At 67.0% G+C, this 48,292-nt stretch carries 40 protein-coding genes and 5 pseudogenes; 35 read left to right on the forward strand and 10 right to left on the reverse strand.

Annotated features, from left to right (window positions below; translation table 11 throughout):
* The first annotated feature begins 460 nt into the window (after positions 1-460).
* The gene (locus L2C96_RS37485; protein WP_110341492.1) at positions 461-1,369 is read left to right on the forward strand and encodes an IS5 family transposase; all 909 of its coding nucleotides are present in this window, start codon (positions 461-463) and stop codon (positions 1,367-1,369) included.
* Between the two features lie 390 nt (positions 1,370-1,759).
* Here L2C96_RS37485 and L2C96_RS37490 read toward each other — a convergent pair whose 3' ends face one another.
* Positions 1,760-2,041 carry a hypothetical protein gene (locus tag L2C96_RS37490; protein WP_110341490.1) on the reverse strand — a complete coding sequence of 94 codons (282 nt, stop codon included), beginning with the start codon at positions 2,039-2,041 and terminating at the stop codon, positions 1,760-1,762.
* Positions 2,042-2,115: 74 nt separating this feature from the next.
* On the opposite strand from L2C96_RS37490, the gene L2C96_RS37495 reads away from it, so the two are divergent.
* Both L2C96_RS37495 and L2C96_RS37500 read left to right on the forward strand, forming a co-directional pair.
* Positions 2,116-2,490, forward strand: coding sequence for an oxidoreductase C-terminal domain-containing protein (locus L2C96_RS37495; RefSeq protein ID WP_369973573.1), 375 nt, complete (start codon positions 2,116-2,118; stop codon positions 2,488-2,490).
* Between the two features lie 64 nt (positions 2,491-2,554).
* Positions 2,555-3,130: a TetR/AcrR family transcriptional regulator gene (locus L2C96_RS37500; protein ID WP_110341488.1), complete on the forward strand. Its 576-nt coding sequence runs from the start codon at positions 2,555-2,557 to the stop codon at positions 3,128-3,130.
* A gap of 236 nt (positions 3,131-3,366) precedes the next feature.
* Here L2C96_RS37500 and L2C96_RS37505 read toward each other — a convergent pair whose 3' ends face one another.
* The 3 genes from L2C96_RS37505 to L2C96_RS37515 are packed head-to-tail and all read right to left on the reverse strand — an operon-like array spanning position 3,367 to position 5,731.
* Entirely contained in the window at positions 3,367-4,512 is a 1,146-nt protein-coding gene (locus L2C96_RS37505) for an acyl-CoA dehydrogenase family protein (RefSeq protein ID WP_110341486.1), read from the reverse strand.
* 54 nt (positions 4,513-4,566) lie between these two features.
* Positions 4,567-5,052 (reverse strand): PaaI family thioesterase, encoded by a 486-nt coding sequence (locus L2C96_RS37510; RefSeq protein WP_110341484.1) that lies wholly within the window; start codon positions 5,050-5,052, stop codon positions 4,567-4,569.
* Positions 5,045-5,731 (reverse strand): TetR/AcrR family transcriptional regulator, encoded by a 687-nt coding sequence (locus L2C96_RS37515; RefSeq protein ID WP_110341482.1) that lies wholly within the window; start codon positions 5,729-5,731, stop codon positions 5,045-5,047. Before L2C96_RS37515 ends, L2C96_RS37510 begins: the two co-directional genes overlap by 8 nt.
* Before the next feature lie 146 nt (positions 5,732-5,877).
* On the opposite strand from L2C96_RS37515, the gene L2C96_RS37520 reads away from it, so the two are divergent.
* From L2C96_RS37520 to L2C96_RS37615, 20 genes and pseudogenes are all read left to right on the forward strand, one after another.
* Positions 5,878-6,945 carry an LLM class flavin-dependent oxidoreductase gene (locus tag L2C96_RS37520; RefSeq protein WP_158559807.1) on the forward strand — a complete coding sequence of 356 codons (1,068 nt, stop codon included), beginning with the start codon at positions 5,878-5,880 and terminating at the stop codon, positions 6,943-6,945.
* 12 nt (positions 6,946-6,957) lie between these two features.
* Positions 6,958-8,404, forward strand: a pseudogene (locus L2C96_RS37525) (cytochrome P450); the annotation flags it as partial.
* Between the two features lie 126 nt (positions 8,405-8,530).
* Complete coding sequence (locus L2C96_RS37530; RefSeq protein ID WP_168214115.1) at positions 8,531-9,586, forward strand: IS256 family transposase; 1,056 nt, start codon at positions 8,531-8,533, stop codon at positions 9,584-9,586.
* A gap of 148 nt (positions 9,587-9,734) precedes the next feature.
* Complete coding sequence (locus tag L2C96_RS37535) at positions 9,735-11,006, forward strand: PucR family transcriptional regulator (protein ID WP_233520110.1); 1,272 nt, start codon at positions 9,735-9,737, stop codon at positions 11,004-11,006.
* 165 nt (positions 11,007-11,171) lie between these two features.
* Positions 11,172-12,638 (forward strand): class I adenylate-forming enzyme family protein, encoded by a 1,467-nt coding sequence (locus L2C96_RS37540; protein WP_110341476.1) that lies wholly within the window; start codon positions 11,172-11,174, stop codon positions 12,636-12,638.
* 17 nt (positions 12,639-12,655) lie between these two features.
* A complete protein-coding gene (locus tag L2C96_RS37545; protein ID WP_110341474.1) occupies positions 12,656-14,446 on the forward strand; it encodes a DUF3556 domain-containing protein in 1,791 nt (596 codons plus the stop codon).
* Positions 14,443-15,855, forward strand: coding sequence for a phytoene desaturase family protein (locus L2C96_RS37550; RefSeq protein WP_110341472.1), 1,413 nt, complete (start codon positions 14,443-14,445; stop codon positions 15,853-15,855). The genes L2C96_RS37545 and L2C96_RS37550 overlap by 4 nt, the downstream gene beginning before the upstream one ends.
* Positions 15,856-16,189: 334 nt before the next feature.
* Positions 16,190-16,525 (forward strand): hypothetical protein, encoded by a 336-nt coding sequence (locus tag L2C96_RS37555; protein WP_233520111.1) that lies wholly within the window; start codon positions 16,190-16,192, stop codon positions 16,523-16,525.
* A gap of 141 nt (positions 16,526-16,666) precedes the next feature.
* Positions 16,667-17,530: an MlaE family ABC transporter permease gene (locus L2C96_RS37560; RefSeq protein WP_009156926.1), complete on the forward strand. Its 864-nt coding sequence runs from the start codon at positions 16,667-16,669 to the stop codon at positions 17,528-17,530.
* Positions 17,531-17,546: 16 nt separating this feature from the next.
* Positions 17,547-18,431 carry an ABC transporter permease gene (locus L2C96_RS37565; RefSeq protein WP_232285490.1) on the forward strand — a complete coding sequence of 295 codons (885 nt, stop codon included), beginning with the start codon at positions 17,547-17,549 and terminating at the stop codon, positions 18,429-18,431.
* A 36-nt stretch (positions 18,432-18,467) separates the two neighbouring features.
* A complete protein-coding gene (locus L2C96_RS37570; RefSeq protein WP_009156924.1) occupies positions 18,468-19,328 on the forward strand; it encodes an ABC transporter ATP-binding protein in 861 nt (286 codons plus the stop codon).
* A 4-nt stretch (positions 19,329-19,332) separates the two neighbouring features.
* The gene (locus L2C96_RS37575) at positions 19,333-20,562 is read left to right on the forward strand and encodes an MlaD family protein (protein ID WP_110341470.1); all 1,230 of its coding nucleotides are present in this window, start codon (positions 19,333-19,335) and stop codon (positions 20,560-20,562) included.
* A gap of 62 nt (positions 20,563-20,624) precedes the next feature.
* A complete protein-coding gene (locus tag L2C96_RS37580) occupies positions 20,625-21,989 on the forward strand; it encodes an MlaD family protein (protein WP_237339560.1) in 1,365 nt (454 codons plus the stop codon).
* Positions 21,986-23,269, forward strand: a complete 1,284-nt coding sequence (locus tag L2C96_RS37585) for an MlaD family protein (RefSeq protein ID WP_236808371.1) — start codon at positions 21,986-21,988, stop codon at positions 23,267-23,269. Before L2C96_RS37580 ends, L2C96_RS37585 begins: the two co-directional genes overlap by 4 nt.
* A gap of 5 nt (positions 23,270-23,274) precedes the next feature.
* A complete protein-coding gene (locus L2C96_RS37590; RefSeq protein WP_009156920.1) occupies positions 23,275-24,594 on the forward strand; it encodes an MlaD family protein in 1,320 nt (439 codons plus the stop codon).
* Complete coding sequence (locus tag L2C96_RS37595; RefSeq protein WP_110341464.1) at positions 24,591-25,856, forward strand: MlaD family protein; 1,266 nt, start codon at positions 24,591-24,593, stop codon at positions 25,854-25,856. Before L2C96_RS37590 ends, L2C96_RS37595 begins: the two co-directional genes overlap by 4 nt.
* A 13-nt stretch (positions 25,857-25,869) precedes the next feature.
* Positions 25,870-27,165, forward strand: a complete 1,296-nt coding sequence (locus L2C96_RS37600) for an MlaD family protein (protein ID WP_009156918.1) — start codon at positions 25,870-25,872, stop codon at positions 27,163-27,165.
* A gap of 119 nt (positions 27,166-27,284) precedes the next feature.
* On the forward strand, positions 27,285-29,501 hold the full coding sequence (locus L2C96_RS37605) for an MMPL family transporter (RefSeq protein ID WP_233520112.1): 2,217 nt from the start codon (positions 27,285-27,287) through the stop codon (positions 29,499-29,501).
* Positions 29,498-30,853: a peptidylprolyl isomerase gene (locus L2C96_RS37610; RefSeq protein ID WP_237339561.1), complete on the forward strand. Its 1,356-nt coding sequence runs from the start codon at positions 29,498-29,500 to the stop codon at positions 30,851-30,853. Before L2C96_RS37605 ends, L2C96_RS37610 begins: the two co-directional genes overlap by 4 nt.
* A complete protein-coding gene (locus L2C96_RS37615) occupies positions 30,850-31,062 on the forward strand; it encodes a hypothetical protein (RefSeq protein ID WP_110341459.1) in 213 nt (70 codons plus the stop codon). The genes L2C96_RS37610 and L2C96_RS37615 overlap by 4 nt, the downstream gene beginning before the upstream one ends.
* Positions 31,063-31,074: 12 nt before the next feature.
* Here L2C96_RS37615 and L2C96_RS37620 read toward each other — a convergent pair whose 3' ends face one another.
* On the reverse strand, positions 31,075-31,743 hold the full coding sequence (locus tag L2C96_RS37620; protein WP_110341457.1) for a response regulator transcription factor: 669 nt from the start codon (positions 31,741-31,743) through the stop codon (positions 31,075-31,077).
* Between the two features lie 38 nt (positions 31,744-31,781).
* Between L2C96_RS37620 and L2C96_RS37625 the strand changes: the two genes are divergently transcribed.
* The 9 genes from L2C96_RS37625 to L2C96_RS37665 all read left to right on the forward strand — a co-directional run bounded on the left by L2C96_RS37625 (position 31,782) and on the right by L2C96_RS37665 (position 41,356).
* Positions 31,782-33,182 (forward strand): sensor histidine kinase, encoded by a 1,401-nt coding sequence (locus tag L2C96_RS37625; protein WP_199542760.1) that lies wholly within the window; start codon positions 31,782-31,784, stop codon positions 33,180-33,182.
* A gap of 189 nt (positions 33,183-33,371) precedes the next feature.
* A complete protein-coding gene (locus L2C96_RS37630; protein WP_009156912.1) occupies positions 33,372-34,478 on the forward strand; it encodes an NDMA-dependent alcohol dehydrogenase in 1,107 nt (368 codons plus the stop codon).
* A gap of 81 nt (positions 34,479-34,559) precedes the next feature.
* Positions 34,560-35,543 (forward strand): R2-like ligand-binding oxidase, encoded by a 984-nt coding sequence (locus tag L2C96_RS37635; protein WP_110341455.1) that lies wholly within the window; start codon positions 34,560-34,562, stop codon positions 35,541-35,543.
* A 109-nt stretch (positions 35,544-35,652) separates the two neighbouring features.
* The gene (locus L2C96_RS37640) at positions 35,653-36,726 is read left to right on the forward strand and encodes an NAD(P)/FAD-dependent oxidoreductase (protein ID WP_110341453.1); all 1,074 of its coding nucleotides are present in this window, start codon (positions 35,653-35,655) and stop codon (positions 36,724-36,726) included.
* Entirely contained in the window at positions 36,714-37,034 is a 321-nt protein-coding gene (fdxA, locus tag L2C96_RS37645; protein ID WP_110341451.1) for a ferredoxin, read from the forward strand. The genes L2C96_RS37640 and fdxA overlap by 13 nt, the downstream gene beginning before the upstream one ends.
* A 123-nt stretch (positions 37,035-37,157) precedes the next feature.
* Positions 37,158-37,757: a sigma-70 family RNA polymerase sigma factor gene (locus L2C96_RS37650; RefSeq protein WP_236808370.1), complete on the forward strand. Its 600-nt coding sequence runs from the start codon at positions 37,158-37,160 to the stop codon at positions 37,755-37,757.
* A gap of 11 nt (positions 37,758-37,768) precedes the next feature.
* Positions 37,769-39,259: an aldehyde dehydrogenase family protein gene (locus L2C96_RS37655; RefSeq protein ID WP_308191222.1), complete on the forward strand. Its 1,491-nt coding sequence runs from the start codon at positions 37,769-37,771 to the stop codon at positions 39,257-39,259.
* A 46-nt stretch (positions 39,260-39,305) separates the two neighbouring features.
* A complete protein-coding gene (locus L2C96_RS37660; RefSeq protein ID WP_110341445.1) occupies positions 39,306-39,713 on the forward strand; it encodes an SCP2 sterol-binding domain-containing protein in 408 nt (135 codons plus the stop codon).
* Between the two features lie 11 nt (positions 39,714-39,724).
* On the forward strand, positions 39,725-41,356 hold the full coding sequence (locus L2C96_RS37665) for a long-chain fatty acid--CoA ligase (RefSeq protein ID WP_110341443.1): 1,632 nt from the start codon (positions 39,725-39,727) through the stop codon (positions 41,354-41,356).
* Positions 41,357-41,926: 570 nt separating this feature from the next.
* Here L2C96_RS37665 and L2C96_RS45435 read toward each other — a convergent pair.
* From L2C96_RS45435 to L2C96_RS45450, 5 genes and pseudogenes are all read right to left on the reverse strand, one after another.
* Positions 41,927-42,894, reverse strand: a pseudogene (locus L2C96_RS45435) (CoA transferase); the annotation flags it as partial.
* Positions 42,895-42,924: 30 nt separating this feature from the next.
* Positions 42,925-43,203, reverse strand: a complete 279-nt coding sequence (locus L2C96_RS45440; protein ID WP_110341439.1) for an enoyl-CoA hydratase/isomerase family protein — start codon at positions 43,201-43,203, stop codon at positions 42,925-42,927.
* A gap of 227 nt (positions 43,204-43,430) precedes the next feature.
* Positions 43,431-43,985 (reverse strand): annotated as a pseudogene (locus L2C96_RS45445) (enoyl-CoA hydratase/isomerase family protein); the annotation flags it as partial.
* A 5-nt stretch (positions 43,986-43,990) separates the two neighbouring features.
* A complete protein-coding gene (locus tag L2C96_RS44865; protein WP_272883823.1) occupies positions 43,991-44,440 on the reverse strand; it encodes an enoyl-CoA hydratase-related protein in 450 nt (149 codons plus the stop codon).
* 26 nt (positions 44,441-44,466) lie between these two features.
* Positions 44,467-44,814, reverse strand: a pseudogene (locus tag L2C96_RS45450) (enoyl-CoA hydratase/isomerase family protein); the annotation flags it as partial.
* A 27-nt stretch (positions 44,815-44,841) separates the two neighbouring features.
* On the opposite strand from L2C96_RS45450, the gene L2C96_RS37680 reads away from it, so the two are divergent.
* The 3 genes and pseudogenes from L2C96_RS37680 (at position 44,842) to ltrA (ending at position 48,131) form a co-directional block, all read left to right on the forward strand.
* The gene (locus L2C96_RS37680; RefSeq protein ID WP_199542763.1) at positions 44,842-45,231 is read left to right on the forward strand and encodes a hypothetical protein; all 390 of its coding nucleotides are present in this window, start codon (positions 44,842-44,844) and stop codon (positions 45,229-45,231) included.
* Between the two features lie 35 nt (positions 45,232-45,266).
* Positions 45,267-46,103: pseudogene (locus tag L2C96_RS37685) on the forward strand (IS256 family transposase); the annotation flags it as partial.
* Between the two features lie 573 nt (positions 46,104-46,676).
* Positions 46,677-48,131 (forward strand): group II intron reverse transcriptase/maturase, encoded by a 1,455-nt coding sequence (ltrA, locus tag L2C96_RS37690; RefSeq protein WP_199542766.1) that lies wholly within the window; start codon positions 46,677-46,679, stop codon positions 48,129-48,131.
* Positions 48,132-48,292: the final 161 nt, after the last annotated feature.

Raw genomic sequence — 48,292 nt, forward strand, 5'->3', positions numbered from 1 at the left:
TCAGTCACAGATGTCTCCTTCACCTCAGGAGTTACACCAACGAAATTACAGTCCCCCGCCTAGTGCCGATGAGGCTGAGTCTGACGATGGAACTGGCGAGTGTGCTTAGCTGAATAGCAGTGTGGATCCGACGGTTCCGCCTGGCCGCGGATCTAAGGGTGTGGCTTTCGCCGGCCAAGCGGCGCACGTAGTCAGGCGTGGTATCGCCAAGTACACGGTCGAGTACGAGTCTCAGTTGTGCTGCCGCAACTTGCTCTTCCGCTGTACCGGGTGGCATGTCAGGTTCGGTTTCGCCTAGCACGCGCGCCGGAAAGGCGTCGAGGACCAAGTGCTCATCCCGCTGCGAGAGTTCAGAGAGGGCTAGGAGCTGTTTAAGAAGGGGCCCTGGTGTGTGGGTGTAGCGAGGTCTCCGGTAGATGGATCAACGACGAAGAAGATCAGCATCTATCCGGAGACCTCGGTGGGAAGCGTATCGGTGGGCGCGCGTAAAGACTTGACGGACCGGCAGTGGCAGGCGTTGCAGCGTGTGTTGCCGCCTCGACCCGTGGCAGGTCGTCGGCCGAAGTGGACGTGGCGTCAGTTGCTGGACGGGATCCGGTGGCGGGTACGAGTCGGTGCTCCCTGGCGGGACGTGCCGGAACGGTACGGGCACTGGCAGTCGATCTATCAGTTGTTCCGTCGCTGGCAACGGGAGGGCGTGTGGCCCTGGATTCTCACGATGCTGTGGGCATGGGCCGACCGGGCAGGGCTGATCGACTGGCAGGTGTCGGTGGATTCCACGATCAATCGGGCCCACCAGCACGCGTCCGGGGCCCGCCGCCGACCCGATGAGCAGGTCGAACCGCCCGGCGACGAGCCGGGCGACCACGCGCTCGGTCGGTCCCGGGGCGGGTTCACCACGAAGATCCACCTGGCCTGCGAACAAGGACGCAAACCGTTGTCACTGGTGATCACCGCCGGTCAACGCGGTGACAGCCCTCAGATGACCAGCGTGCTGGACGCGATCCGGGTGCCCCGGCCCGGACCTGGACGAGCGCGCACACGCCCACGGCGCGTGCTGGCCGACAAGGCCTACTCCTCCCGCTCGAACCGGGCCTACCTGCGCACACGCGGGATCGCGGCCACGATCCCGACCCCCAAAGATCAAACTGCCCACCGCCGCGCCCGCGGATCAGCCGGTGGCCGCCCACCCGCCTTCAACCCCCACCACTACCGGCAACGCCACGCCGTCGAATGCGGCATCAACCAGCTCAAACACCACCGCGCCATCGCCAGCCGCTACGACAAACTCGCCGTCCGCTACGAAGCCACCCTCCACGTCGCCACCATCGACATCTGGCTACGCAACCTCACCAAGACCAATTCCTAAACAGCTCCTAGCTGAGTGAGCACTCGGAGTCCAGCTGCGCGCTTGACCGCCGCCTCGTCGAGGGTCAACTCGGCCGCCCATGTGAAGCGACGCCACCACTCCTCGCGACGTGCGGGCGATCTCCCGCTGGATCGTCGCACGGTCGTTGCCTCGAACCGACAGCTTCACGCCGACGAACGCACCGATCGCCGCGACCAACGCTGTTGCGGTTTGCAGCCACAGATTCAAGGATGGCCTCCTTATCGGTCGCTGAACTTCGCCAGCTGTCGCAAGCCTCCTCGCGCTCAACGACGCCAGTCGACCGAGCAAGTGGCATGGCTACGCATGAAGGCGGGTGCCTCGATCCTGACCTGCGCGAGCCAGCATTGCGCAGACGATTATGCGACGCGGTCACGCGTCGGCGTTGTCGTCCTTGCCTTCAAGCAGCTTGTAGAGGTTGGTGCGGTCCATGCCGAGTTCGCGGGCGACCTGCGCCTTCGGGACGTTGTCTTCGATCGCCGCAGTCATGCGTTCGAACCGCGCGTCACGGGCCTTCTTGAGCTCTTCGAGCGTTGTGACTCGCTGGGCTTGTAGCGCCGCCTCTTGATCACGAATGCTCTGGAGCCGATCCTGGAGCTCCTTGACCTTGGCCGCACTCTCCCGGAGCAGCTCGAAGTGCTGTTCCTTGTCCACTTCCTTGCCTCTTTTCCGGGTCGTGTTGCCAAGCTGACCTAGCGACATGTTGTATCACACTGTAGACGGCAACAGTGATCTGTGACGCCACTTTGGCGACCGGCCTGCCCGGTGTGTATGCGGCGGGCGATGTGGCGCAAGGCGCGGCCGCCGCCCGCCACGCCCTCGACCCAGCGGCCGCACGCCCGCTGGTACCGGTGCCGTACTTCTGGTCCGACTGGTACGGCCACCGCATCCAGTTCGTCGGCACCCCACGCGCTGAGGAGGTCGTGGTCGCCGTGCCCGCTGAGGCGGGGTTCACCGCGCTGTACCGGCGCGGTGACCGGATCGTCGGCGCGTTCACCGTGGACCGGCCACGCGAGATCATGAAGTACCGGCGACGCGTCGCGGCCCGGGGCTCGTGGGCGGAAGCGGTCGCGTTCGCGGCCACCACGACCACAGCCGCCTAACATGGCGGCCATGGGCAGAACCCTCTCCACCTAACCGACGGTCGGCGGCCAGTACCGCCAGCCGATCATCGCTGCGGCGATCGAGCTGACGGCTCGCAGCGGCTGGTCAGCGGTTACCATGGCGCGGCTGGCCGACCACGTCGGTGTCAGCCGCCAGACCGTCTACAACGAGATCGGCTCCAAGGCCGCGCTGGCCGACGCCATGGTGGACCACCACCTCGACCAGTTCCTCGCCGTTGTCCGGGACGCCTTCGACCGCCACCCCACCGACCTCGTCGAAGCGATCCACGACGCAGTGCGCGACGTGCTGGACCTCGCCGCCGGCAACCTCCTGCTCCGTGCGATCGCCTCCGCCACCTACGGCGCGGACACCGAACTGCTCCCGCTGCTCACCACCCAGGCGAACACCTTGATCACCCGGACCACAGCGATGCTCACGCAGCGTGTGACGACCTACCAGCCCGACCTCACACACGAGCAGGTCAGCGTGGTGATCGATGTGATCGTCCGGACAGTCCTCAGCCACGTCATGCAACCCGCACAGTCCCCGGCCCATACTGCCGACCGCCTCGCCTGGCTGGCCGCCCGAGTGCTCGGCGGCCAACCCTCCCGGACCCGCACACCCCTACGCTACCGCTGACGACGGACCAGAGCCGGGGGCCAGACGCCGCGGTTAACCCGGCCAGTCGCGTTGTGTGCCATCGCACCAGCCGGTCACGGAGCATTCGGAGCTCGGGTGCGCTGTCGCGCTGAGCCGAAACGGGTTGGCGAGCGTGCGGGCGGGTCGTCGCTCACGTGTCCGCAGGACGCCGACCACTGGCCGCCGAAGCCCTGGCGGCTGCGGCTTCAGCGCACCTGGTCCCGGGGAACGTCGAGTTACAGCGTGCGGGCGATGATCTCCTTCATGATCTCGTTGGTGCCGCCGTAGATCTTCTGGACTCGCTGGTCGGTCCAGGCGCGGGCGATGCGGTACTCGCTCATGTACCCGTAGCCGCCGTGGAGTTGGAGACAGTTGTCGATCACCCGCATCGCTCGGTCGCTGCACCACCACTTGAGCATGGCTGCGGTGGCCACGTCCAGGCCGCCGTCGAGGTGCCGGCTGATGCAGTCGTCGAGGAACACCCGGCACACTCGGGCCTCGGTTGCGGCCTCGGCAAGGGTGAACTTGGTGTTCTGGAAGGAGAAGATCTGCCGGCCGAAGGCCTGCCGGGTTTTGGTGTAAGACAGTGTGTCTTCCAGCGCGGCTTCCAGGGCGGCGACCGAGGTGATGCCGATGAGCAGCCGTTCCTGCGGGAGTTGCTGCATCAGCTGGAGGAAGCCCTGACCCTCGGTGGTGCCGAGGAGGTTGGTGGCCGGGACGCGGACGTCGTCGAAGAACAACTCCGCGGTGTCCTGGCCGTGCAGGCCGACCTTGTCCAGTACCCGTCCGCGCCGGAATCCCGCGCGGTCGGTTTCCACCACGACCAGCGAAATGCCCTCCGCACCCAGGGTTGGATCGGTCTTGGCGACCACGATCACCACGTCGGCCTGGCCGCCGTTGGTGATGAAGGTCTTGGCGCCGTTGACCACATAGCCATCGCCGTCACGGATCGCTTTCGTCGCCACGTTTTGCAGGTCGGAGCCGGTTCCCGGTTCGGTCATGGCGATGGCGCCCACCCATTCGCCGGTGGCGAGTTTAGGCAGCCACGCCCGCTTCTGGTCCTCGGTGCCGTAGGCGAGCAGGTAGTGCGCCACGATCGCGTTGTGCAGCCCCACACCCCAGCAACTGTCGCCGCTGGCGGCCTGCTCTTCCAGCAGCACGGCCTCGTGCGCGAACGAACCACCACCTCCGCCGTACTCCTCCGGGATGGACAGGCACAGCAGCCCAATCTCTCCAGCCTTGGTCCACAGCTCCCGGTCGACGCTTTTCTGCTCGGCCCAGCGCTGCTGGTTCGGGGCCAGTTCTTTCCGGCAGAACTGACGGGCCAGATCACGGAACTCGTCAAGATCAGCGGTCGTCCACCGGCTGCGGTACTCGCTCATGGCATGCTCCTTCGCTGTTGCTCATTCCCCAACGGGTGCGGGCACGTGTGCTTGTCAGCGGTGTTCGGGCGGTCGGTTGAACATGGCCAGAACATCGGCGTCGGCGCCGTGTGGCGTGAAGTGTTCGCGGTCGACGACGAGAAACAGGGCTTCGGCGGTGAACCGGGTCACGTCGTCGTGGCCGGTACCGGTGGCTTCCAGGTGGAGCCGTCGGCCCTGGCGGCGCTGCAGGCGTGCGGTGATGCGGTGTGGCTGACCTAGCGGCACCGGTGCCAGATAGTTGACCGTCAACGTGCGGGTGACGGCGATCTCCTGCACAAGATAGAGCACGAAGCCGAACAGGTCGTCGCAGGCCGCGGAGATCGCGCCACCGTGTGCCAGGCCAGGGGCACCCCGGTGCCGGGCGTCGAAGGCCACGTCGGTGGCCACGGTGTCCCCGTCACGGTAGACCTTCAGATGCAGGCCGGCCGGGTTGTCCGGACCGCATCCCAGGCACTGGGAGTGGTGCGGCGGCAGCGAGATGAGGGAGGGGTCAGCCATCGCGTGTCGGTCCTTCGGAACTAGAGGCCAGCAAGGCAGTCGTGTGAGGGGTTGAGGTTGGGTTTCGCCGGGTGGCGGCGGCGAACTGGGTGGCGGCGACCTCGATGATGTCCTGGCGACTGACCGGCAACTCCCCGGCCAGCCAGGCCATGAGCAGTTCGGCGAGGCCACCGGTGAGCAAGAGGCCGGCGATCTGGTCATGGGGTGCCGAGAGCGCGTCGGCGCCGTGCAGGGCGTGGGCCTGCCTGGCGATCAGCTGGGCGAACTCCCGCAGCAGTTCGTGCCGCCGGGTGCGCAACGGGTCGGCGGCGGCGGATTCCAGCATGGCCACGCGGCCGATACGCGGATCACTTGTGAGCAGGTCGACGAACGCGCTGATCGCCGCTGTGGCTTTTCTGTGGGGATCACCATCGGTGGTAGCCAAAGCGTGCAGCGCGACGTCACGGATCTGAGACGCGATCCGATCCAGTACCGCCAGCAACAGCGCGTCACGGTCGGAGAAGCTCTCGTAGAAGTAGCGCTCGGTCAGACCCGCCCGCGAACAGACGGCCGTCATCGTGGTCTGCCGCCACCCCTGGGTGCCCAGCAGATCCAACCCGGCCTCCAACAACTGCTGGCGTCGATCGTCACGGCGCTGCTGGGCGCTGATCCCTCGATAGCTTCGCTTCGGCACCGACATAGCTGTCATCTTGACATAGCCTCCAGTCAGAATCATTCTGACTGTGACCTATGTCAGAAGTTCGAGCGGCGGCGGAGGCGATGCCGGTGCGACAGTCGAAGGATGGCCAGCTGGCCGCGGATGGCTCTGGTCACGTCGTGCGGTCCATGGCAGCTGACCGCTCGTCCGTGGCTGGGCCTGCGGACATCCCGGGGTTCGGCAAGGGACTATCCCTGGTGTGCACCGGCCGAGATGTGCACGAAGTGGCGGCGATGGCCGCGGACGCCGAACGAGCGGGGTTCGAGTCGGCGTGGGCGGCGGAGTTCTACGACCGCTCGGCCGTGGTCGCGGTGGCGGCGATGGCCGCGGTGACCGAGTCGATCACCCTGGGTACCGGGATCGCCTACGCGTTCGGGCGCAGCCCGCTGGTGCTGGCCACCGAGGCGCGGGATCTGGACGCGCTCTGCGGCGGCCGGCTGATCCTCGGACTGGGCACGGGCACGCGTCGCATGCAGCAGGACTGGCACAGCTTGTCCGGGGAACATTCCGCACCCCGGATTGAGGAGCTGGTGCCGTTGCTGCGCAGGTTGTCGCGGCTGGACGAGGGCCCGGTGCGGCACGAGGGCCGGTTCTACCGCTCACACGTGATCCCCACCGCGCCCGTGGCAACCCCCACGCGGCCGACGATGCCGGTGTATGTGGCCGGGGTGAACACGCGCATGGTGCGCGCCGCCGGGGCAGTGGCCGACGGACTGGTGGGCCATCCGCTGTTCACCCCGGAATACCTGCGCTACATCGTGCGGCCCGCGCTGCAGGCGGGCGTCGATCGCGCCGGACGCGCCGGGCCAGTGCCTGTGGCCGGGTATGTGATCTGCGCGGTGCATCCCGACGAACACCACGCCCGGCGGATGGCCGCCGCGCAGATCGCGTTCTACGCCTCGGTGAAAACCTACGACCCCATCCTCACCCTGCACGGCTTCACCGACGAGGCGCGCGCCATCCGGGCGGCGCGTCGCGCCGGTGACCTGGAGGCGATGGTGGACGCGGTGTCGGACGGGATGATCGACACGATCGCCGTGTCCGGCACACCTGAGCAGGTCCGCAGCCAATTCACCGCGCGATGGGCGGGACTGTACGAACGGACGCTGCTGTATCCGCCTTCCTTCGCCGGCCCGTCGGCCACCACCGCCGTGCTCGACGCCTTCGCCCCACTCGCCAGCACACCTACCAGATAAGGGAGAGCCGTCATGGTCCCCGTCATTGAACGTACCACCCAGGCGGCGCGGCAGCGCCTGTCCTCGGTACTGCTGGCACCCGCACCCCAGCCGTCGACCAGGCGTGGCGTCGGTTCAGCCGCCGCTGGCCCACCACTGACCTGGCCACCCCGCCCGCGGGCAGCGGACTGCGGCCGGTCCGCGGTGACTACGGCACCCCGGTGGTCGGGCATCTGCTCGACTACATCCGCTTCGGCACCGAGTTCGGCCGTGAACGCTACGACCGCTACGGCCCGGTCACCTGGATGGGCGCGTTCGGCACCCGCATCGCCGTGATCGCCGGTCCCGAGGCCACCCAGCGCGTGTTCACCAACGCCGACAAGGCCTTCTCCCAAGCCGGCTGGCGATTCCTCATCGACCGGTTCTTCCACCGCGGGCTGATGCTGCTCGACATCGACGAGCACAAGATGCACCGCCGCATCATGCAGCACGCCTTTACTCGCGACCGCCTCGCCGGCTGACACTCACCAGGTCAGCCCCTGCGTGCGCGCCACCATCCCCACCTGGCCGACCCAACGGCCGGTGCGGCTGTACTGGCTGCTCAAGCGCCTCACGCTGGACATCGCAACCCAGGTGTTCATGGGCGGCCGCGGCGGCACCACCGACACCGAACGGATCAACCAGGCGTTCGTCGCCACGGTCCGCGCCGCCAGCGCGCTGGTGCGCGCCCCGCTGCCCGGCACCCGCTGGCGCGCCGGCGTACGCGGCCGCAGGGTTCTCGAAGCCTACTTCGCCCAGCAGCTGCCCGCCGCCCGTGCCAGCAGCGGGGAGGACCTCCTCGCCGCGCTGTGCCAGGCCACCACCCCCGAAGGAGAGCACTTCAGCGATGACGACGTCATCAACCACATGATCTTTCTGATGATGGCGGCCCACGACACCGCCACCATCACCACCACCGCCTACTACCTCGCCACCCACCCCGACTGACAAGACCGAGCCCGGCAGGAATCCCTCGCCCTCGGCGACGCCCCCCTCGACATCGACGCCCTGGACACCCTCGACACCCTCGACCGGATCATCAACGAATCCCTCCGCTACTGGCTCCCGTGCCCCTCGTGATGCGCAAAACGGTCACCGACACCGACATCCTCGGCCACTACCTGCCCGCCGACACCCTCGTCGCCCTCGCCCCCGCCTCAACCACTTCGTGCCGGAATGCTGGACCGACCCGGACACCTTCGACCCCGATCGCTTCGCCCCCCACCGCCGCGAAAACCACAGTCATCGCTTCGCCTGGGTCCCCTTCGGCGGCGGCGTGCACAAATGCATCGGCATGCACTTCGGCACCCTCGTAGTCAAAACCATCCTGCACGAGATGCTCCGCACCACCCGCTGGACCATCTCCCACGGCTACCAGGCCCGCTGGGATAACACCTCACTTCCCGTACCCGCCGACGGGCTCCCCGTCCGCCTGCACCCCGTTGACCTGCCCGGGAAACACCAAGCCGACCCGGCCAAAGGCCTCGCCGCGGGCGTGTCCTACCGGCTGTGTAAGTGACGTGGCTCGACTCTGAACTGCGGAAGCGGTTCGGGAAGGGACCACGTGATGACGAATTCCGATTCAGCGCCGGCGGGCAGGGCTGCTCGACCGGCTGCGGAAGAGTCGTTGATCGACGGTGCGCTGGCTGATCAGCTGCTGGCGAAGGCCGAAGCCGAAGGGGTCGAATTGCTCGGCCCGGACGGCCTGCTGTCCCAGGTGACCAAGGCCGTGCTGGAGCGGGCCCTGGGCGAGGAGCTCACCGAGCACCTGGGCTACGAGAAGCACGACCCGGCCGGTCGCGGGTCTGGCAACTCCCGCAACGGCGCCACGGGGAAGAGGCTGCTGACCGAGGCCGGCGCGGTCGACCTGCAGGTGCCGCGAGACTGGCGGGGCAGCTTCGAACCGAAGATCGTGCGCAAGGGCCAGACCCGCCTGGACGGGTTCAACGACCTGGCCATCGGGATCGACTGCGAGGGCGCCAAGCAGGTGCTGGGCATGTGGGTGGGTGCCTCCACCGGTGAGTCGGCGAAGTTCTGGATGTCGGTGCTCGCGGAGTTGCGTAACCGCGGGGTGCGGGACGTGTGCATCCTGTGCTGCGACGGGCTATCCGGGCTGCCGGAAGCGGCGACCACCGTGTGGCCCCAGGTGACCGTGCAGTTGTGCGTGGTGCACCTGATCCGCGCCTCGCTGCGCTACGCGTCTCGCAAGTACTGGCCGGCGTTGGCCAAGGACCTCAAGGCGATCTACACCGCCAGCGACGAGGCCGCGGCCGCCGCCGCGCTGGAGGCCTTCGCCGAGCAGTGGGAGGCCCGCTACCCGGCGATCGTGCGGCTCTGGCGAACCCACTGGCAGGAGTTCACGCCATTCCTGGCGTTCCCGCCCGAGGTCAGGCGGGCGATCTATACGACGAATCTGATCGAGTCGCTCAATGCCCGACTGCGGAAGGTCACCCGCAACCGTGGCCAGTTCCCGTCCGAGCAGGCCGCGCTGAAGGTGCTCTACCTCGCCGTCCGCAACCTCGAGGACTACCGCACGCCGAACATCGGCATCCGAACATCGGGCTGGAAACAAGTACTGCAAGCGTTCACCATCTATTTCGAAGGGCGGATCCCCGCCCCATGACCGCCACGATCACTTACACAGGCGGCCGGACGCTCCCCGCCGAACCCAGGGCTCGAGGGTGTCGCGTGTACTTCCACCCACCGCAGCACTCCCGAGCCCTGTGGGGATGAGGTTTACGCTCGGCGGGTGAATTACATTACTTAAGGAGGTGGACATCACGACCGGCGACGCGAATCTGGTCACGGAGCGGGTCGCCGCGGTGGGTGCGGCACTCAACCGCCGGCTGAGCTCGCTTACGCTCGAGATCCGCAGCAGGCTGGCCAGCGACATCGAACCGCTGCGCGGAGACGAGCGTCTCGTGCAGCTACTCGGCGCCAGTGTCGAGGGCAACGTCGACAGTGCCCTGCACGTGCTGCAGCACGGCATCGACCTCGATCTGGTCGAGGCGCCGCCTGCGGCGACGGAGTATGCTCGGCGGCTTGCCCAGCACGGAGTAGCGGTGAACGCCTTGGCGCGTGCCTACCGTCTAGGTCACGACACATTCCTCCGGCATGGCCTGCAGGAACTCGACCGGCAGGGCGGCGAAGCGTCGCTACTCAGCGCGGCCGCGCGGCATCTTGTGGCGCTCACGTTCGGGTATATCGACCGGGTGACCGAGCAGGTGCTCGCGGTCTATGAGGACGAGCGCGAGCGCTGGCTGCAGGATCGCAACACTGTGCGGGCGGCGCGCATCCGGGAGCTGCTCGACGGGGAGCGCGTGGACATCGCCGCCGCCGAGGCGGCGCTCGGCTACCGGCTGGTGGGCTCGCGCCACCTCGCCGTCGTCGTGTGGGCGACCGGGTCGGTGCCGCCTGACGGCGCCATGTCGACTTTCGAGCGGTTCGCCCGGGAGCTGGCCGAGTGCCTCGGTTGCCGGGCGCTGCCGTTGTTCCTGCCGCACGATCAAGTCACCGCATGGGCGTGGCTGCAACTCGGTCGGGAGGCTCCGGACGTGGATACCATCCGCTCGACCATGTGCCCGAGCCATCCGGGGATCTCGGTCGCCGTTGGCGAACCCGGCACCGACGTGTGGGGCTTCCGCCGCACACACCTGCAGGCGCGCCAGGCACAGGCGGTTGCCGTGGCGGCGGGGGAGAGTGCACCGGTCGTCACGGCCTTCCGCGAGGTCGGCCCGATCGCGCTGATGTGCGCGGACCTACGCGCGACAAGGCACTGGGTCCAGGACACGCTCGGCAGGCTGGCCTTCGACGACGACCAGCACGCGCGGCTGCGCGAGACCCTGCGCGTCTTCCTCGCCACTGGGGGCAGTTACCAGTCTGCGGCAGCCATGCTGGCCCTGCATCGGAACTCGGTGTACTACCGGGTGCGCAAGGCCGAGGAGGAGCTCGGCAGGCCGATCGACGCCGACCAGCTGGACATCGAGATCGCCCTGAAGGCCTGCCACTGGCTCGGCACGAGCGTGCTCACCGAACAGGCTTGACAAGCCGCCACTCGTCCGGTGGCCGCCGGGCGGCCCGCCTCGTCGCGTTCGTGCGGTCCGCACGAACGTCCTGGGAAGATTCGTATGCCGTGCCCATGTGCGGCCAGGGGAAACGCTTCTACGGTTGCCCTCTACAGGATCACAACGTTGTGACTGAGGAGCGAAATGCATCTTGCGGTGCTGCCCGACTCGCGCGCAGCGCGGTCGCCCGAGGCCCTGTGTGTGTCCGACGATGACCTCTCGCTGAACAATTCGCAGTTCCTGGCGCACGTGCGGGCAGCCGCCGCGCTCCTGCGCGGGCGTGGCGTCGCTGCCGGTGACGTCGTTGCCGCCATGCTCCCGAACCGGGTCGAGTTCGTCATCGCATTGTTTTCCGCATGGCGGCTCGGAGCCACCGTGACGCCGATCAATCCGAACCTGACGCTCACCGAGGCGGAGTACCAGCTCGCTGACTCTGGAGCGAAGTTGCTGATCAGTGACATCCCAGGGATGCGAGTCGACACGATCGGCGCACGCGAGCTGTGTGCCGCCGCGGAACCCCGGGACGAGCCACCCGTGAGGCAGGAGAGCGAGGCGCTCGCGCTGCTGATCTACACGAGCGGAACTACCGGTAAGCCGAAAGGTGTCATGCTCGACCACGCCAATCTACAGGCGATGTGCGACATGGCGATCAAGGCCGTCGAGCTTTCGGAGGACGACCACAGCCTACTGATCCTACCGCTGTTCCACGTTAACGGGATCGTCGTGAGCATTCTGTCCCCGTTGCTGGTAGACGGCCGGTCGACCATCGCGGGGCGGTTCGACCCGGAGACCTTCTTCAGCCGGGTGGAACGGGTCCGGCCGACGTACTTCTCTGCGGTCCCGGCGATCTACGCGATGCTGTTGGCACGGCCGGAGGAGGAGCGACCAGACCTGTCTTCGATGCGGCTGGCGGTGTGCGGTGCCGCGCCGATGCCCGCGGCGCTCATCGAGCGGTTCGAGAACCGATTCGGCATCCCAGTCGTCGAGGGTTACGGCCTGTCCGAGGGCACATGTGCATCGACCATCAACCCGGTCGGCGGTATCCGCAAGCCTGGAACCGTTGGACTTCCTATTGAGGGCCAGGATGTCGCGATCATGGACCGCTCCGGGAACGTCCTCCCCAAGGGGGAGACGGGCGAGGTCGTGGTTCGCGGACCCAACGTCATGCGTGGCTACGTCAACCGACCGGATGACACCTCGAAGGCTATTGTGGACGGCTGGCTGCACACCGGGGACGTGGGCCGCTTCGACGAGGACGGGTACCTCGTGCTCGTCGACCGCATCAAGGACATGATCATCCGCGGTGGCGAGAACATCTACCCCAAAGAGATCGAGTCCGTCCTCTACGGGCACACCCAGGTCCTGGAGGCCGCCGTCGTGGGAACTCCACACCCGGTGCTCGGCGAGGTGCCGACAGCTTTCGTCGCTACCCGTCCGAACGCGACGGTCGACGTAGCCGAGCTGCACGAACACTGCCGTGCCGGGCTGTCCAAGTACAAGCTGCCCACCGAGATTCATCTGATCGACGCCTTGCCCAAGAACCCGGTCGGCAAGATCGACAAACCGCAACTGCGCGAGCGGCTCGCTGCCATGGCCAGCCGGCCCGCCTGACCGCGAGGAGGACCGACATGGGATTCATCAATCCAGTCCTGCCTGACGTCGACTACGGCGAGTGGCGCACGAAGACCCGCGCCGAGCGGATTAAGCCGATGGTGCAGCATTGGGGGGTCGCGGGGTTCGGTGCACCAGACGGCGTGTATCTGCTGTATATCGCGAAGATAATCGGCTACATCGCGGGCGGGTTGTTCTTCGCCTCGCTCACTCCGGGCATTGGGGCCTTTTGGGACTTCCCGGACTGGTGGGACGAGCCCGTGGTGTTCCAGAAGGTCGTCGTGTGGACACTCCTGTTCGAAGTGCTCGGCTTCGGCTGCGGGTTCGGGCCGCTGACCTTGCGATTCCTGCCACCGCTCGGCGCGTTTCTGCACTGGTTGCGACCGGGCACGATCCGGATGCCGCCGTGGCCGGGCAAGGTCCCGTTCACCAGCGGGTCCCGGCGTTCGGTTGTCGACGTGTTGCTCTATGCCGTAGTGCTGGCCGCCACGCTCTGGATCCTGTTGGCCCCGGCGAATCGCTCCGCGGGCGGGCTCGATGCGCAGGTCGGAATGATCGAGCCGAGCCGGTTTGTGCCGCTGCTGGTGCTGCTGCCGCTGCTCGGGTTGCGGGACAAGATGATCTTCCTCGCGGCGCGGTCCGAGGTTTACTTGTCCGCCGTCGTCGTGTTCCTGCTGCCTGGGATCGACATGATCGTGGCCGCGAAGCTCGTGCTGGTCGCGATCTGGTGGGGTGCGGCGACGTCCAAGCTCAACCGGCACTTCCCAAACGTCGTCGCTGTGATGCTGAGCAACACGCCGTTGGTGCGCAGTAAGGCGATCAAGCGCAGGCTGCACCGGGGATACCCGGAAGACCTCCGACCCGGTGCCGTCAGCCGATTCCTCGCGCACTTCGGTACCGCAGTCGAGTACCTGGTGCCGCTCGTCCTGTTCGTCTCCGACGGCGGTACGGTCACGCTGGTTGCAGCCGCGATCATGGTCGCGTTCCACCTGCTTATCCTCACCAGCATTCCGATGGGTGTGCCACTCGAGTGGAACGTATACATGATGTTCGGAATCGCGTTCCTGTTCGTGGACAAGGCGCAATACGGGCTCGCCGACATCAGCAACCCACTTCCGGTGGCGCTGGTGATATGCGCGCTGGCGGCCGGGGTCGTCCTCGGTAACCTTTTTCCGAACAAGATCTCCTTCCTGATCGGAATGCGCTACTACGCGGGCAACTGGGACACCTCGATGTGGTTGCTCAAGCCGAGCGCGGTGGCGAAGCTGGACACGCACGTCAAGAAGGCCGCGACGCTCCCGCGGAGGCAACTCGTAAAGCTCTACGGCGAGCGAGTGGCCGACCTGCTCGCACACAAGGGCTATACGTTCCGTGCCATGCACACGCACGGCAGGGCTCTGTTTGGGTTGATCCCGCGGGCGGCAGGACCTGAGCACGAGACGGGCTACGTTGTGATCGACGGGGAGTTCATCGCGGGGCCGATCCTGGGCTGGAACTTCGGCGATGGGCATCTGCACAACGAGCAGCTGGTCGCCGCGCTGCAGGAGCGATGCCACTTCGAGGAGGGCGAGGTGCGCGTCGTTGTCCTGGACGCGCAGCCGATCCAGCGGCAGCGGCAGCGCTACCGACTTGTCGACGCGGCTATCGGTGAGTTCGAGCGCGGCTATGTCGCCGTCTCCGATATGCTGGCCCGCCAGCCCTGGGACTGTGACATCCCAGCGCACATCACATGGTCGCGCGCGGCCGCGAATGCGGGATCGAACCCGCCCGCAAGCCAGGCGGCACGCCAAGATCCGAGGGCGGTATGACCGAGGCGATCGTGGTGGGGGCCGGCCCGAACGGTCTGGCCGCCGCGCTCGCCCTGGCTGGTGAGGGCATCGACGTGACCGTGCTGGAGGCCGCGGACCGGATTGGCGGCGGCACTCGCACGAGCGAGCTGACGGTGCCCGGCGTGCTGCACGACCACTGCTCCGCATTCCATCCCATGGGGCTGGGGTCGCCGTTTCTGCGCGGACTCAGCCTCGACCGGTACGGCGTCGCTTGGAGGTGGCCGGAGATCGAGGTAGCGCACCCACTGGATGGTGGCCGTGCCGGAGTGTTGCTGCGGTCGTTGGACGACACGGCGGCGCGCCTCGGCACCGACGGCGGGGCGTGGCGGCGGCTGTTCGGCCCGCTGGCCGAAGGGTTCGACGAGCTGGTCGAGGACGTCATGCGCCCGGTTGTCCATGTGCCCCGGCACCCGATTCGGCTCGCCCGGTTCGGGACGCGCGCACTGCTGCCCGCGGCTTGGACCGCTGGCCGCTGGGACGGTGCCGAGGCCAGGGCGCTGTTCGGCGGGGTCGCGGCACACGGTTTCCACCCGCTCGGCAGGCCGACTACGTCGGCGATCGGGTTGATGCTGATCGCGGCAGGGCACCGGTTCGGCTGGCCGGTCGCCGAGGGCGGCTCACGAGTGATTACCGATGCCATGGCGATGCTGCTAACGGACCTCGGTGGCAAGATCGAGACTGGGGTGCGCGTGGCCTCCCTGGCCGAGTTGCCGCGAGCGGATGCCGTTCTCCTCGACCTGGCGCCGAGGGGCGTCGTCGAGGTCGCGGGCGACCAGCTGCCCGCACGAGTGCGGCGGGCCTACGAGCGGTACCGCCACGGGCCCGGGGCGTTCAAGATCGATCTTGCGGTCGAGGGGGGGATCCCATGGGCGAACCCGGACTGCCGCCGGGCTGGGACCGTCCACGTCGGAGGGTCTTTCGAGGAGATGGCCGACGCCGAGAGCGACGTCGGCCGCGGGCGGATGCCGGTCCGCCCGTTCGTGCTCGTGGGGCAGCAATACCTCGCCGATCCAACCAGATCGGCCGGGGACGTGCATCCGGTCTGGGCGTACGCGCACGTACCGCACGGCTATTCGGGCGACGCGACCGAGTCGATCCTCGCTCAGATCGAACGGTTCGCACCAGGCCTGGGCGACCGGATCGTCGGCCGGTCGGTGACGGCCACGACCGCGTGGCCGACCTACAACGCCAACTACGTCGGTGGCGACATCATCACCGGTGAGAACACACCGCTGCAGGTCGCCTTTCGTCCCACAGTGGCGCTCGATCCTTACTACACCGGGATACCCGGCGTGTACATCTGCTCGGCGGCGACCCCGCCGGGTGGCGGCGTGCACGGGATGTGCGGCTATAACGCCGCACGCTCGGCGCTGCGGCGACTCAGTTGAGGCGGTTCGCGATACGTGCGAGCAACAAGATTTTGGAACAGTCCCCAGGCCAGTGACGGGGCCTTTGGTCTGGCACCCCAGGCGGGCTCTCCGTTTCGTTCGTTGGCCCGTTCGGACCAGTGTTGGCCCACACGTGCCGTGTGATCCACGGCATACTCTCACCGCGTTCGGGTCGTGCCTGCGGCGTCGAACGGGAACTGCGCAGCGCCGCGCGACAGAGAGGTTTGATCACATGGGTGTGACGTCGGTTCGCCGCCAGCATGCGGAGCGGACCCGCCGAAGCGGCTCCGGTCAAGGAGGAGCCGGGCAGCGAGCGCCTGGGGACGTCATCGACATGCCGCTCGCGGTACGTGGCGCGTCTACGGGATTCACCGTCCTGCTGCTGGGAAGTCTTGCGCATCCGCTCGTCGCCGCTTGGACTCCAGCATTGTCTCAGCTGTGGCTTCCACTCGTGGCATTGGTTGCTTTCGTGGTGGCGGCGCGCCGCGTCGGCAGGGCGCGCATTCCCATCGTGCACGGCGCGGTGGCCGCGATGAGCAGCTATTTACTGATGTTGCCGCTGGTGTTGCTCGGCCCCGCCGGCGGTGATCCGGCGCAGATCGCTCTGACGGTGGCGGCCTCGCTGATCACCGGAGCTGCCGTCGGCTTTCTGCAGGGCAGCCGAAGGTAGTCGGCTACCTCATGTGAGCCTCGCGTTCGTCGATCCTGTACGGGTTGACGGCCTGGCAAGCCCCCCGCCGCCGGGCAGCTCCGGCCATGTCTGCTGCCCAAGTCGTCAGCATCGGCACACGTCTGAATCATAGGAGCGGCTTTGACTTCCACCGACATCTCGGTGTCATCGCGGCGGCCGTCGCGCGAGCCCGAAGCCAAAACGCGCACACTTGGTGGTCTGGGTTCGTCGGTAGCGAAGCCGTTCGAGCAGGCCGGCGAGATGGTGCGGCTACTCGGTGTCGTTCTGTACTCGGCGATTCGCCACCCGATGGGCTACTGGGGCGAGGTCCGGGACCAGATGTTCCTCACGCTGAGGTTGTGCTCAATTCCGATGATCATTTCCACGATCGCATTCGGACTTGGCGCACCTGGCCTCCAAGGTGGCAACATCTTCTATCTGTTCGGCATTCCCGAGCGTCTGGGTTCGTTCTTCATCATGGCGAGCGTGCGCGAGTTCGCGCCGTGGATCAACGCGATGATCATCGCCGGAGTCATGGGCACCGCCATCACCGCCGACCTCGGTGCGCGCCGTATTCGGGAAGAGATCGACGCCATGGAAGTGCTCGGCGTCGATCCGATCCGGACGCTTGTGGTGCCTCGAGTTGTCGCGCTGACGCTCATCACGGGATTGATGGACATCGTGGCGTTGGTATTCGGCGTCGTCGGTGGATACATCGCGGCCGTCCCTATTCTCGAGGCGAATCCGAGCGCCTTCGTGGCGAGCTTTTTCGACAATGCGACAACGACCGATATCTGGGCGAGCGTGGTCAAGACGTCGCTGTTCGGCATGATCATAGGCGTCGTCTGCTGCTACAAGGGGATGAACCCGGGGAGCGGCCCCATCGGTGTCGGCAAGGCGGTGAACCAGGCGGTCGTCATCGCATTCGCGACCATCTGGATCGTCAATGCCGTGTTCACCGCGATCATCCTCGGTGTGAACCCGGACATGATTGTCTTCAAGTGATGAGGCGGTGGACCCTGTGAGTAGCGGAATGCCACGACCGACAGAGACCGGCACGCAGGCTGGCCGTTCACGAGCCCGTCCTCCGAAGCCGGCCGATGTCATCGTCTCCCCGGGCAGTATCGTCAAGTCCATCAAGGAGGCGGTGACGACCGGTGGTGACATCGCGCGGTTCTCCTGGCAGGTGGTTCGCGCGTTACCTGACTTGCGTCATTACCCGACCGAGGTGTTCCACCAATGTGGCGTGCTCATCCTGTCAAGCGGATTGATCATCTGGATGATGCAGTTCGTCATGGGATACGAGTGCGGCTTGGAGGGCAACTACACGCTGAAACAAATCGGCGCGCCGTTATACTCTGGTATTTTCAACGCCTGGTGTGGCATCCGCGAGATGGCGCCCTACATGTGGGGATACATCATCTCCGCGAAGGTCGGATGCGGCCTTGTAGCCGAAATCGGGTCCATGCGTATCTCGGACGAGATCGATGCGATGGAAGTCATGGGCGTGAAATCGCGCAGTTACCTGGTCGGAGCCAGGGTGGTCGCGGCGTGGCTCGCGCTTCCGTTTCTCTACATCGTCGGACTCGGCATCATGTACATCGGTGAGTATCTCACGACGGTGAAGATGCTGGGCGGGGTGTCCGAAGGCGGATACAGCTTCATTTTCTGGCTCTATCAAAATCCCGCCGATCTGCTGTATTCCCTTGTCAAAGTGATGGCGATGGGAACAGCCGTCGTGTTCGTGGGATGCTACTACGGCTACACGGCCAGTGGCGGGTCCGTCGGTGTGGGCCGAAGTACGGCGAAGTCCATGATGCTGAACATGGTGCTGGTGCATGTGATCGGAGTGCTGGGCACCCAACTGTTCTGGGGCCTCAGTCCCAACGCGCCGATCGCGAACTGATCTTGAGCCAGGTCCCTCTACGGCAAGGAGTTGACGATGTCCTTTGTGTCACCCTCGACGGCGACAGAGCCGACGACGCAACTTCCCCATGCGGGGAACCTGCCTGCCGGCGATCAGGTGCGTCGAGACGGCAACGGACAGCTGCGGCACTCGATGGAAGTGCGGAATGTCGTCAAGTCGTTCGGCAGCTTCCGGGTGATGAACGGAATGAGCATCGACTTCGTCGATGACGCGATCACGACCGTCCTGGGACCTTCAGGGACCGGCAAAAGCGTACTTTTGAAGCACCTCGTAGGACTGCTGGAGCCGGATGACGGAGAGATCGTCGTGTTCGGCAAGAACATCTGGCAAATCAGCGAGAAGGAACGCTACGACCTGCGCAAGAAGTTTGGCGTCCTGTTTCAGGACGGTGCACTTTTCGGATCGATGAATATTTATGACAACACCGCCTTCCCGCTGCGTAAGCACACCGATCTCGACGAGTCGGATATCGAGGAAATTGTGGTGAGTCGGCTCCAGGAGGTCGGGCTGGAGAAGGCAATGGCGAAACTACCCAGTGAGGTTTCGGGTGGGATGCGCAAGCGGGCCGGATTCGCGAGGGCGCTCGTGCTGGATCCCGAGGTCGTGCTGTTCGACGAACCGGATTCCGGTCTCGATCCGGTGCGTACCAGCCTGCTCAACGACCTCATCCTCAAAATGCACAACGAGCACAAGGGGACCTACCTTCTCGTCACGCATGACATTAGGACCGCGCGGAAGGTCAGTGACTATGTTGGCCTGATCTGGCAGGGACAGGTGGTGCATTACGGCGAGGCCGAGGAGGCATTCGCGTCCGAGGACCCGTTTGTCCGGCAGTTTCTCTCCGGAGATTCCGCTGGACCGTTGGGAATGGACTGACTCGATGCGACGCATCTTGGCTTTCGGCGTCGTCGCCGTCGTCGTTCTCGGAGTTGCTGGCTTCGTGCTGGGGAGGGACGACGGTTATCGAGTCGACGTCGTGCTCGCATCAGCCACCAACGTCGTCGAAGGCGGCTCAGTTCACGTCAAGGGTTTCGAGGCGGGCAGGGTAGAGAACATCGCGGTGCAGGACGGCAAGGCCCGGGTCACGTTGGCGATGAACAACGACCACGCTCCGCTGCACGACGGTGCGGTCGTGACCATCGAGTGGAAGGCGGCGCTGGGTGAACGTATCGTCGCCGTCGCGGACGGGCCCGCCGGGAACGCCGTCATCCCGGACGGAGGAATGATTCGAGGGGAAATGCCTACGCCGATGGAGGTCGACCAGGTCCTCGCGGCACTGGATGAGCCCACGCGAGAGCACCTGTCCTCCCTGATCCGGCGGCTTGACAAGTCCGTGGACGGCAACGAAGAGGACCTCCGTGACACGTTGCGGTCGGCGGGGCCGGCGCTGGAGGCCCTGGGTGAGGTTCTGCGGGCGGTCGGCAGTGACGGTCCGGCGATCAAGCAACTGATCACCCAACTGGATGGCATCGTGTCCACGCTCGTCAACCGCGAGCAGGCCATCCGCAATATCATCGAGCAGGTTTCGACCACGACCCGTCTCACCGCACAGCAAAAGCACGCGGTGGCGGAGGCGTTGGACAAACTTCCGGGCACGTTGGACACGGCGAAGACGACACTGGACCGGGTCCCTTCCGTCGCGGACAAGGCGGTTCCGCTGCTCGAGGATCTGAAACCCGCTACCGACAAGTTGCCGTCGGTGGCCCGGAACCTGAGGCCGGTGCTGGCTGACCTGCGCCCGCTCGTCGCGGAACTGCGGCCAACACTGGCGGTGGCGCGGGATCTGCTTCGCTACACCCCGGGGTTGCTGGACAGCGCTCATGGGGTACTGCCGGGCGCCAACTCACTAGTCGGGGACCTCACTCCCGCGTTGAGTTTTCTCCGGCCCTACACCCCGGAGATCGCCGGATGGGCCGCGAACTGGGGCTCCGCGAACGCCAACTATGACACCAACGGCCATTACGCCCGGATCTACGTTCAGGCCGGGCTCGGCAGCGTCAACGTCAATCCGGGCATCGTCCCCCCCGGCTACAAGAAGGACCTGACACCGGCGCCCGGTTCGCTGGTCGACCAGCCCTGGGTGGATGCCGCCGGAGGTGGAGTGCGATGAGCAAGCAGCCCAACCAGGTGCCTCGTCGGCTACCGCGTGGCCGGATTCTCGCCGTCGTCGCGGTGGCCGTGCTCGGGGTGACAGCGGGAACAGTCGGCATTGACCAGGAGAGCGAGCCGGGCCAGACCACGATCGTCGCGCGCTTCGCCGATGCGAGTCCTCTGCTGGTCGGCAACGAGGTGAAGGTCAGTGGCGTGAAGGTCGGCCAGGTGGCGGCGATGGATGTGCGGGGCGGCAAGGCCTCCGTGGTGCTGAGCCTGGAGAGCGAGGCCCTTCCCGTGCACACGGACGCCAGGGCCACCATCCGTCCAGTGAGCCTGCTCGGCGAGCGCTACGTCGAGCTGGATCGGGGAAGCCCCGACGCGCCGGTACTCGGCGATGGCGATGTCCTCCCGATGCGGCAAACCGGCGCGCAGGCCGACCTCGATGAGGTGCTCAACACGGTCGACGACCCCACCGGACGGTCGCTGGCCGCGCTGGTGACCATGCTCGGGGAAGGTATCCGTGGCAACGGCGGAAATGTCGACGCCACCATCCGGGCCCTCGAGTCGTCGATGAACGACACCACGGCCCTGTCCGGTGTCCTGCGGGACCAGAACCAGCTGCTCGGCAGCCTGGTGGACAAGCTGCAGCCTGTCGCGAGCGCTCTCGCCGCCGACCAGGGAGCCAACCTCGACCGGCTGGTCGCCTCGGCGCGAAAGCTCACCGCGGCCACCGCCACGAAACGGCGGGAACTGACCGAGACGTTGCGGCGTCTGCCAGAGACCCTCGCGACGGCCCGCGCGACGCTCGCCCAGCTCACCGGCACCGCCGCCGAGACCACGCCGACCCTCGCGGCGATCCGGCCCACCACCGACGACCTCGCCGCGATCAGCGCCGAAATCCAGCGCTTCGCCGACGCCGCCGATCCCGCCCTGGCGCACGCCAACCCCGTCCTCGAGCACGCTCAGCGCCTGCTGGACGAGGCCAGGCCGGTGGTGGACCAGCTTCGGCAGGCCGGTCCGGACCTGCGGTCGGCGGTGGGCGACCTGCGTCCGGTCGTCGGTGAACTGACCGCCAACCTCGGCAACGTGCTCGGCTTCATCCGTAACTGGGCACTGACCACCAACGGCCGGGATGGCATCTCACACTACTTCCGCGCGATGCTGGTCGTCAGTCCGGATCTGCTCGGCGCGGCCGTGCCCACGCCCAACGGCGCGCCACCCGCGCAGCAGCAAGGTCCGCCCTCCGAACGACCGCCGGAAACACCACCCCAGCCTGACCGTGCGCCGTTGCCCCTGCCGCAGGTACCCGGCCTTACCGGGGACGGCGGCATCCTCGGTGGGCTGCTCTCCACCGAACAGGACCCCAAGGCAGGTGTGACCGGGCTCGACCCACAGCAGGAGCAGGGACTCGTCCAGTTCCTCATCGGGGGAGGAAGTCGATGATGGCAAGCAACAGCAAGCGCCGCCGGCGTTCGGTGCTCACCGGAATCGTGGTGCTCGTGGTGTTCGTGGCCTCCGTTGGCGTCGCGATCACTGCGAACAAGGGCATACCCGGTCTGCCGCGCACCGTGGTGCGCGCCGAGTTCGTTGAGGTCGGAGGCTTGCGCAGCGGGGATGACGTGCGGATCAACGACGTGCGCGTCGGGCAGGTCGGCGAGATCACCCTGGTGGACGGCAAGCCAGTCGTCGAGCTGAGGTTCGATGGCCACCGGTCCATCTACCGCAACGCGACGGCCGTCACCGCATCGGTGGGGGCGCGCTCCGCGCTCGGCCAGAAGTACGTCGCCTTCAACCCCGGTTCACCACAAGCCGGCGCGGTCGACCCCGGGGAGGTCATCCCGGCCTCGGAAACGACCGGAGCCCAGGAACTGTCGGACCTGCTCGCCGTGCTGGACGAGCCCACCCGCAAGGCGCTGGGCTCGACGCTCCGGGAAACAGGCGGCGGTGTCGCAGGCCATACGCAGGACCTGCGAGACACGCTGGCCGCTCTGCCGACCGAGCTGCCCGACCTGGCGACCGTGTCGCGCGCGCTGACCACGGAGGGGGGTGCCGACCTTGTCCAGACACTGCAGGCCGTGGATCGCTTCAGCGGCCGCTTCCAGGGCCGGGAGCAGCAACTCAGCAACCTTGTGCGCCAGCTCGACACCACCCTACGCTCGGTCGCCGTCGACAACGCCAGGCCGGTGTCCGACGCGCTGACCAAGGCGCCGGACACGCTGACCAAGGTCCGCGGCAGCCTCGAGGCCCTGCGGCGGCCGCTGGCCGACACCGAGGCCGCCGCGGCGGCATTGCGGCCCGGAGCACAGGCGCTCGGCCAGGCAACCCCCGATGTGCGCGGCGTGCTGCGAGAAGGGATTCCGCCGTTGAACAAGGTGCCCGGTGTCGCGGGGCAGGCGATGCCCGCGGTGGACGGCCTGACCCGGACGTTCACCGATGCGCGCCCGGTGGCGCCGCGTATCCGGGAGGCGGTCGGCTCGGCGCAGCAACCCCTGGCCGTTCTGGCGCCCTACGCCCCGGAGATCTCGCTGTGGTTCACCCACGCCACCGACGCCCTGCATCAGGGTGACGCGGCTGGCCACTGGCTGCGCTTCTCACCGCCGGTCGGGACGAGCACCGCGACCGGCATCGTGCGGGGCCTGCGTGACCCGCTGACTGCGCGCAACCCGTACCCGGCACCCGGCGAGGCCGCACGAGACAAGAGCACACTGCTGGGACCGAGGTGACACAGATGGAATCGAATCCGCGGAAGAGGCTCGCACGGGCCCGGCGCTCCCCGTTCCGACTCGGCCTGGTCTTCATCGTCGTAGCGTTGGTGGTCGGCGTCGGCCTGTTCAACAAGGACCCCATTCTCACCACGTTGAAGCCGGGCACGACATTCGCGATCCACTTCGCCCGGGACTACCATCTTCGTCCCTACGTCACGGAGGTCAAGGTCGCCGGGGTCCCGGTCGGCAAGGTCACCGCCGTCGAACCGGGGTCCGACGGCTCCGCGCGAGTCGAGGTCAAGGTCGACGGCGACATTCCGGGCAAGCTCCGCTCCGCGCCGTCCGCGGTGATCCGCCCCGCCACACTCCTGGGTGGCAAGTACTACCTCGATCTCGTACCCGGAGGGCAGCCCGGGGACTTCGGCGGCACCATCCCGGTCGCGCGAACGGAGGTCCCAGTGGAGCTCGACAAGGTCACCCGGGCGTTGCCACCCGACACGCTGGAGTCCGCGACGTCGGCCGTTGATTCGCTGGATCGCACGTTGGACGAACGTGGCCGCGCCGCGCTGGACCGGCTCCTCGCCGATGCCCCAGGCACGTTGGACCCGGCGGCCACCGTACTCGACGCCGCCCGGGGCACGCGCCCGGCAACGGACCTCACTCACGTCGTGGGGGGCTTGGAGTCGACGGCGCGGACGCTGACCGAGCAGCCAGGGCAACTGGACGCCATCGTGCGTGACCTGGACACCCTGGGCACCGTGCTGGGGCGGCGCTCGGCCGACCTGGCGGACGCGCTCGCGACGTTGCCCCGGACCCTGGACTCGACGAACGCTGGGCTGCGCCGCCTGGACGGCACGCTGATCCGGCTGCGGGACACCGCTGACCCGGCGCGCCCCGTCGCGGCGGAACTCGACACCGCGCTGGCGCATGCCGATCCCGTACTGGCGAAGGCCCGCCCGTTGGTGACCGACCTGAAGAACCTGCTGGTCGATGCCAGGCCCGTCGTGGAGCGGCTGGTGCCCACCGCCCGCGACGCCACGCCCGTGCTCGACGACGTGCGTGGCCCGGTGCTGGACCGCCTCAACGGTCCGGTCAAAGCCACGGTCCTTTCGCCCTACCACGGCACCGGGCCCTACTCGGACACCGGCGGAGACAGGCCGCTGTACCAGGAGCTGGCGTACATGTTCGCCAATGTCGACCGGGCCTCCTCCATGACCGACGCCAACGGCGCCTCGATCGCGTTCCATCCTGGAGTCGCCCCAGGCACGCTCGCCGGCCTGCCGATCAGCCTGGAACAGCTGTTCCGCAACCTCACCGGCATCGGGAAGGGAGAGCCACGATGAGCGGCACACGGCACCGCCTGCGCAAGACGTGGCAGCGGGTGCGCAACGAGCCGCGCCTGGGACGCAACGTGCTCACGCTGGCCGTTCTGGTGGCCCTCGGCCTCGGCGCCGGCGGATACATCCTGAGTCAGCAGGGATCGGGGACCACGACCTGGCCGTGGCAGGATCAGTTCGTCTTCACAGCCGAGTTCGACAACGCGCCCGCCGTGAGCCCCGGCAACGGACAGGAGGTCCGCATCGCCGGTGTGCAGGTCGGGCAGATCGAGTCCGCTTCGGTCTCCGACGACGGCAAGGCGGAGCTGACACTCTCGATCGAACCCGGTCACACCGTCTACGACAACGCCCGGACGGTGCTGCGGCCCAAGAGCCCGATGAACGAGATGTACGTGGAGATCGATCCCGGTGGCCCGCCCGGCAAGCCGCTCGCCGAAGGGGACATGATCCCGGCAACGCAGTCGCAGCGGCCCATCCAAGCGGACGAGGTCCTCGCGCACCTCGACACGAATACCCGCAGCGCCCTGACCGCGCTGCTCACCGAGTCCGACACGGCACTGGCCCACGCGCCGGAGGCACTGCCGGGCGGGCTGTCCGCCACCGACCGCGTCGTGCGTGACCTCAAACCCGTCGTCGTCGAGCTGCAGACCCGCAAGGACAAGCTCGCGCAACTGGTCACCGCACTCGCTCAGGTGTCCAGCGCCGTCGGTGAGAACGACCAGCGCCTGGCCGAGCTCGCGAGGAACCTGCAGCACACGCTGGCCGCGGCCGGAGAGCAGAGTGACGCCATCGACGAGGCGCTCGCCCAGCTGCCCGACGTGACCGACGAGCTAGGCCGCGCCACCGGCAGCGTGCAGGCCCTGAGCGACCAGCTCGATCCGGTCCTGGACAGCCTGCGGCAGGCCTCCGGCACGCTCCCGGATTCCTTGCGCAGGCTGACCGCCACCGTCGATCGCGTCGGCGAGACCGTGGACGTGGCCAACCCGGTGGTGACCAAGGCCAGGCCCGTCGTCAACGACCTGCGGCCCCTGGTGACTGACGTCAACGCCCTCCTGCCCGACCTGCGGCACACCACCAGCCGGCTGGAGCCGATCACCGCCTCCCTGCTCCCCTATCTCAACGACCTGGGAGCCTTCGTGTACCAGACCAACTCGGTGACCAGCCTCCACGACGCCAATGGCGGCATCCTGCGTGGCCTGCTCCAGGTGACGCCCAGCACGTTGCCGCTCCCGGGCGCCGAGATCCTGTCCAGCCCGACACCACGCTAGGCGGTCGACCACCATGAGAATCTCGCATTCCGTGCTGCCGGCCATCCGGCTCACCGTCCTGATCGTCTTCGTCGCCGTGTGCGCCGTGATCTTCGGCTATCTCTGGGACAACTCGGGCGGGCGGCTTCCCTTCCAACGCTCGGCCTACCAGTTGTCGGCGAGCTTTCCCCGGGTGGCGAACCTGGTGCCCGGCGCGGACGTGATGGTCGCCGGCGTCCGGGTCGGCGAAGTCGCCGAGGTTCGCCCTGCCGGGGAGCGGGCACGCGTGACGATGGAACTGGACAACCAGTATCCGGTGCACGAAGGTGCCACGGTGCGGGTCCGGAACAAGACCCTGGTCGAGGAGACCTTCCTGGAGATCAGCGACGGTGACGGCGCGCCGGTGCCCAGCGGCGCCACCCTGCCGGACTCAGCCGGCCAGCCGCCGGTGCAGCTCAACGATGTTCTGGCCAGCCTCGACCAGCCCACCCGTGAGGCGCTGGCAAGCGCGGTGCGTTCCCTCGGCGGGGCGACGGAAGGCAGCCGCGAGAACATCTCCCGTGCGCTCACCGGCCTCGGCTACCTCGGCCGGGAGGGACAGGGCGCCCTGGCCGCGCTGTCCGCCCAGAGCGACGATCTGTCGAAACTCACGGGGAAGACGGCGACCCTGCTGGCCGCGCTCGACACCAGCCAAGGACAGATTGCCCGGCTGGTCGCCGACGCCGACACCCTGACTCGTACCACCGCCGACGGCGCCGGCCAGATCGAGGCGGTGCTCCGTCGACTACCACCGGTCCTGGACAGCGCGAGCGCCGCCACCGACGACCTGGACCGGCTCTCCACCAGCCTGGCACCCATCGCCCAGAACCTGCGTACGGCCGCCCCCGACCTCAGTGCCGCACTGCGGGAACTGCCGCGGACCTCCGCCGACCTGCGCGGCCTGCTGCCCTCCCTGGACGGCGTGCTGAACACCGCGCCGGACACCCTCACGAGGGTCCCCGCGGTGGCGGCCGACGCGCAGCGCCTGCTGCCGACCCTCGACGTGGCGCTCGCCGACGTCAACCCCATGCTGGCCTACTTGCGGCCCTACGGCCCCGATGTCGCCAGCATGTTCGCCAACATGGCACAGTCGATGGCACGGGGGGACACCAACGGCCGCTGGCTGCGGACGTTCCCGCCGGTCAACGAGCAGAGCGTCCGGGGCAACCCGCTCAACCTCAACCAGATCCCCCTGCTGGACAAGTACAACCCGTACCCCGCACCGGGGGAGGCGGCCAACCCGGGCCCGTTCGACGGCGAGTACCCCCGCGTGCAGCGTGATAACAAATGAGAAGGCCGCGTCCTCCACGCCTCCGGCTCCGACTGCCCATGCCTTGGGGTCGGCACTCCCATGCGCCAGCGGAGAAGCGGCGCCCCCGGTGGTCGCGGTACCGGACCAAACGCGGCGCCGTGACCATCCTGGGCGCCCTGCTCGTGGTCGCCTTCCTGATCGGCGGGCTGGCACAGGTGCGCCTGGAGACCAGTGTCGAGTCCTTCCTGCCACACGACGACCCCGCGCTGCAGGAGCTGCAGGCGGCGGCGTCCGACTTCGGCGGGGACCCCGTCGTGGTCCTGCTCGAGTCACGCCAGCCGGGTGAGCTGCTCGACCAGCAACATTTGCTGCCGCTGCTGCAGCTGGAGGGCCAGCTGTCACGCCTACCCGACGTCGCCGCCACCTACGGCCCCGCGACCACGCTCAACCAGATCGCCGGCCGGGTGCAGGACCTGCTCGCCGAGCTCGCGGGACGACGCGACGCCCTCCGCGCCCGAGGCGGAGACGCGACGGCGGCCGAGTTCGACGCCCGGTACGGGGCACTCCTGGTGCAAGGGCTTCCGGCTGGGCTGCCCACGTTGCGCAACCCCGGCTTCGTTGAGACGGTCCTCCACACACCGGACGGGCAACCCAAACCACAGTGGCGGTTCATGGTCCCGTCCGACCGGGCCGTCGCCGTGCTGATCCGGCCACGCGAGGGGCTGGACCAGGACGGCACCGACCGGCTCGTGCAGAGCGTCCGGAATGCCGTCTCGGCGGCCCGCGACACCGTGGGTGCCGAGCGTGCCATCGTTTCCGGCGTTCCCACGGTGACCTCGGATCTGGCCAGTCAGGTGCGCTGGGAAATCCCTGTGATCGGGGGGATCGCGGTGGTGGCGGTCGCCGCGTGCTTTCTGCTCATCCCCTGGACCCGGGGTGTGCGACGACGGCTCCTGCCCGTGGTGACGACCACCGTGGCGGTGGCGCTCACGGTCGCCACGTTCGGGTGGCTAGACCGGCCCCTGTCCCTGGGCGTGGTCGCCTTCCTTCCCGTGCTCTTGGGCATCGGCAGCTACTATCCAACCTACTTCGCGCAGCACGCCCGGCGTCGCGTCGTGCTGGTGGTCGCCAGCGCGACCGCGGCGGCATTCGCCACCCTGGCGCTGTCCCCGTTACCCCTCGTCCGGGACCTCGGCCTGACGCTGGCCTTCGGCGTTCTGCTCGCCGCCGCGCTGGGTATGGTGCTGGTGCGCGCGGTGTCACGGGCTGACGCTGAGCCTCGCGGCGACCGTCGGCCCGCTACCCGCACCGCTGCGTCCTGGCCGATCCGGGCTGCTGCCGCGCTGCTCGCCGTCGCGGTCGCGGCGACGGGCTGGGTCATGCTGCCGCAGTTGAGACTCGACAGCGACTTCCGCAACTTCGCCGCAGGGCTGGAAACCCTCGAGGACGCGCGTAAGGTGGAATCGGTCATCGGCTCCTCCGGTGAGGTGGCGGTGGTGTTGCGCGGCCCCGACGTGCTCGCACCCCAGGCCGTCAGCTGGTCCCACAGCGCTCAGAGCATGATCGTCGAACGGCACGGAGACCAGCTCCGGCCGGTCATCTCGCCCGCCACCCTGCTTCCCTTCCTCGGGTCGTCGCCGTCCGCCGCGCAGATCGAGGCCGCGACCCGGCTGCTGCCGCCGTACCTCACCGGCTCGGTGTTCCGCGACGACCGGCGGGCAGCTGTGCTCAGCTTCGGTGTGCGCATGGACGACCTCGACCAGCTGCGGACGCTGCGCGACGACGTCGCCAGGAACCTGCCACCGCCCCCGACGGGGTACCGGGTGGAGTTGACCGGCTTGCCGATGGCTGCGGTCCGCGGGCATGAACTTGTCTCCTCCGACCGTGTCATCACCAATGTGGCGGGGATCCTCGCCGCTGGGGGCGTGCTCCTGATCGGCCTGCGCCGCAGGAGCGACGCCGCGCGCGCCGTCGCCGCCGCCACCCTCGCAACCGGGGTCGGCCTCGCCGCCCTGTGGGTGGCACGGGTTCCGCTGACCCCGATCACCGCCGCGCTGGGTTCCCTGACAGCGGCCGTCGGGTGCGAGTTCACCGTGCTGCTCGCCGAAGCGGTGCGACGGGGCAACGCCGCGCTGCGCACCTCCGTGTTGCTGGCCACGGCGACATCGGCCGTCGGGTACGCGGTGCTCGCCGTGTCCCAGCTCGAGGCGGTCCGGGAGTTCGGTCTGCTGCTCGCCGCATCGGTGCTGCTCGCCCTCGGAGCCGCGGCGTGCGTCGTCTGGCTTACCGTGAAGCCCCTCCGGCGGAGCGATCGTCGCCCAGCGACCGCGACCACTCCGCCCGTATCCGTCACCACGCCAGGAGGTGGATCATGAAGCAGCGGCAGACATCCGACGTGACGGATGCCAAGGAACAGGATGCTGATACGCGTGAGAACGACGCAGAGCGTTCGGGCACGGACCGGGACACCCACGTCGCCGAGGATTGCTCGCCGGACCAGCGGCGAGAGCAAGGAACCCAGGGCACGGGTGGCCAAGACCGCGACATCGCCAACAACGACGACAGCGGTGCGGACGGCGTAGATGCCGAGCGGAACGCCGACGGTGAGCCGGGCGGCCTGCGCGGCCTCCTCAGGCGAATCAGGCTCCCGCGGACCCGGAAGGCGCGGACAGTCGCGGCCGTGACGCTGCTGCTCGCGGGCGGTGGCGCGGGCGGCTACCTCTGGTGGGTTGGTGAGCAACTGCCGGACGATGCCGCCTTCCGGATCGACGATCGTGTCGTCACCGTTGACGACCTAGGCGAAGTCACCGACACATGGCGTGCACTCTACGGTATCGAGCCACCGCAGGAGCCCGGCAGGCTGGACCGTTTCCGGCGCGACGCCCCCAAGGCCTATGCGGTGAGCCTGCTCCTCGACAGGGCGGCGCGGGACCACGGCATCGTGGTGGCGGACAAGGCGGCCCGGGACACGTTGAGCCGGTTCGTCACCCAGCAGTTCGGCGAAGGCACCCAAGGTCGCGACCAGTTCGTCCAGGCGCTGGGCAACGCGGGCACGTCGGAACGAGCCGTCCTGGACGAGGTGAAGAAGCAGTTGGCCATGGACCAGCTGTTCAACACGGTCACCAAGGACACACCGGAGGTCGGCGACCAGGAAATCCGTGAGGCATTCAGCAAACGAAAAGATCAGCTGGGGACTCCTGAGCGCCGGGAACTGGCCAACATCGTCGTTCGGACCAAAGACGAGGCAGACCGGATCGTTGCCGAACTCCGCAGCGGGGCATCGTTCGACACGCTTGCCCGACAGCGTAGTCTTGACAGCGCGACCCGAAGCGACGGTGGAAACCTTGGCACCGTGACCCGGGACCAGCTTCAGCCCGGCTACGCCAAGGCAGCCTTCGCCGCTGGGCGGGGTGAGCACTTCGGCCCTGTGCAGAACAAGTTCGGCTGGAACGTCGGTATGGTCACCGGAATCACCCCGGCCGAGCCCGCGAGGTTCGACCAGGTGCGCGACCCGCTGAAGCAGCAACTCGAACTGGAACGAAAGCTCCAAACCTGGCGCGACTGGCTGGCCGAGCGAATCCGCGACGCGGACATCCAGTACGCCGATGCCTACCTGCCCGCATCCCCGGACGCTCCGCCGAGCGTGCAGCCGGGTGAGCTCGGGGTTCCCCAAGGGCAGGAGCCAGCCGAACCCGGTCAGCCGCCCCGGCAAGGGGGTCCCCGGTGAGCACGGCGGGTCCCCTGCTCGTGCTGGCGGTACTACTCGTGTTGCTCGGCCGGTGGGGCTTGCGGAATGCCGACACGGCGGTACCTGCGGCGCTCGGTGCCCGGGAACGCGCCCGCCGCGCGCGGGTGCTGCGCCGGGGTGCGGTCGCCGCACAGGTGGTGGCGGCTGCCTTCGTCGTCCTGTCCGTTCTGGCCTTGTGGGGACCTTGATGCCGGCATGTCTCAGACGCCCGTATCCTTGGGCCGGTCGATCAGCCCATAGTATCCAGCCAGTCCCGCGGCTTCCGCGCGGCTCCCGACGTCGAGCTTGTGTAACAGGGCCGCGATCATGCGTTTGGCCGTACGCTCGGAGACCAGCATCCGTTCGGCGATTTCGATGGTCTCGGCGCCCCGCGCGAGCAAGCCCCACAGGCGCATCTCCTCGGTATCCAATCTCTGGAGAATCGTTTCCGGCGGGCGGCGGATGCCATCCAGCAGCGCGGTGAACAGATCTGGTTCGACGACTCGGAAACCGGCCGCGACGCTTAGTAATGGGGCGACGAGCGTGTCGGGGTCCGCGGACTTCGACAGGTAACCGTCGGCGCCCGCCAACAATGCCTCCTCCGCCAAACCCCGATCGGTGGTGCCCGACAGCGCCAAGATCCTGGTGTCCGGATGGCGCGACTTGATGTGCCGGACTGCCGCCACGCCGCCGATCGGCGGCATGGCGAGATCGACGATCGCCAGACCGGCGCCAGTCGAACCGACCAGCGCGGCCGCTTCCTCCGGCCGGCTGGTCGACCCTGCGACCGAGATACGATCGCCGACCCGGCTCTCCAGCAACAGAGCCAAGCCCTGTGTGAACAGATCGTGGTCGTCGACGATGACCACCACCAGCTTATCACCATCCATGGCCTAACCTTAATACGACTGTAACCAGTGGGGTTCAGATGCCAGACGACCACGTGGGCGCGACGCAGGTGCCCGCTACCGCGATGAGCTGGTGGCGAGCGCCTCGGTCACGCCGGTACCTGGCGGGGCAGCCGGATCCTGGCGACACGCTGCGTCCGGTCGGTTTGATCACCGTCTGGGTCCGGGTCGGCGTCGTGCTCTCAGCGGCGGTGCTCCTGCTGGTGGGGTCCAGCCCGTTCGTCCAGCACACGGCGGCGGCATGGTATCTCGTCGGCATCGCGACGGTCTACTCGACCGTCATGTTGGGACATCCCACCTGGGAGGTCGAGGGTCGAGTGCCGGCTGCGATCATCACCGTCCTGGACGCGGGGCTGGCGTCGGGGATCGTGGCGTCATCCGGCGGCGCGCAAAGCCCAGCGGTGTCTATCCTGTTTCTGGTCATCGTCGCCGCGGCTGCCCGACTGTCCTTTATCAGCACGCTGGGAGTGGCCCTGCTGCTCGGCGGCTGCTTCGTCACAATCGCGCTGACGGTGAACCCCACGAGCGGCCCAACCCACGATCGCCTCCTAGCCGGGGTGTGGTGGGCGCTGTACCTGCTCTTCACCGGTGCGCTCGCCTCGGGGCTCGTCTTGCTGAACGAGCACGCCGAACGCGCCCGCGGCCTAGCTCAGGCGGAGACCGCCGCCGCGCGCATCGTGGCCGACGAAGAGCGCGATCTCCGGACTCGCCTGACGGCCTCCTACGACGCGCAGCAGACTGGGCTGCGCGTGATCCTCCACGAGTTCCGCACACCTGTAACATCCTTGGATGCGCTGGTCCGTGATCTGTCGCGGGAGACCGGTGGCACGGCGCAGTCCGCCGACCCCCGCCTCGCTTTGTTGACCGCGCACGTCGAGCACCTGTCGGCCATGCTCAACGCGCTGGCCGACGTCGCAGCCAGCCGGCGACCAGCCTTCAGCACAGGGCACCTTCGGGTGGTGAACGTGCACGAATTCATACTCATGGCTGCTGACGCTGCTGGCCTGCCGCGTGAACGACTTCGATTGATCGTCTCGCCATCGAACGCCCACGCCCAACTTGATGCCCAGCTCGTCCGCAGGGTCGTCACAAACCTGCTGGAGAACGCATCCCGCCACGGCCGTGACCAGCCGGTCAGTGTCATCGCGAACCTTGACCAAGGCTCGCTGTCACTGGAGATCGCCGACCGAGGGCCGGGAATGCCCCTTGACCGCGCCGTCGAGCTCACCGCCAAGTTCGCGCAGGCCGGGCAGGAACGAGGCACCGCAGGTCTCGGCCTGTGGATCGTCGACCAGATCATCCAGGCGCTGAACGGCACGATCGACTTTCAGGAGGCCGCCGGAGGCGGGTTGGCCGTGCGCGTGACATTGCCCGTGCGGACGCTGGCTGGTCGCCCACCCACCCAGTCGCCTCACCCATAGGTCCGCACCACGAGCGCCAGGGGGTGGCGATGGTGCGCCCAGACCAACTGGGCCTCGACCGATCTTGCGCGGCCCACACTGTCCGTGGCCTTCATGGGCCACTCGCGGCACGGATGGCCCGTATTGCCGGGTGCGCATTCCCCATACGCTGGGGGAAGAAGCCCTTCAGAGTCGAAGGAGACGATGTCGATGAAGACCAAGGCCGCCGTCTTGTGGGGCCTCAACGAGAAGTGGCAGGTCGAAGAGATCGACCTCGACCCGCCGAACGAGGGTGAGGTCCAGGTCAAACTGGCCGCCAGCGGATTGTGTCATTCCGACGAGCACCTCGTCACCGGCGACATCCCGATCCCGTTCCCGGTCGTGGGTGGACATGAAGGCGCCGGCATCGTTGAGGCGGTGGGCGCGAACGTGACCGAGGTGGCCGAAGGCGATCCTGTTGTCTTGAGCTTTCTCCCGGCATGCGGCAAGTGCTCCTACTGCGCCCGTGGCATGACGAACCTCTGCGATCTGGGTGGCGCGGTGATCCTCGGGCCGCAGCTGGACGGCACCTACCGGTTCCATACTCGCGGCGAGGACGCGGGCCAGATGTGCCTGCTGGGTACCTTTTCCGAGCGCACGGTGGTGCCCGCCGCCTCGGTGGTGAAGATCGACGAAGGGTTTCCGCTGGAGAAGGCCGCCCTTGTCGGGTGTGGGGTCACGACCGGATTCGGTAGCGCCACCCGGGCCGGCGAAGTGCGTGCCGGCGACGTGGTCGTCGTGGTCGGGGCCGGTGGCATCGGTGTCAATGCCATCCAAGGAGCACGGGCCGCCGGCGCGCGTGCCATCGTCGCCGTTGATCCGGTCGAGTACAAACGTGCCAAGGCGGGCGAGTTCGGGGCCACGCACACGGCCGAGTCGATGGACGAAGCGTGGAACGTGGTCAGCGAGTTGACCCGCGGGCAGCTCGCTGACGTATGCGTGCTCACCACCGACGTCGCCGAGGGCTCCTACATCGAGCCCGCTTTGAGTCTGGTGGGCAAGCGTGGGCGTGTGATCGTCACCGCGATCGGCCATCCGGACGAGCACACGATGAGCGGCAACCTCTTCGAACTCACGCTCTACGAGAAGCAGATCCGGGGCGCGCTGTTCGGATCCTCGAATCCGCAGCATGACATTCCGCGACTGCTTGAGTTGTACAACCTCGGCCAACTCAAGCTCGACGAACTGGTGACCGCTGAGTATCAGCTGGAGGACATCAACCAGGGATACCAGGACATGCGTGACGGAAAGAACATCCGCGGAATGATCCGCTTCTGAAACTCCTAAGTCGACAGAAACAGTTATCGTCGCCAAGTTATTCCCGCCCTATCCGGCGTGTATTCGAATCGAGGATGTGACATGGCAATCGACCGCGTCATCCAGCACGGTAAGCGGAATGGGTATGGCAGCCTCTGTGAGGGCGGCCTACGCATGGAATCCTTCCCTATGCGGCTGTTCCGGAAGGGAAACAAGAAATTCTGGGACCCGGAAACGATCGACTTTTCGCAGGACGCCGCGGACTTCGCCGCGATGTCGCCGGACGAGAAGAAGTTGACCTGCATCCTTGCCTCACAGTTCATGGCCGGGGAGGAGTCGGTCGCTCAGGACCTCCAGCCGTTCATGGCGGCCATGGCGGCAGAGGGACGGCTGGCCGACGAGGCCTACCTCACCCAGTTCACCTTCGAAGAGGCCAAGCACATGCAGTCTTTCCGACTGTGGTTCGACGCCGTCGGGCTCGGCACGGACCTGCATGAGTACGTGGAGTACAGCCAGCCATACCAGACAATCTTCGCCGAGGAACTGCCCAAGTCCCTGTACGCCTTGGAGAAGGACCCGTCGCCCGCGGCGCAGGTGCGTGCCTCGATTACCTACAACCACGTCGTCGAGGGTTGTCTCGCCCTCACCGGCTACTTCGGATGGGCGAAGGTATGCGCGAGCAGGAACATCCTGCCGGGCATGCAGCAGCTCATCAAGTACATCGGCGACGACGAGCGCAGGCACATGGCGTGGGGTACCTTCACGTGCCGCCGTCACGTCGCCGCGGACGAGCGGACCTGGGAGGTCGTTGAGGAGCGGATGCAGGAACTAATCGAGCCAGCGATGAGTTTGATCGTGAAGCTGTTCGACCAGTTCGAAGCTGCGCGGGCCCCGTTCGGTATCGATCTCGACGAGATGACCGACTATGGCATGGACAAGATCAACCGTCGGCTGGAGTCGATCGAGGGGGCACGGGGCCGCCCCGTCGAGGAGATCGACGAGGACTACTCGCCTATGCAGCTTGAGGACACCTTCGCCGAGGAGGACGAGAAGGCCGTGGCGAAGTCGCTTGCGGCCGTGTCCTGAGCCGACGCGCTCCGAGCACTGTTCCGTGGAACTGTTCGTCCGGGGGCGGAGACCCGACCCGGGCGAACAGTTCGCGTCGGCAAGGTCACCAGAATCGAGGCAGCAAGAGATGGGCACAACAACCGCGCCAGCTGGCGAGGTCACCGTTGACGTGTTGTTCGTCGGCGCCGGGCCCGTGGGCTTGTTCGGTGCCTACTACGCGGGTTTTCGTGGGCTTACCACGGCGTTGGTGGATCCGCTACCGGAGGCCGGTGGTCAGGTACAGGCGATCTACCCCGAGAAGAACATCTACGACATCGCAGGCCTGCCCGCTGTTCAGGGGCAGCAGCTGATCCGCAACCTCCTCGAGCAGGCGAAACCGTTCGGCCCCCGATTCCTGTTGTCTCAGCAGGCGAGCGACATCCGGGAAGTTGCCGATGGCTGGCGGGTGACGACCTCCTCGGGTGTCGTCGTCAACACGAGAGCCGTGATCGTCACCTCCGGAGTGGGTTCGGTGACCCCGCGTCCGCTACCAGCAGGTGAGGAGCTTCTCGGGCGCGGGCTCTGCTACTTCGTCCCGCAGCTGGAGGTGTTCGACGGCAAGGATGTCGTCGTGGTGGGCGGTGGCGACTCGGCGCTGGACTGGGCACTGGCCGCGGTTCCGCGTGCCCGGTCGGTCACCCTCGTGCACCGTCGCAAGCAGTTCCGGGCGCACGAACATTCGGTCGCGCAGGTGAAGGACAGTCCGTGCCACCTGGTGCTCGACGCCACCGTTACCGCGGTTCGTGGTAACGACAGCGTGGAGAGCGTGGACGTCACTGTGCGCGGGGAGGACGGCGCGCGGGAGCTGAAGGCTCAGGTCGTGGTCGCCGCACTGGGTTTTCTGATGGACCTCGGCCCGATCGCCGGGTGGGGCCTTGAGATGGAGGGGCGGGCCATCCGCGTCGACACCCGGATGCGTACGAATCTGCCGCGCGTCTATGCCGCTGGGGACGCGGCGACCTTTCCGGGCAAGGTGAAATTGATCGCCGTCGGTTTCGGCGAGGTGGCGCTCGCCGTGAACAACGCTGCCGTCGAGTTGAATCCGGACGCGACTCTTGCTCCCGGGCATTCGAGTGATCTCGTGCCCGCGTCGGAACCGTTGGCGCCCGAGGGAAATTCTGCACAGCCGCGAAGCAAGGAGGTCGCAGGATGGCGTTCGTGATCGGCGAGCCGTGTGTCGACGTCAAGGACATGACGTGCATCGAGGAATGCCCGGTCGATTGCATCTACGAGGGCGAACGGATGCTGTACATCCACCCGACGGAATGCATCGACTGCGCGGCCTGCGAGCCGGTATGCCCAGTAGAGGCCATCCGTCCCGCACAACACGTTGACGAGGAATGGAAACCATTCCAGGAGTCGGCGCAGCAGGCGTTTACGGGGATCGGGTCACCGGGAGGATCGACCAAAGTGGATACCCCGATACCCGACACCGAGTTCGTGAAAACGCTCCCTCCCAAGGAGGACTAGTCAAGGTCGAAGGTGCGTCGCGATCGCGATGCCGCATCACGAGGAGTGAGTGTGGGCTCAACCGCTGTGGCTCAACGAGGAGCACGCAGCGCCGCCGATGACGGACAGGCCGGCGGTGATGTCGTGGACCTGTCCGCTGACAACTGGGTGCTTGTTCGTGCGGCTCAACGAGGAGACGCGTCGGCGTATGCCGTGCTGTACGACAGATTCGCGACCAGCGTTCACCGCTTTGCCCTATCCCGTGTCCGCGATCGGCACCTAGCCGAGGACGTCACCAGCGAGACGTTCGCGCGGGCGCTGCGGGCAATCAACTCGCTGGAGTACCGGGGACGAGATGCGGGCGCGTGGTTCCTCACCATCGCCCGCAATATCATCTTCGACCACACGAAGTCCGGGTCCGTGCGGCATGAGGTCACGGTCGACGAGCTTCCGGACGCCTCCGGTCACGAGACGCCGGAGGAGCTCGTCATTCTCGGGATCGCGCGAGCGGAACTGATCCGGTGCCTGGGATTACTCGCCGATGACCAGCGGACGTGTCTTGTGCTGCGGTTCTTCTGCGATCTTTCGGTCAACGAGACCGCGAGAATACTGGACCGCGAACCCGGTGCGGCGCGTGCTCTGCAGTATCGGGCGATTCGTCGTCTTGGCGAGTTGATTGGCGGATCTGCGGATGGGCGGCGTCGCGTGCAGCCGGCACCGTCCGGAGGAGAGAAAGGCAGTTGACGATGACAACAATGACCGTTGACGTTCCGGAATCCGTCCAGCGATTTCTCGGCAGGGCTTCGGACAGCATCGTGGTCGGTGCGGAGCAGCGAAGTGCGACCGGGAACGGCCAGATCACGACTCAGGACCCCGCGACCGGTGCGACGTTGACCAGCATTGCGGCCGGCGGGAAGCCCGACGTCGACGAGGCGGTCGCCTCGGCGCAGTCGGCCTTCGGAGAATGGCGAGCGATGAGCGCGGCAGCCCGCGGGCATGTTCTGCTCGACATCGCGACGATACTGGACGCCCATGCCGAGGAATTGGCGACGCTCGAAACCCTGGACAACGGAAAGCCGTTCACCGAGTCGATGTACGTCGACGTCGCGCTCGCGGCGCAGGTCTGGCGCTACTACGGTGGCTGGACGACGAAACTGACCGGGCAAACCGTGCCGGTCTCTCCTCCGGTCGGAGAGGCACTGGTTTATACTCGGCGGGAACCCCTCGGCGTCGTCGGCGCGATCGTGCCCTGGAATTTCCCGTTGCTCATCGCATCGTGGAAGGTGGCACCGGCGCTGGCGGCCGGAAACACCGTCGTCCTCAAGCCGTCCGAGTTCACCTCGTTGAGCGCCCTGCGGATGGTGGAGTTGGCACTCGAGGCTGGGCTGCCTCCCGGCGCGATGAACCTGGTCACCGGCTACGGGCCCGAGGCGGGACAGGCGCTGATCGATCACCCCGGCGTGGCCAAGATCTCGTTCACTGGTTCGACGGACACCGGCAGGCGCATCGTCACCGCGAGCGCGCCACACCTGAAGAAGCTGACGCTGGAACTGGGTGGGAAGTCGGCGAACATCGTCTTTCCGGACGCCGACCTTGCCGCCGCGGCACAAGGCGCGCTGACCGGGATCTTCATGAACCAAGGGCAGGTGTGCTGCGCCGGATCACGGCTGTTCGTGCATCGCGACGTTCACGACGAGCTGGTACAGGAGCTGGCTTCGGCGGCGAAAGCGATCCAACTGGGTCATGGACTGGCCGACGACACCGAGATGGGCCCGCTCATCTCGCCGAAACAGCTGGAGCGCGTGCAGGGGTATGTCGAGTCGGGGCTGCGCGAAGGCGCGACGCTGGTGTGCGGTGGTGACCGCCCGAATGGTGTACTGGCTAACGGCAATTTCCTGAGCCCGACCGTGTTCACCCAGGTCCGCGACGACATGTCCATCGCGGCTGAGGAAATCTTCGGGCCGGTGCTGTCGGTGCTGTCGTTTGACGACGAGAACGAGGCGGTTCGGCGTGCCAACGCGAGCGCCTACGGATTGGCCGCGGGCGTGTGGACCAACGACGTGAGGCGGGCCCACCGCGTCGCAGCGGAATTGGATGCGGGCACGGTATGGGTGAACATGTACAACATGATCGACCCCGCCGCGCCCTTCGGCGGTTTCAAGGCGTCCGGCTACGGACGCGATCTCGGCGAGGAAGCGTTGCTCGGCTACACACAGACGAAGTCTGTGTGGCTGAACCTCGACTGATCCCAAGAGCCAAGCAGAGGCTCACACCACAAGAAAGGAAATCGCAATGGGCGTGTTCAAGGACGAGGCGGAAGTTCACAAGTACATCGGAGGGGTCTTCGAGAAGGGGCTCGCCGATCCCAAGATCGGCCCAAAACTGTCGGGCTCAGGGGTGATCCTGCAGATCACGTACACCGATCCCGACGCGGTCGTCACGGTCGACATGCCGAACGGCAAAGTGTACGCGGGCGCCACCGATCTCAAGCCCGTTGTGGAACTGTTCATGACAGCCGACGACGGAAACCGGTTCTGGCTCGGCGAACTCAACCTCGCGACCGCGTTGGCGAAGGGCAAGGTCCGCGCTAAGGGACCGACTTCGAAGGTCCTGAAACTTGTGCCCGCCGCGAAGTCCCTGTTCCCGGCATATCGTGAGATGCTGGAAGCGGACGGTCGACAGGACCTGCTTTCGGCGTAACGGAGGTCACCATGCTCAGCACCATGCAGACAACACCGCTGACGGTGTCCTCGATCCTGCGGCACGTGGTGCAGAACCACGGCGATCGTGGAGTCCTCACGGCTACCGGTGACGGCGTCAGGCGGGTTTCCTACCGCGAACTGGGCGAGCGGTGTGGCAAGCTGGCGAACGCGTTGCGTCGCCTCGGTGTCGCCGACGACGACCGGGTCGCGACGTTCCAATGGAACAACCAGGAGCACCTGGAGGCCTATGCGGCGATCCCATCAATGGGCGCCGTGCTACACACCCTCAACATCCGGCTGTCGCCCGAACAGATTCGGTTCATCGCCACACACGCCGAAGACCGGGCGGTCATCGTTGACTCGTCGCTCATCCCACTGATGGCCAAGGTTCTCCCCAGCCTCGACACCGTGCGGTTCGTGCTCGTGACCGGAGAAGGTGACATCACCTCCTTGGCGGGATGCGGCAAGGAGGTGCTGCGTTACGAGGATGTGCTGGCTGGCGAGTCGTCCGAGTTTCCCTGGCTGGACGGTGACGAGAACGCGGCGGCGGCGATGTGCTACACCAGTGGCACGACCGGCGATCCCAAAGGCGTCGTGTACAGCCACCGGTCGATGTACCTACACTCGATGGCCGCGTGTTCCGGGAACGCATTCGGCATCGCGGAACCCGATCGAGTGCTTCCGGTGGTTCCGATGTTCCACGCCAACGCATGGGGCCTGCCTTACGCGGCGTTGATGGCTGGCGCGGACCTGCTGCTACCTGACCGATTCCTGCAAGCAGAACCTCTGGCGGACATCATCCAGGCGCAGCGCCCGACGCTTGCCGGCGCTGTGCCCACCATCTGGAATGACCTCTTGCATCATGTCGATCGAAACCCGGACATCGACCTCTCCTCGTTGCGCCTGGTCGCTTGCGGTGGTTCGGCGGTGCCGAGAGCGTTGATGGAGTCGTTCGAGCAGAGGTTCGGCGTCACGATCGTGCAGGCATGGGGCATGACCGAGACTTCGCCGCTTGGCGCAATCGCGACGCCCCCGGCCGCCGCCGAAGGGGAAGACCGAATGCGGTACCGGGCCACTCAAGGACGGCCAGTTTGCGGCGTCGAACTCAGGCTGGTGGACGACGACGACAGGGTGCTCCCGCGCGACGGCAAGGCGGTCGGCGAGTTGGAGGTGCGTGGTCCGTGGGTTACCGGGTCGTACTATCGTGTCGAAGCCGAGGACAGGTTCCACGACGGCTGGCTGCGAACCGGCGATGTCGGGAACATCAGCCCGGACGGGTTCCTCACCCTAACCGACCGGGCCAAGGACGTCATCAAGTCCGGTGGCGAGTGGATCTCCTCGGTTGAGCTGGAAAATCTGCTTATGGGCCATCCCGACGTCGTCGAGGCAGCGGTCATCGCCGTATCCGACCCCAAGTGGCAGGAGCGACCCCTTGCCGCCGTGGTGCTTCGAGACGGCACTGAGACGACTGCCGACCAGCTGCGGTCGTGGTTGGCCGACAAGGTTCCGAAGTGGTGGCTGCCGGAACGATGGGCATTCGTTGACCAGGTCCCGCGCACGAGCGTCGGCAAGTTCGACAAGAAGGCTCTACGCCGTATCCACTCGGATGGCAGGCTGGCGGTGAACGAAGTATACGAATAGCTTCGTTCGTCATCAGGAGCAGTGTCGATGGTTCCGGCTGCGGCTGGCGGAGCTCACCAACGATGAGGTGTGAGCTACCTGTCGGCATGTCACCGGGCATCGACCATGAGACCCCGACCGTGGCGCGAAGTAGCACCGAGGATTGATATCCAGTAGCGTCAACCCAAGCAGAGAGCCGAGTTACAGCCGCTCGCCCCGCACTGCCCGGGTGCGCCGCGCCGACATACGGAGGCGCGGCGCACGACCCTGGACCGCCCAGGTGTCCCCCACGACTGCGACACGTAACCCGACCTGAAGTATGACACGCGACAGCTCCTTCAGCGGGAACGGGGGCACAGCCACCGCTTGCTGGCTGCACCGCGATCTGCCAGGAGTGGCGCTCGACGTGGTGCGCGGTGTGGTCGCGTGGTGGTTGATCCGTCGAGCCGGTCCCGAGCGGACCAATAGTCATCGAACCAGTTCGCGACGTACCGGATGCCTTCGCTAATCCGTTCCTGGTTCCTGGCAACGCGGAATCCACATCAGACTCCCTTCCACGTCGGCGCGGAGTTCCGTAGCTGTCCCATGGCTTCACCGTCGCGTCGTACCGGGAACACGACGTGCCGTTCTCCGTCCAACGTCCGCACCCAGGTCGCTGTTCTCGGCCACCTCGGTGAGCGCGCGGACCGGGCTGACCGGTGCGTCGGTTCCGGCGAACAGCACGAGCCGGGTGTCCGGTCGCGGGTGGCGAATGTGCGGTGCAGCAGCGCGTGTAGCTCGTCGCCATGTCGCAGCTGGTTCCCCAGGCCTGGGAACCGCGTGTCGGCGAACGCAGGCTCGATGGTCGCGAGCACCGCGCGGGTCGGCGCCCAGAACCGCTCGTCGACGGCGCCGAGGGCGAGCCAGCGCCCCGTCGGCGGTCGCGGAGACATCGTTGGTGGGGTAGAGGTGGCGCCGGTCGTCCGCGCCGCGCTCCAGCGGTGGGCCGCCGCGCGCGGCGGCCCACGCGGTCATCACGTCGGTCATGCTCACGTCGAGGTGGCAGCCTAGGCTGGTATGGGGCCCGTTCGTACAGGGCCGACAAGATCGCGATGAGGCGAAGCACGACGAGCCGAGGTCGGCCATCGGCACGCCTCGGCGTGGTTCCTGGCTCCAGCGCCCGCTGAACGACAGTGTGCCGGATGCAGCGAGGTAGTTGATGTCGTGGCCGGGCAGTTGCTCGCCGCGGCTGCCGTAGCCGGAGATGGAGCGGTACACGATGCCGGGATTGATCTCGGCGACGCGTTCGTGCCGACGCCGAGCTCGTTCATCACGCCCGGTCGGAAGCCCTCGACGAGCACGTCGTGCTCCCGCGCCAAGTCGAGGAACTCGGCCTGGCCTGCCAGGGTCTTGAGGTCGATGACCACGCCGTGTTTGTTGCGGTTTGCCGCGGCGAATAGCTCACCGCGGATCAGCCGGCCGCCGTCCCTGCCCGGCGGCTCCACCTTGGTCACCTCGGCACCGAGGTCGCCGAGCACCTGCGCCGCCCACGGTCCCGGCAGCAGTTGGGATGCGCGTCGAACACTCGCACCCCGTCCAGTACGCCGCGCTTACCCATGCTTCTCCATAAGCACCACGCGGTTGACCAGTCCGGCCGCGGCCGCGGTAGGAGCCGGGAACCGTTCACCGAGCATCAGTAGTTCAGCCGCGCGGGTTGGGCCCAGACTGCGGGTGAGAAACCAGGCCAACCCGCCGTCGGGCGCCATCCCGCGTTGGGGGAACGGGGCCGCGGAGAAGGCGTCTTCGGCGGTGACGACGAGGTCACAGCAGCGCACCAGGCTCCAGGCGACGCCGACCGCGAAGCCCTCCACCGCGGCGATCGTGGGCATCGACAGGCGCGCCAGCCTGGTGAGGGCGCGGTCCCCGACAGACAACCTGGCGGATGGGGCGCCGATGCCTTCGCCTCGGGACGGGGAGGTTTCACGTCCCCGCCCGCCGAGAAACAGCCTGCGGCTCCGGTGAGCACCAGTGCGCGGATCGTGCTGTCCTCACTGACCTCCGACAGGGCCGCGTCCAGCTCCGCCCAGGTCTGCCAGCCGATCGCATGTTCCGCCGGCACCATTTGATCGACTAGCCCGAGACGCAACCCCTCTTCGGGGGTGACCGCCCTACCGGTGTAGAGCAACTCTAGCGTCGGGCCCTTACCGACGGCCTCTACCAGTCGCTGCGTGCCGCCCGCCCCGGGAAGCAGCCTCAACCGCACCTCGGGCAGGCCCAGCCGGGTCCCTTCGGCCACGAACCGCGGGTCGCAGGCCAGGGCCAGCTCCAGCCCGCCACCCACGGCCGGACCGTTGACCGCCGCGATCCTCGGCATCGGCAGCCGCTGCAAGTCGTCGAAACCGCGCTGGATCGCGCTGACGAACCTCGGAAACAATGAGTCATCGAGCCCGCGCAACATCTTGATGTCGGCGCCGGCGATGAACCTGGACCGGGTGCTGGTGATCACGACGGCACCGACGTCTCCCCGCCGCACAAGTGAGGTGGCCGCCCGGCTGAGCTGGTCCACGAGTTGCCGGTCGAGCGCGTTGGCGGGTGGCCGGTCGACAGTCAGGACCGCGACCGCCCGTTCGACCTTGACCCGAACGTAGCCGTTCTCCGTGGGCGTTCCCATCGTACTCACCGCCACGGGGAGAAGCCGGGGGCGCGCTTCTCCAGGAACGCCGATGCGCCCTCGGTCTGCTCACCCCAAGTCCAGAAGCCGGGGTTGGCCTGGTCGAGGATCTTGAACCGGTCCTGCGCCTTGCGAACCGGTGCCAGGGAGTCGTCGAACGACTTCTTCACCAGCTTCAGTACCGTGGGGCTCAACGCCAGCAGTTCGTCGCACCAGCGCCGGACCTCGGTGTCGAGTTCATCCGCCGGTACGACCGAGTTGACCAAGCTCCACTGGAGAGCTTGCTGAGCGTCGTGGCGCCGACACAACATCCAGATCTCCTTGGCCCGTTTCATGCCGACGACGGACCAGAGGTGGCTGACGATCCATCCCTCGGCCGTGCTGGCCACGCGCGGCCCGTTCTGCCCGAACACTGACCGGTCCGAGGAGATCGTGAAGTCGCACATGTACGCCATGTAGTGTCCGCCCTGATCGCGTATCCGTCCACCCGGGCGATCACCGGTTTCAGGCAATCTCGCAACGCCTGGTACAGCCGTTCGCACCTCTCGTCGAAGGCGTCGGCTCCTGCCGCGGCGGAGATCGTCCGCGCGCTCTCGGTGGCGACGTCACCGCCGGCGGAGAAGGCTCGCTCTCCTGCGCCGGTCAACACGATCACGCCCACCTGGCCGTCCTCGGCGGCACGGGCGACCGCACGGTTCCACTGCGCATCTGCGTCCAGGGCGACGTCACGTTCGAGGGCTGACACACCGATCGCGCGAGCGTCGGCCGGCGCTCGCGCCATTCGCGCACCGCCGAACGACTCCACTGATCGTCCACTAAGGATCGCCATCGCGTCACGTTGATGAAGAGGTGACTCATGCACGCGTCAACCACCGAAATGCCGAATCTCGCCGCCTATGACGTCATCCTCGTCAACAGCAGCGGCGGCAAGGACTCACAAGCAATGCTCGACGAGGTCTGTACCCTCGCCGAGGCCGTGGGAGTCCTCGATCGCATCACCGTCCTGCACTGCGCGCTCGGTCACGTCGAGTGGCCCGGCACCAGCGAACTCGCCCGCAAACGAGCAAGGACTGCTCCTCGACCAAGTTCGTCGCCGCGGTCGCTGGCCTTCGGCCTCGGCTCGCTACTGCACTTCGGGCCAGAAGCGAGGCCCAGCAAGGAAACTCATTACGCAACTGGTCGCCGAGCTCGGCGATCTGGGCCGTCCGGGACTGTCCGAACAACGGTGGATCTGATCTTGGTCTGACACGCCGGGCGTGAGCTTGGCGGGAAGGATCGATCATGACCGAAACACTGGACCTCGTGACCGATGATGTGGATCAGCAGCGGCTGGCGGAGCAGCTGCTCGCGCAGGCCAAGGAACAGGGCGTCGACCTGGTGGGGCCGGACGGGCTGCTGAACCAACTGACGAAGAATGTGCTCGAAACCGCGCTGGACGCGGAGATGACCGAGCACCTGGGATACGACAAGCACGACCCGGCCGGCCGCGACAGCGGGAACTCCCGCAACGGCACCAGATCGAAAACGGTACTGACCGAGATCGGGCCGGTGGAGATCGAGGTGCCGCGCGACACCGACTCCTCGTTCGATCCGCAGATCGTGCGCAAGCGGCAACGCCGGTTGACCGGTGTCGATGAGATCGTGCTGTCGCTATCGGCGAAGGGCCTGACCACCGGTGAGATCGCCGCACACTTCGACGATGTCTACGGCGCGAAGGTTTCCAAAGACACCATCTCGCGGATCACCGACAAGGTCGTCGCGGAGATGACCGAGTGGGCAAACCGGCCACTGGACCGCGTGTATCCGGTGCTGTTCATCGACGCGATCCACGTCAAGATCCGCGACGGGCAGGTCACCAACCGGCCCATCTATGTCGCCATCGGCGTTACCGTCAACGGCGAACGTGACATCCTCGGCCTGTGGGCCGGAGACGGCGGCGAGGGCGCCAAGTTCTGGCTCAGCGTGTTGACCGAGATCAAGAACCGCGGCGTTGCCGATGTGTGCATCGCGGTCTGCGACGGGCTGAAAGGGCTGCCGGAGACCATCATCACGGTGTGGGAGCGGGCGGTCGTGCAGACGTGCGTCATCCACCTGATCCGCAACGTGCGCCGTGAGGCGCCTGTTATTTCGATCGGAGGTGAGAGACCTTCGACGCCGGGCCGTCGCAGCGGTTTGGTGAAGCTGAGGGCAGCCTGATCCGCGGAGTGGCGGGGAAGGGTGGAAGCGGCCCTGACAAAGCCGGGACGTGCCAGTACCGCCAGATGGTGCGGGCCCGGCGAGCGAGACGAGAAGGTGCACGTGAGAAACCAGCGGTGAAGCCTCGTTAGCAGGAACCGGCTCGAGCCTGGTGGATCTGGGCCGGGGCGTGGTGCGTGGTCCCCACTGTTTCGATGGGGCCTCCCGTCATGATCGAAGCCGTCGGTCGTGACAGTTCGGGATGAAGGTCTGCGGCGTAGTCCCGAGGGCCGCCGGGTATAGCTGGGCGCCTAACTCGTTGATCGGTAACAGGTGAACACGGGAACCGTCCCGGTCCTGCCTTGCGCGACCGTGTGTCCGATGCGGTGACGTGAGGCTGGGTCCGCTGCCGGCCGATCGGGCCGGGACGGGGCGGAGCCACCGTAGTAGTCCGAGGCCGGGAGAGCCGGTCACATGGCGAAGGGCGGCAGCGATGTGAGCGGGAAGGATGCTGTCATGCCGGAAGACGCACCGGTGAATATTGGTGCTCTGCTCGACCGCCCACTGGTGGTCCGGGAGCGGGTACTGGGGATTCAGACCAAACTGCACCGTTGGGCGACGGCCGACCGGGGCCGTCGCTTTGATGATCTGTTCAACCTCGTGGTGGACCCGGCGTTCCTCGTCATGGCGTGGACCCGAGTCCGGGAGAACAAGGGCGCCAAGACGGCCGGGATCGACGGGGCAACCGCGTGGTCGATCGAGAACAGCGAACGCGGCGTGGCCGGTTTCCTGACCGAACTGCGGTCCTCGGTGAAGAATCGTTCGTTCCGGCCAGCCCCGGTGCGCACCGCGCAGATCCCCAAGACGGGCGGCAAAATCCGCCGCCTGGGGATCCCAACGGTGCGCGACCGCGTCGTGCAGGCGTCCTTGAAACTGGTGTTGGAACCTATCCTGGAGGCCGATTTCGACCCGTGCAGCTACGGGTTCCGCCCGCAATGCCGATGCCAGGACGCCATCGAGGAGATCCGCTTTCACGCCGCACGCGGCTACGAGCAGGTCTTCGAGGTCGATATCGCCGCCTGCTTCGACGAAATCTCGCACCCGGCCCTGATGGACCGGCTGCGGACTCGTGTCGGAGACCGGCGTGTCCTGGCGCTGATCAAGGCGTTCCTGAAGGCGGGCCTGCTGGACGAGTTGCGTGACTTCCGGGACACCACCACCGGAACTCCTCAGGGCGGCATCCTCTCGCCGCTGCTGGCCAATCTCGCTTTGAGTGTTCTCGACGAGCATTTCCGCGCCCGGTGGGAGGCGATGGGCACCCAGATCCAACGCTGGCGAGCCACCCGGCGCGGGGCCGCGACCTACTGCCTGATCCGCTATGCGGACGACTTCGTGGTGATGGTCTTCGGCACCCGGCAGCACGCCGAGAACCTCTACGGGGAGATCGAAACGGTCCTGGACCAGGTCGGGTTGCGGCTGGCGCCCGACAAGACCCGGGTGACCGGCATCGACGAGGGCGTCGACTTTCTCGGGTTTCAAATCCAGCGACACCGGCAGAAAGGAAGCGACCGGCGGCTGATCTACACCTATCCGTCGAAGACGTCCCTGGCGACGATTCGACGCAAGGTCAGCGCAGCCACCGGCAGACAGACCACCAGCCTCCCCGCGGACAAGCTGTTCGTTCGTTTAGGACAGATAACCCGCGGCTGGGCCTTCTACTTCCGGCACGGCGCGTCCAGCCGGGCGTTCGGCGCTCTCGACCACCATCTGTGGTGGAGGGTCTGGCGCTGGCTGCGCAACAAGCATCCGAACCGGAACGCGCGGTGGATCATCCGCCGCTACTACGGCCCCGGCCAGTGGTGGCCCACCAGCAACGGCGTCCGGCTCTTCCAACCCGCAACGGTGAGCATCCAGCGTTACCGATTCCGGGGCGCGAAGATCCCGAACCTGTGGACGGCCCAGAAGGCATAACGGCACTCGCGGAGAGCCCGGTGCACGGAAACGGGCACGCCGGGTTCGGCGGGCGGCCCGCAAACGGACCGGTGGCAACACCGGCACCGCGCTGCGGGCCGACCCCACTCGTTCCGCTATGCCGGACGCCAACACCGGGATGCGATCGTGCGAGGTCTGAA

The sequence above is a fragment of the Amycolatopsis tucumanensis genome, from assembly GCF_021654135.1.
GTDB lineage: Bacteria > Actinomycetota > Actinomycetes > Mycobacteriales > Pseudonocardiaceae > Amycolatopsis_E > Amycolatopsis_E tucumanensis.

Excerpts from the sequence above, each read along its gene's own strand:
- L2C96_RS37505 (WP_110341486.1), bottom strand. The coding sequence starts at position 4,512 with ATGAGCGAGTACCGCAGCCGGTGGACGACCGCTGATCTTGACGAGTTC.
- L2C96_RS37510 (WP_110341484.1), bottom strand. The coding sequence starts at position 5,052 with ATGGCTGACCCCTCCCTCATCTCGCTGCCGCCGCACCACTCCCAGTGC.
- L2C96_RS37515 (WP_110341482.1), bottom strand. The coding sequence starts at position 5,731 with ATGTCGGTGCCGAAGCGAAGCTATCGAGGGATCAGCGCCCAGCAGCGC.
- L2C96_RS37520 (WP_158559807.1), top strand. The coding sequence starts at position 5,878 with ATGGCAGCTGACCGCTCGTCCGTGGCTGGGCCTGCGGACATCCCGGGG.
- L2C96_RS37530 (WP_168214115.1), top strand. The coding sequence starts at position 8,531 with ATGACGAATTCCGATTCAGCGCCGGCGGGCAGGGCTGCTCGACCGGCT.
- L2C96_RS37540 (WP_110341476.1), top strand. The coding sequence starts at position 11,172 with ATGCATCTTGCGGTGCTGCCCGACTCGCGCGCAGCGCGGTCGCCCGAG.
- L2C96_RS37545 (WP_110341474.1), top strand. The coding sequence starts at position 12,656 with ATGGGATTCATCAATCCAGTCCTGCCTGACGTCGACTACGGCGAGTGG.
- L2C96_RS37550 (WP_110341472.1), top strand. The coding sequence starts at position 14,443 with ATGACCGAGGCGATCGTGGTGGGGGCCGGCCCGAACGGTCTGGCCGCC.
- L2C96_RS37555 (WP_233520111.1), top strand. The coding sequence starts at position 16,190 with ATGCCGCTCGCGGTACGTGGCGCGTCTACGGGATTCACCGTCCTGCTG.
- L2C96_RS37570 (WP_009156924.1), top strand. The coding sequence starts at position 18,468 with ATGTCCTTTGTGTCACCCTCGACGGCGACAGAGCCGACGACGCAACTT.
- L2C96_RS37575 (WP_110341470.1), top strand. The coding sequence starts at position 19,333 with ATGCGACGCATCTTGGCTTTCGGCGTCGTCGCCGTCGTCGTTCTCGGA.
- L2C96_RS37585 (WP_236808371.1), top strand. The coding sequence starts at position 21,986 with ATGATGGCAAGCAACAGCAAGCGCCGCCGGCGTTCGGTGCTCACCGGA.
- L2C96_RS37590 (WP_009156920.1), top strand. The coding sequence starts at position 23,275 with ATGGAATCGAATCCGCGGAAGAGGCTCGCACGGGCCCGGCGCTCCCCG.
- L2C96_RS37595 (WP_110341464.1), top strand. The coding sequence starts at position 24,591 with ATGAGCGGCACACGGCACCGCCTGCGCAAGACGTGGCAGCGGGTGCGC.
- L2C96_RS37600 (WP_009156918.1), top strand. The coding sequence starts at position 25,870 with ATGAGAATCTCGCATTCCGTGCTGCCGGCCATCCGGCTCACCGTCCTG.
- L2C96_RS37610 (WP_237339561.1), top strand. The coding sequence starts at position 29,498 with ATGAAGCAGCGGCAGACATCCGACGTGACGGATGCCAAGGAACAGGAT.
- L2C96_RS37620 (WP_110341457.1), bottom strand. The coding sequence starts at position 31,743 with ATGGATGGTGATAAGCTGGTGGTGGTCATCGTCGACGACCACGATCTG.
- L2C96_RS37625 (WP_199542760.1), top strand. The coding sequence starts at position 31,782 with ATGCCAGACGACCACGTGGGCGCGACGCAGGTGCCCGCTACCGCGATG.
- L2C96_RS37630 (WP_009156912.1), top strand. The coding sequence starts at position 33,372 with ATGAAGACCAAGGCCGCCGTCTTGTGGGGCCTCAACGAGAAGTGGCAG.
- L2C96_RS37635 (WP_110341455.1), top strand. The coding sequence starts at position 34,560 with ATGGCAATCGACCGCGTCATCCAGCACGGTAAGCGGAATGGGTATGGC.
- L2C96_RS37640 (WP_110341453.1), top strand. The coding sequence starts at position 35,653 with ATGGGCACAACAACCGCGCCAGCTGGCGAGGTCACCGTTGACGTGTTG.
- fdxA (WP_110341451.1), top strand. The coding sequence starts at position 36,714 with ATGGCGTTCGTGATCGGCGAGCCGTGTGTCGACGTCAAGGACATGACG.
- L2C96_RS37655 (WP_308191222.1), top strand. The coding sequence starts at position 37,769 with ATGACCGTTGACGTTCCGGAATCCGTCCAGCGATTTCTCGGCAGGGCT.
- L2C96_RS37660 (WP_110341445.1), top strand. The coding sequence starts at position 39,306 with ATGGGCGTGTTCAAGGACGAGGCGGAAGTTCACAAGTACATCGGAGGG.
- L2C96_RS37665 (WP_110341443.1), top strand. The coding sequence starts at position 39,725 with ATGCTCAGCACCATGCAGACAACACCGCTGACGGTGTCCTCGATCCTG.
- L2C96_RS45440 (WP_110341439.1), bottom strand. The coding sequence starts at position 43,203 with ATGCCCACGATCGCCGCGGTGGAGGGCTTCGCGGTCGGCGTCGCCTGG.
- L2C96_RS44865 (WP_272883823.1), bottom strand. The coding sequence starts at position 44,440 with ATGGCGTACATGTGCGACTTCACGATCTCCTCGGACCGGTCAGTGTTC.
- L2C96_RS37680 (WP_199542763.1), top strand. The coding sequence starts at position 44,842 with ATGCACGCGTCAACCACCGAAATGCCGAATCTCGCCGCCTATGACGTC.
- ltrA (WP_199542766.1), top strand. The coding sequence starts at position 46,677 with ATGCCGGAAGACGCACCGGTGAATATTGGTGCTCTGCTCGACCGCCCA.